We start from the raw sequence: 56,039 nt of genomic DNA, 5'->3' as shown, positions 1-56,039 counted from the left end.
CTGACCGATCTCGGCATTGAGGAGAGCGAGCAGGACAAGCGCATCATCGAAGTCTGGAACAAGATCGACCGGCTCGATCCGGAAACCCATGACGCGATGAAGGCCAAGTCGAACGCGACGGAAAATGTTCACGCCGTATCCGCCATCACGGGCGAGGGCGTCGACGCCCTGCTCGCAACCATCTCGCAGCGCCTCTCGGGCGTTCTGACCGAGGCCACGGTGGTTTTGCCGATCGACAAGCTGTCGCTGTTGCCCTGGCTTTACCAGAACGCCATCGTCGATGGCCGTGAAGACAATGAGGACGGCACCGTCAGCCTCGACATCAGGCTGTCGGAAAGCCAAGCGGCGGAACTCGACCGTCATCTTGGGCTTTTCCAGCATCAGCCGGATGACGAATTCTGATTTTTTTGTTTTTATATTCAAATTATTATTCATCGCGTTGATACTACGGCCTATTGACTGATTCTTTTGGATCGCTGCGGCGAAACTTGTTCCAATTCGTTAGGCCATTTTCATGGACGTCCTGAATCTGCTCCTTCTGATCTTCGAAGCCTGTCTTTATTTCGGGCTTCTCGTTTGCCTTCTTCACTGGCGGGCGCGATTGGGCATCGGGGTCATGATGACGGTGCTCGGGGTCATGCATTTTCTCGAGACCTATCTGGCGGCGCGGTATTACGTGATGACGCCGTTCGGAATGGCGTCGCCCGGCTCGATCGTGTTCTACAGCGGCAAGCTGGTGATGATCCTGATGATCTATATCCGCGAGGACGCTGCGACCGTTCGCCAGCTGATTTACGGTTTGCTCGGCGGCAATGCGATCTGCCTGATGTTCGCTTTCCTGCTGAGGCTGCATCCTGCGCTGGGGCTGACGCCGGGCGAGATGCCGGACAACGATTTTCTCGACCAGATGGGCGTGTTGATGGTGTGGGGCACGGCGCTGCTCTATGTCGAGGCGGTCGGCGTCATTCTGCTCTATGAATCGCTCGGCCGCTGGATGGGGCGTTCGCCCGCCCCGCGGCTATGGGCCGCCAGCGTGCTCGCGCTCGCTTTCGATCAATGCGGATTTTATGCCGCGCTTAAATTTCTCTATGACGCGCCGCTCTCCGTCTTCTGGGCAAGCATGGGCGGAAAGGTGTTCTTCGCCTGCGTCTACGCGGTTCTGGCGGCGGTCTATTTTCGTTGGTTCGCAAGCGGCGCCGCCACCGCGCGACGGTTTCCCGCCGATGTCTTCGCAGATCTCACCTATCGCGAGCGCTATGACGCGCTGCTGGCGCGGAGCGGCGTGGATACGCTGACAGGCGTCAAGAATCGCGGGCGGCTGGAAGAAATCGGCCCCGGACTGATCCAGCGCCATCTGGACACGTCCTCGGCGCTGTCGCTGCTGATCGCCGATGTCGATCATTTCAAGCAGATCAACGACCGCTTCGGTCATCTTCAGGGCGATGCGGTGCTGAAGGCGATCGCCGACGCCCTGAAAACGGGGTTGAGAAACGACGTCGATCTGCTTTTCCGGTTCGGCGGGGAGGAATTCCTGATCCTGATGCCGGGGATCGGTCAAGACGCGGCATTGAAGGCGGCGGAGCGGCTGAGGCGGCGCGTGGAAGCGCATGTGTCAGCCGGCGGCGCGGCCGTATCCATCAGCATCGGCGTTGCATCGGCGCCCGAGGGCGGAGAAAGCTTGCGCGCGCTCATCGACACGGCTGACCAGGGCCTCTATCGCGCCAAGGCCAATGGCCGCAACCAGGTCGACGGCGTGCCGCGCACCGCCTGATCAGTCCCCGGCCTTTTCCTGGCGCTTGGCCTCGACCCAGAGGTCTTCCATCCGCTCGAGACTCGCCTCCGTCAGGCTTTCGCCGGCCTGCTCCAGACTGGTTTCGATATGCCGGAAGCGGCGACGGAATTTGGTGTTGGTGCCGCGCAAAGCCATCTCCGGATCGGCGTCGACATGGCGGCCGATATTGACGACGGCGAAGATCAGATCGCCGAGTTCATCGGCGATCTTGTTCTGTTGGCCCGCCTTGATCGCCTCGCGCAATTCGCCGATTTCCTCCTCGATCTTGTCGAGAATGGGCTCGGCGTCGGACCAGTCGAAGCCGACTTTGGCCGCCTGTTTCTGCAGCTTCACGGCTTCCGAAAGCGCCGGCTGGGCGCGGTCGACCTGGCCGAGCAGCCCGGCCTTGAAATCCTCGATGATGCCGCGGCGTTCGCGACGGGCGGCTTTTTCGCGCTTTTCCTCAGCCTTAATCTCATCCCACTGTTTCTTGACCTTGGCGGGATCGTCGGCGTCGGACACCGCGAAGACATGCGGGTGTCGGCGGATCATCTTGGAGGTGATCGCCTCCACCACGTCGCCAAAAGAGAATTCGCCGAGTTCTTCGGCCATACGGGCATGAAACACCACCTGCAACAGGAGGTCGCCCAATTCGTCGCGGAGATCGTCGAGATCCTTGCGCTCGATGGCGTCGGCGACTTCATAGGCCTCCTCAAGCGTGTAGGGCTTGATGCTGTCGAAATCCTGTTCGAGATCCCAGGGGCAGCCGGTGACCGGGGTGCGCAGCGCCGCCATGATTTCGAGAAGGCGGGCGATATCCTTGGACGGGGTCATGTCAGTTCAGCGGAATGTCGTTGCCGGCCTTGGAGGCCTGATAGATGTCGGAGAGTTCGGCGTAGCTGGCCTTGATCGCGTCGATCCGCGCATGGAAGCCGGCTTTTTCATCCGGATTTTCCTCGGCTGCGGCCATCTCAGGCAGAGAATAACAAGTCCAGAAAGCGTTGGACTTGCGATAGCCGCCGGGCTCCAGGCCGAAGACTTCCTTGAGGATCTTCAGGTCATGGGGGATGGCGAAGGCGTCGCGGCTGTCTTCATAGCTGAAGAAATAGGTGAAATTGTCGAAGCCCGCCCAGGTGATCGCCGACATGCACATGCTGCAGGGCTCATGGGTGGAGAGGAAGATCAGATCCTTGGTGTTCGGCCGCTCCGCCATTTCATAGAAGCGCTTCAGCGTATGCACCTCGCCATGCCAGAGCGGATTTTCCGTCTCGTTGTTGGTCTCGGCCAGCACCAGCGACAGATCCGACTTGCGCAACAGCGCCGCGCCGAACACCTTGTTGCCGGCTTCCACCCCGCGCCGCGTCAGGGGAATGATGTCGTTTTCCATCACGGACAACAGGCGAGAGGCGAGGGCGGTGGGATCGTGGCCGAACATGAAGCGCTCCAGAGGGTTTGTCAGGAACTTTAGCGGTTCGCAGATGCAAAAGGGAAGTTGCTCGAAGGCTTCACGAACAGATTATTCCGGCGGCCATTTCTGGGCTGCGTGGAGAAGGCGGAGGATGTGGATCTCGTCGCCGGACGGCGACAGCCGGTAGATGGCGATGAAGGGCGTCTGCGGCACGACGAGTTCGCGGGTGTGGCGCAGCCGCCCTGCGCGGCCCAGCATGGGAAAGGTTGAAAGCCGTTCTGTCGCCTGCTGGATCAGGATATCCTGCGTGACTGCCGCTTGGGGGTTGTGCTGGGCGATAAAATTAATTTGGGAATCAAGTTCGTATTCGGCCTGTTCAAGCCAAATGACGCGCATCAGCGGGAAGCGGATTTTTCGATCCGCGCCAGGATCTTTTCACGGCGGATCTCCCCGCGGCGCACCACCTCTTCATGCGGTATCCAAACCGCATCAGGGCTGTCGGCGATGTCGAGCGCCTCCTGCACCTTACGGCGGAACCAGGCGTCATAGGTTTCTTCCGCCTCGGCGGTCGGCTCTTTGTTCGGTGTGTCCATGGCCCAATCCTTTCCTCTTAGGATAGGCCTGATTTTCCGCTTTGCAACCGGCTCGGCTCGACCGCATGAACAGAAATGCTCAGTCCATTGGAATTGCGAGGAAAAGAATGTGGCTGATGGGTGTTTGCGGGATTCATCTTGCTTTTCTTTTGCCAGTTTCCCGACGATAGTGCAGGCTCTTGAGAAAGGCAGGCAGATGAAGGATCGCGACGATCAGCTCGGGGTGTTTCCGGCGTTCTTCCGCGTGGAAGATCGCGATGTGGCCGTTGTCGGCAATGGCGACGAGGCGCTGGCAAAAATGCGCCTGCTGCTGAATACGCGCGCGAAGATCACGTTGATTGCCGATGCGCCCGAGGCCGAACTCGTCGATCTCGTCCGCGCCAACGGCGTCCGTCATGTCGCCCAGGCTTTCGAGCCGTCGCTGATCGACGGCGCGACGCTGGTGTTCGGCGCGACCGGCGACGCCACCGAGGATCGCGCCATCGTGGCGGCGGCCCGGGCGCTAAAGATTCCGGCCAATGCGGTCGACCAGCCCGATCAATGCGATTTCTATACGCCGGCGCTCGTCAACCGGGCCCCTGTGGCCGTGGCGATCGGTACGGAAGGCGCGGGGCCGGTCCTCGGCCAGATGATCCGGGCGCAGGTCGACCAGATGCTGTCGCCGTCGCTCGGTCAGCTCGCGCGGCTGGCCATGGTCTATCGCGGCGTGGTCGAACATGTGCTGCCGAAGGGCTCGCCCCGGCGAATGTTCTGGAAACGTTTCTTCTCCGGCGATGTCGCCGACGCCATGCAGAATGGCGAAGTCGGCCAGGCCAAGCGCGAGGCCAAGCGCCTGCTCAAAAGCATCGACGGCATCGGCGGCCATGTTTGGCTGGTGGGCGCGGGCCCCGGCGCGGAAGACCTGCTGACGCTGCGGGCACAGCGGGTGATGATGGAAGCCGATGTTCTGGTCTATGACGCGCTGGTGCCGCAGGCCGTCGTCGATATGGGCCGGCGCGACGCCGAGCGCATTTCGGTGGGCAAGCGCAAGGGCTGTCATTCGAAATCCCAGAACGAGATCAACGATCTGCTGGTTGAGTTGGGGCGCGCGGGGAAACGCGTCGTCCGGCTGAAATCCGGCGATCCCCTGGTCTATGGCCGGGCGGGCGAGGAAATGGCGGCGCTGAGACAGGCGGGCGTCTCCTATGAGATCGTGCCCGGCATCACCTCGGCCTTCGCCGCCGCCGCCGATTTCGAACTGCCCTTGACGTTGCGCGGCGTCGCTTCGTCGCTGATCTTCACCACTGGCCATGATCTGGCCGGCGACGTGCTGCCCGATTGGGCGCGGCTTGCGGTGTCCGGCGCGACGATCGCCGTCTATATGGGACGCAGCGTGGCGGCCTCCGTGGCTGAGCGGCTGATGGTCGCCGGCATTCCGGCCGAGACGACGGTGGCGGTGATCGAAAACGCCAGCCGTCGCGACCGGCGCCTGATGCATGGCGTGCTCGCCGACCTGCCGTCGCTCGATAGCCGTGACGACCTGACGGGACCGGTGATGGTGATCATCGGCGAGGCGGTCGCCGGCGCCAATCTTGACAATTCGACGCCGCTCCTTTCCAGAGAGCGGCATCTGGCCGAACGTGTGGGAGCATGAGATGAGTTTGCAGATTTTGACCGCCAACCGCCTGACCGACGGCGTCGTCGTCTGGTATGATGTCGACGGTCAGTGGAGCCTGACCATAGAGCGCGCCGAGATCGCCCGCGACAAGGAGACCGCCGCCCGGCTCGAAGCCATCGGCAAGCAGGCTTTCGCGGCCAATCTCGTGGTCGACGTCAACCTGATCGACATCGAAGAAGTCGATGGGGCCATTCGTCCGCTTCGCCTGCGCGAACGCATCCGGGCCGAAGGTCCGACCATCGATTACGCCGCCTGATCGGCATTTCCGCATTTTTGAACCAGGGACACACGCATGTACCGTTACGATGAATTCGATCACGCCTTCGTGGCCGATCGCGTCGCGCAGTTCCGCGATCAGGTGGAGCGCCGCCTTTCCGGCCAGCTCGCCGAGGACGCGTTCAAGCCGCTGCGCCTGATGAACGGCGTCTATCTGCAGCTGCACGCCTATATGCTGCGGGTGGCCATTCCCTATGGGACGCTGAATTCCAAGCAGATGCGGATGCTCGCGCATATCGCCCGCAAATATGACCGCGGCTATGGCCATTTCACCACGCGGCAGAACATCCAGTATAACTGGCCGAAGCTTGAGGATTGTCCTGACATTCTCGCAGATCTCGCGAGCGTCGAAATGCACGCCATCCAGACCTCAGGCAACTGCATCCGCAATGTGACCGCCGACCATTTCGCCGGCGCCGCCGCCGACGAGGCCGTGGATCCGCGTCCTTATGCGGAAATCCTTCGCCAGTGGTCGTCGGTGCATCCGGAATTCTCGTTCCTGCCGCGCAAGTTCAAGATCGCCGTGACCGGCGCCGAGCGCGATCGCGCCGCGATCCAGGTGCACGACATCGGTCTGCATATGCGGAAGAACGACAAGGGCGAAATCGGCTTTGACGTCTATGTCGGCGGCGGCCAGGGGCGCACCCCGATGGTGGCCAAGAAGATCCGCGACTTCCTGCCGGAAGAGGATCTCTTGTCCTACACCACGGCCATTCTGCGCGTGTACAATCTCTATGGCCGCCGCGACAACAAGTACAAGGCGCGCATCAAGATCCTCGTGCATGAGACCGGCGTCGAAAAACTGTCGGCTGAGATCGAGGCGGAGTTCAATGAACTCAAGAATTCCGAGCTGAAGCTGCCGGAAGCCGATGTTCTCGCCATACAGAATTATTTCAAGCTGCCGGACCTGCCGGCGCGCGCCGAAGGCTGGGCCAATCTCGCCGCCTGGAAGAAGGCGGACGCCAATTTCGCCCGCTGGGTGGACCAGAACGTCCAGCCGCACAAGAACCCCGATTACGGCATGGTGACGATCTCGCTGAAGCCGATCGGCGGCATTCCGGGCGACGCCACCGATGCGCAGATGGATCTGGTCGCCGATCTCGCCGAAGAATACGCCTTCGACGAGATCCGCATCAGCCATGAGCAGAACATCATCTTCCCGCATGTGGCGCTCGCCGATCTCGAGCCGCTGTATCGCGCGCTTTCAGGCGCAGGTCTCGCCACCGCCAACAGCAATCTGATCACCGACATCATCGCCTGTCCGGGGCTGGATTATTGCGCGCTTGCCAATGCCCGCTCGATCCCCGTGGCGCAGGCGATTTCGTCGCGCTTCGGCTCGCCCGAACGCCAGGCAGAGATCGGCGAACTCAAGATCAAGATTTCCGGCTGCATCAATGCCTGCGGTCATCACCATGTCGGCCATATCGGTCTGCTGGGCGTCGAGAAGAAGGGCGCGGAACTCTACCAGATCACGCTGGGCGGCTCGGCTGACGAGAACACCTCGATCGGCGAAATCATCGGCCGCGGTTTTGAGCCTGAGAAGGTGACGGATGCGATCGAGGTGGTGGTCAACACCTATCTCGGCCTGCGCCTGTCCAAGGAAGAGACCTTCATCGACGCCTATCGCCGCGTCGGGCCGCAGCCCTTCAAGGCCGCGCTCTATGGCAACGCCGCCGAAGCCGCCTGAGGAGAGTTTTATGACCAAGATCTGGAACGAAAACGGCTTTGTCAGCGACGATCCCTGGGTGATCGAGACTGAGGAGACCAAGGCCGGCTCGAATGAAAAGCCGATCCTGCCGCTGGCGGACTTTCTGGAAAAAGCCGAATCCGGCGAGACCGGCCTCGGCGTGCTGGTCGCGCCGGCCGACAATGTGAAGGCGCTCGCCGACCACTTTGACAAAATCGCGCTGATCGCCGTGTCCTTCCCGGCCTATAGCGACGGTCGCGGCTTCAGCCATGCCTCGCTGTTGCGCCGGCTGGGCTATGAGGGCGAGATCCGGGCGGTGGGCGACGTGCTGATCGATCCCTTGCCGCTGATGCTGCGCTGTGGCGTCACGAGCTTTGCGGTGACCAATGCGACGGCGATCCAGCGGCTGTCGGAAGGGCGGTTGCCGGGCATCCGCAATCACTATCAGCCGACGGCAAGGCCGGCGGACAAAGAAGGCGGGTATAGCTGGCGTCGGGCGAACTGAGTTCGAACTGGGCGGAGGGTGTGGTTACCCCCCTCTGCCCTGCCGGGCATCTCCCCCTCAAGGGGGGAGATTGGCAGGAAGCGGGCTCTCCGCCCTGAGTAATTCTTGAGCCTGCCGCAAGCTCTACGTTTGATGTTCGCGGGACATCGCCGCGGATCAATCTCCCCCCTTGAGGGGGAGATGTCCGGCAGGACAGGGGGGGGTAACCCCGGGCTCAACGCCCAATCATATCCCCACATTCGGCCGATCGATAATCTCCCTGAGCGCAAAGCTCGAATTGATCTTCACCACATGCGGCAGCGCAGACAGCCAGTCGCGGTGGACGCGCTCGTAGTCTTCGAGATCCTTGCAGGCGACGCGCAGGATATAGTCGTACTCCCCCGACATCAGATAACAGACCAGCACATTCGGGCAGAGCTTCACCGCCGCCTCGAATTCGCTCAGCGTCTTGGCGAACTGGCCCGACAGCGAGATGTGGACGATCACCATCATCTTGTAGTCCAGCGCCTTGTGCGACACCTGGGCGTAATAGCCGCTGATCACGCCTGATTTTTCAAGGATGTCGAGACGCCGCGAGCAGGCCGACGGCGAGAGCCCCACGCGGTCGGCGAGTTCGGCGTTGGAGATTCGTCCATTGCGCTGCAATACCCGCAAAATCGAAAGATCGGTGCTGTCGAGTTTCTCCATCGGCGATTCCTTCGAATAGCGGTGTATTTCACGAAATGTTCTTCGACAGATTTGATTGCCGGCGGGCCAATTTGCAAGGACATTTCCGGCGTGATCCTGTCAAATATTGTGCATTCGACAACCGCTCCACGCTTCAAGCGACAATAAGGGAACTACACATGCGCGTCGGCTGCCCCAAGGAAATCAAGAATCACGAATATCGCGTCGGCCTCACGCCGGCTTCGGTCCGCGAATATGTCGCGCATGGCCATAGCGTGCTGGTGGAAACCAATGCCGGCGCCGGCATCGGCGCAAGCGATGCGGATTACGTCGCCGCCGGAGCCAAGATCGCCGCCACGGCCGCTGACGTCTTCGCCAATTCCGACATGATCGTGAAGGTGAAGGAGCCGCAGCCGTCGGAATGGGTGCAGCTGCGCGAAGGCCAGATCCTCTATACCTATCTGCACCTGGCTCCGGATCCGGAACAGACCAAGGGCCTGATCGCCTCCGGCGTCACCGCTGTGGCCTATGAAACCGTCACCGACGAGCGCGGCGGCCTGCCGTTGCTCGCGCCGATGTCGGAAGTGGCGGGTCGCCTGTCGATCCAGGCCGGCGCTTTCTCGCTGCAGAAGGCCAATGGCGGCCGCGGCGTGCTGCTCGGCGGCGTGCCGGGCGTGTTGCCGGGCAAGGTCGTGGTGATCGGCGGCGGCGTCGTCGGTCTGCATGCCGCCCGCATGGCGGTCGGCCTCGGCGCCGATGTGACCATTCTCGACCGCTCGCTGCCGCGCCTGCGCCAGCTCGACGATATCTTCAACGGCCATGTCCACACCCGCTTCTCCTCGATCGACGCGCTGGAAAGCGAAGTCTTCCAGGCCGATCTGGTGATCGGCGCGGTGCTGATCCCGGGCGCTGCGGCTCCGAAGCTCGTCACCCGCAAGATGCTCGGCGGCATGAAGAAGGGCGCCGTGATCGTCGACGTCGCCATCGACCAGGGCGGCTGCTTCGAGACCTCGCACGCCACCACCCATTCCGATCCGACCTATGAAGTCGACGGCATCATCCATTACTGCGTCGCCAACATGCCGGGCGCGGTGCCGGTGACGTCTGCGCATGCGCTGAACAACGCCACGATCGGCCATGGCCTGGCGCTCGCCGACAAGGGCGTCGCCGCCATTCTCGCCGACAAGCATCTGCGCAACGGCCTCAACGTTCACAAGGGCAAGATCACCAATGCCGCCGTCGCCGAAGCCCTCGGCTATGAGCTGCATGCTCCCGAATCCGCACTCGCGGCGTAAGCCGCATAGAAAAACGCGGGGAAACAGAACGCCGGCCCGAGATTTCGGGCCGGCGTTTTGCGTTTGGCGGCCTTACCAGTTTTGGTTGACCGCCAAATATTTCATTTACGATCGATGCGGCACTGGAAGCAATTGTTGCGCGCCGAGCGCACATGGACATAGGCAATATCCGGGCGCGCGAACAGGGATTCAGCGTAAGCGACGATGTCTTCCTTTAGCGTTACAGCGCCCGTGCCATAAACGATCCGTTCGTCGGCGCCGTAACCGCGCACAATGAAATCGCGGCTAGCCTCCAGCACAGGTGGCAGGATTTCCGTCGCCTGATAGCGGGCGCAAGGCTGTTTGTGCAGGAATATCGGGCCTGTTTCCGCATAGGGCTGCAACTCGCGAAACGGCCGATAGGCGAAAACCTGGAGAAGTTCGCCTTCGTCTATATTGTTGAGGCAATGGCGGCAGGGGTGACCGGCGCCAGTGGAGACTATGGTCTCAGGCGGCATTCCATAGCCGTCCAAACCACCCGCCCAAATGGCAGTAGCATCCTCGGTGGGCATAGCTGAGAAAAGAACAGGTGTATGCATGAAAGCGTCCTTGTTGGTGACGCGGCATATTTGTCGCCAGAACGGCGACAAGCCACCCGAAAACAAATGATAGGCAACGCTGCAGTTCGGCTGTCCTCAGGCAACCGAGCTTTTGGTTTGGTCACCGCTTGGCCAGCTCCGCCCATTCCTCGTCGCTCAGCGGACGCACCAGCGCATCGGCTGTCGAAACCGGGTTGAAGCCGAACATCTGGTAGAGCTGCAATGCGCGGGGATGATCGAGATTGTTGGTGGTGACGGTGAGCTTTTTCGGCTCCAGGCCCCAGGCGGCGTGGAGCGCCTGCAGCAGGAACCATTTACCCACGCCGAGGCCGAGCGCGTGTTCGATCAGGCCGAAATGACAGAGCTCGACCACATCTTCCGATTCGTGGAACAGTTCGTAGAAGCCGGCGGGCGCGCCGTTGGCATAGAGAACGGTGATGTGGGTGCGCTTGTCGTGAAGGATCTTGGCGAGCTTGTCGTCCGGCATCCGCAAGCGATCGACCCAGTTCCAGCGGCGGCCGACCTGGCTGTAGAGGAAGCGGTAGAAGGGCAGGGGAATGTTCGGCGTGCGCATCAGCGCCGTGTGCAGGTTGACCGGCAGCGGCAGGCTCTGGCGCGGCGGCGTTGTCATTTCGAGCCGGGTGATATGCGCCTTCAGAGCGCGGGGTTTTTTCGGGCCTGTCGCCATGTTTCAATCCTTGCCACTAACGACGGGCGTGTCGGACAGAGATCCCCATTCCGACCAGGAGCCGTCGTAAAGCGTGTGATCGGTATGCCCGACCGAGGCAAGCGCCAGCGAAATAACCGCCGCCGTCACGCCCGAGCCGCAGCTGGTGGTGACCGGGCGCGCAAGATCGATGCCGGCCTTGTCGAATTCGGCGCGCAGCGCAGCGAGGCTCTTGAAGCGTCCGCCTTCGGCGAAGACGCCGGCCGGCAGGTTCTTGGCGCCCGGCATATGGCCGCCGCGCAGGCCCGCCCGCGGTTCTGGATCAATCGCGGCGAATCGGCCCGGGCTGCGGGCGTCGGCGATCTGGCGATGGCCGACGTCGACGATGCCACGCATGGACTCGAGCGAGGTGATCATCCGGCCCTGATAATTGACGGTGAAGACGGCTGGCGCGGGTTCCGGCAGATCGGTTTCGAGCGGCCGCCCCTCGGCCTTCCAGCCATCCAGCCCGCCGTCGAGCACATAGACCTTGTCCGCGCCCATCAGCCGGAACAGCCACCAGACGCGTGGGGCGGAGAAAAAGCCGGGACCATCATAGACGACGATTTCGTCAGTCACCGATATGCCCATCTTGCCGACGGCGTCGGCGAACTGCGCAGGCGAGGGCACGGTGTGGGGCAGGCCTGTCGAATGATCGGCGATGGCGTCCTGATCGAAAAACACCGCGCCCGGAATGTGGCCCGCCGCATAGTCCTCGGCGCCGATGCGATTCTGCGCCGGCAGATACCAGGAGGCGTCGACGATGCGGAACGCGGGCGCGCCGAGATTCTTCTCGACCCAGTCGGATGTCACCACGAAGGGACTCTTGTCGGCGCTCATCTTCTTCCTCCCTTGGGAAATATTGGCTCAGGCCTCGGGCTTGCCGAATTTGATGCGGAAGCGCCGGTTTTCCTTGCCCTTTTTCTCGATCTTGGCGATGTGGATCTCACCGACTTCCTGGGTTTCCGACACATGCGTGCCGCCGCAGGGCTGGCTGTCGATCGCGGCGTTTTCGCCGATGCAGACCAGGCTGACGCGGCCGAGCCCGATGGGCGGCCGGACATTCTTGGATTTGACGATGCCGGGATTGGCCGCCAGCTCCTCATCCGTGATCCATTGCAGGTAGATGGGATGATTGGCGGCGACGATCTCCATCATCTTCGCCGTCACGTCGTCCTTGTCGATCGTCTCGCTCATGTCGAAATCGACGCGGCTCTCGTCTTCGCCGACGGCGGCGCCGGTGATGGGATATTGGCAGACGACAGAGAGGATGTGGCAGGCGGTGTGCATGCGCATCAGCTTGTAGCGGCGCGCCCAGTCGACATGGAGGACGAGCTTTTCGCCGATCTCCGGGCGTGGCTGGCCGTCGAGCGGCTTGTGCAGGATGATGCTCTTGTCGGCGCCGTTGACTGTGACGCCGAGTTCGATGCGGCTGCCGTCGGCGCGTTCGAGGAAGCCGGTGTCGCCGGGCTGGCCGCCCGACGTGGCGTAGAAACAGGTCTGGTCGAGTTCGATCGACCCGTCGTCATGCACTGCGGTGACCACTCCCTCCGCCGTCGAAAGATAGAAATCGTCGCGGAAGAGAGGGGTCACGGGCATGGTTCAGTCACTCTACAGGTTCGAAGGGCGGCCGGATGCCCGAAGTCTTCGTGAGCCAGGTCGGAAGGGGCAAGCCCTTTTCGGACAGGAAGGCGGGATTGAAGAGCTTGGACTGGTACCGGTTGCCGTAATCGCAAAGGATGGTCACGATTGTATGGCCCGGGCCTAAGTCTTTTGCAAGGCGGATGGCGCCGGCGATATTGATGCCCGAGGAGCCGCCGAGGCAAAGGCCTTCATTTTCCACCAGATCGAAGACGATCGGCAGGGCTTCCGCGTCGGGGATCTGATACTGGAAATCCGGCGTGAAGTCTTCGAGATTGGCGGTGATGCGGCCCTGGCCGATTCCCTCGGTGATCGAGCTGCCCTGCGACGCCAGCTGGCCATGGGCGTAGAAATTATAGAGCGCAGCGCCTTCGGGATCGGCGAGGCCGATCTTGATGTCCTTGTTGAAGCCCTTCAGGCCCGCCGCCACGCCTGCGAGCGTGCCGCCCGAACCAACCGCGCAGATAAAGCCGTCGACTTTGCCGTCGGTCTGCGTCCAGATTTCCGGCGCGGTGGTCTCGATATGCGCCTGGCGGTTGACGACATTGTCGAACTGGTTGGCCCAGATCGCGCCGTTCGGCTCGGTCTTGGCCAGATGCTCCGCCAGCCGGCCCGAGAGCCTCACGTAATTGTTGGCATTCTTGTAAGGGACGGCCGGCACTTCCACGAGTTCGGCGCCCAGCAGCCTCAGCGCATCCTTCTTTTCCTGGCTCTGCGTCTCGGGAATGACGATGACGGTGCGATAGCCGAGCGCCTTGGCGACCATGGTCAGGCCGATGCCCGTGTTGCCGGCGGTGCCTTCGACGATCACGCCGCCGGGCTGCAACAGGCCTTTGCGCTCGGCGTCGCGGATGATGTAGAGCGCGGCGCGATCCTTCACCGACTGGCCGGGATTGAGAAACTCGGCCTTGCCGAGAATGGTGCAGCCGGTTTCCTCGCTGGCGCGCTTGAGCTTGATGAGCGGCGTATTGCCGATGAGATCGAGAACGGTTTGCTGCGCAGCCATGATCCTGTCCGCCTGTTTTATTCTTGGTTACAAGACCCGGTGTTTTTCACGCCGGACCCGTGTTGCGCAAGGAATTTAGTTGCCTGGGACGGCCATGAGGGCGGAATAGGATTTCAACCTATCAGGCATAGACCACCTGGCGCACGTCGATATTGCGCGAGCGGAAGCCGGCTTCGCAATAGAAGAAATAGAACTCCCAAAGACGCTTGAAGCGCTGATCGAAGCCGAGCGGCTGCAACCGCTCCCAGGTCTCCCAGAATTTCACCCGCCATTCGGCCAGAGTGCGGGCGTAATCATGGCCGAAGCCGAAGCTGCTGACCAGCGACAGGCCGGCTTTCGCGCCATGTTCGGCGAGATGGCGAGGGGTCGGCAGCATGCCGCCCGGGAAAATGTATTTCTGGATGAAATCGGGATTGGCCTTGTAATCCGCATAGGCTTTTTCGTCGATGGTGATGACCTGCAGACCGGCGCGGCCGCCCGGCTTCAGACATTCGCGCAATTTGCCGAAATAGACGGGCCAGTAGCGCTCGCCGACCGCCTCGAACATTTCGATCGAGACGATCTTGTCGTAGATGCCGGTTTCGTCGCGGTAATCCTGGAATTTCAAATCGACCTTATCCGACAGTCCCTGACGCTGCATGCGCTCGGTGGCGAATTTCAGCTGCTCGCGGGAAATCGTCAGACCGGTGACCTTGCAGCCGATCTCGCTTGCGGCGAATTCCGCAAAGCCGCCCCAGCCGCAGCCGATCTCCAGCACGCGATCGCCGGGCTGAATGCCGGTGGCTTCGGCAAGCGCGCGATATTTGGCGCGTTGGGCGGAGGGCAGATCATTCGCGCCGGTGGAATAGAGCGCCGATGAATAGGTCATGGTCGGGTCGAGCCATGCCTTGTAGAACTCGTTGCCGAGATCGTAATGCGCCGAAATATTGCGCTTGGAGCCGGTCTTGGTGTTGGCGTTCATCCAGTGGCGGAAGCGCTCGATGATGCGCAGCAGGCCGCGCGCGCCGTTGGCGAAACGGCCGCCGACATGCTGGTTGACCAGGAACAGTTCGAGGAACTGGCCGATATCGTCGCTGTCCCAGTCGCCGTCGATATAGGATTCGGCGGCTGCTATGGCGCCGCCGGTGATGGAGCGGGTGAAGAGGTTCCAGTTCTGAAGCGCGATCACCGCGTTCGGCCCCGGTTTATGGCCCGCAATATGGACGAGCCGTCCTTCCGGCGTGCGAAGCGTGAGCGAGCCGACGTCGATATTGACGAGGCCCTTGAAAATCATTTGCACGGTCAGCGGCAGGCCCTTGTTGAATTGGGAGAGATTGGCGGATGTGAGCGGCTCGGCGGCCGCCGTCCCCTGGGTGATTTCGCTATGCTGCGCCATGTTCATCCTGTCCCCTTTTCATCCCTGTCCCGCATTTTCAGTTCCGCAAATATTTCGGCATTTGTCGAGCCTAAACATCCGCTTCTCAGGCTTCGTCCCCGGCGTTCGAGCCGGAGATCTCCCCATAGGCCGCCAGCGCCGCCTTGCGCGCCCGATCGTGATCCACGATCGGCTTCGGATAGGTTTCGCCGAGCCTGACGCCCGCCTGCGACAGTACCTCGCGCGGCGCTTCCCATGGCTTGTGGATGTAACGGTCGGGCAGGCGGGCCAGTTCCGGGCAATAACGGCGCACATACGCGCCGTCGGGGTCGAAAGTTTCGCCCTGCTTGACCGGATTGAAAATCCGGAAGTAAGGCGCAGCGTCCGCCCCGCAACCCGCCACCCATTGCCAGCTTGCGGCGTTGCTGGCGAGATCGACATCGACGAGCGTGTCGCGGAACCAGGCTTCGCCTTCGGTCCAGTGTATCAACAGGTCCTTGATGAGGAAGGAGGCGGTGACCATGCGGACGCGATTGTGCATCCAGCCGGTGCTCCAGAGTTCGCGCATGCCGGCGTCGACGATCGGATAGCCCGTCATGCCGCGCGTCCACGACTTTAGCCCCTCGGGATTTTCAGCCCAGGGAAAGGCGTCGAATTTTCGATTGAGATTCCGGCTCGGCAGGTCCGGAACGTGAAACAGGAGATGCCAGGAAAATTCCCGCCAGGCGAGCTCCTTGCGAAAGTGAATGACGTCCTCGGCCGGAATGGCGTCGGTCAGCGTCTCTGTGGCGCGCCAGACCCGGTGGGGAGAGATTTCGCCGAAGGCGAGATGGGGAGACAATCGCGAGGTGGTCCTTTGCCCCGGAATGTCGCGGTTCTTCTTGTAGCCTTTGATGGCCTGGTCGAGAAACGTCTCAAGCGCGGCCTCTGCCCCGGCCTCGCCCGGCGTCCAGGCGTCGCGGAAGCCGCCGGCCCAATCCGGTTTTGTGGGCAAAAGGCTCCAGGCCGAAAGATCTTCGCTTTCCGGCGCGCCGGCGCAAGCAGGAATGCGGTCGGATGCGGGAATGGCGTCCGGCGGCGCATAATGCGCGTCGAATGCCCGCCAGAACGGAGAATAGACGGAAAACCGCTTCCCCTGTCCGGTCATCACCGCCATCGGGTCATGCAGCAGGAACCCACCAAAGCTTCTGGCGTCGAGACCTCGGGCTTTCAGATGTTTCTTGATGGCTGCGTCGATGTCGCGCGATGCGTGATCATAACGACGGTTCCAGAACACGGCCCTGGCGCCGGTCTCGTCAATGAGTCTGTCCAGAACAGTTTGCGTGGGGCCCGTGAGGAGCAGAACGTTGTTTCCTCTGTCTTTCACGGCCGCGCGCAACTTTTCCAGGGAATGATGTAGCCACCAGGCTTGCGCCGCGCCATGCGCGCCGGCATGCGTGTCTTCTGGATTGCGGATATAGACGCAGACAACCGGTCCACCGGCTTCCAACGCAGCGTTCAGCGCCAGATTGTCGTTGAGCCGCAGATCGCGGCGAAACCAGACGATCGATGGGCGCTGGTCCGAATTCTTATCTGTCACGTCGTCGCATCCCTGTTGCCTCAGCGACAATCTACGCGTGGTTTTCGTTGGAGGATCAATGAGAAGGACGAACAGTGGAACGAAAAAGGGGCCGATCGTCTCGGCCCCTCGCAGGGTATGGATCAGCCGCCATAAGGCGAGATGCACTGACGACGCGGACCGCTATAGGGTTGGAACGTGTTATCGTAAGCGCGATAGGACTGGTAATGATTGCGGCACCAACGGCGATGGGGATTTCCCGTGCGCACGCGCACCGTCGGCCCGGCGATGGCTCCGCCGATGATCGCACCGGCCGAAAAAGCGGCGAGGGGATACCAGAACCCATCGGAATGACGGCGATAGCCGTGACGGTGATGGCGGTAGCCGCGATGGCCGCGCCAGCTGTTGTGACGCTGGCGGATGATGCGGCGTCCCTGTTCGCGAACCTGAACCACCTCCGCGCCCGCTTCCGCCTGCGGACGGGGAAGCGGCATGGGCTGTGCGCTGGCGGGCATAATGCTGGTTACGGTCATGATAGCGCCAATTCCGATAGCAGCGGCTGACATTGAGAAACGAGCCATGATGTGCACCTCTTCGAAGTTTATCTTTCGACATAAGGCTCGACCGCCGGTAATTGTTCCGTGGCGAAGACGATTCACCAATGGTCCTTCGCCAACCCCCATGATCGGCTGTTATGCCGCCGCAATTCCTGTCCAGATGAGAATCGTGGCGTAGAGAGCGAACATCATCGCCGCGAAGGCCAGGAAGATTACGAGGAGTCCCTTGCCGAGGGCCATTCGCTTCTTATTATGGTCGGGACTGTCGGCGCGCGGCGCAAGCCGCGGGTTCGTCATCGGTTCTCATGACTGGTCTCCTTCGCCGACCCGACGCCTCGGCGCGACGAGCGTTCCAAAATGTGCGTGAGGGAACTCAGGCCGCGGAAGCGATGAGCCGTTTGCGCAAATGCTCGAGATCTTCGAGCGCCTTGCGACGGGCTTGGGTGAGATAGCTCGGCTCTTTGGTCTCGGTCCGAAAGGCGGCGGCATATTCGGCGAGCATGCGCAGCGCCTGATCGACGGCTGCGATGTCATCGATCAATTCAGGCGTCTGTTCGCTCTGTTGACCCATTTCGCCGAGAAGCGCCTGCGTCGTGGCGAGAAATTTCGGCGCGGATGCGGAATTCACGCGACGAATTCCGAATTCGATCTGGCCCAGATGCAAAGTGAAGCGGCTTTTCAACGGAAACCTCCCGTCGGCCCGTGATTCCGACGACAAGATCACTTTCGCAAGTGAATGTTAATATAAGCAAAACGGTCGGCAAGATATCGCCTCGCAACAGGGCGTCTTTCCTTTTTTCCGTTGAAGCGCCATGTTTCGACAAGGAGGCGACATGCGCGAAAAACTGATCGCCGTCAGACACAGGACACTCGGCGCGCTGCGCGATGCGGGCCTGCATCTGCATGCCTATTGCAACAATGACGGATGTCATTGGAGCGCGCCTCTCGACCTTTCGGCCATGATCGAAAAACTTGGCGAAGCGCAAAGCGCGCTGCCGCCCGATCTTGCGCCGCGACTGGTATGCAGTCGTTGCGGCGGCAAGGACGTCGCGGTGGTGCTGTCGGCTGCGGAGGCGTTGCCTGACGATGCCGCTCGGTATTTGCGCAGCAAAAACAACGATCAAATCTAGAAGATTTTGGAGGCCTCGCCCGGAATTGAACCGGGGTACAAGGATTTGCAGTCCTCTGCGTCACCACTCCGCCACGAGGCCTCTCGTGATGCGACGACCGATTTTGAGGGCGGACGCGCATGTGTCAGGGACGTTTGTTTCACCATCCCGGCGGTTGGCGGGCTTCTAACAGGAAGGTCTGCGCTCTGCAAGACGGATTTGGAAAAAGATGGGGGAGATTTTGCCGCCGTCACAATGGCCGGGCGACGGCGTCGAGTTCCTCAGTGGTTTGATGACTTGTCCTTGCGAAAAATAGGGAAATTCGAAAAAATCGCTTGGCAAAACGGAAAAGCGTTTGTATTACGCCGCCCAACGACGCGGAACACGCAGTTATTCCCTGGTAGCTCAGCGGTAGAGCATTCGACTGTTAATCGACAGGTCGCCGGTTCGAATCCGGCCCGGGGAGCCAACTTTGCATCAGCAGAGTGGAAGCTGTATAAGATGATCGCGTTGATCCTTGGTAGCTCAGCGGTAGAGCATTCGACTGTTAATCGACAGGTCGCCGGTTCGAATCCGGCCCGAGGAGCCATATTGGCGGCATTGGCCGCGTGAGAGCCGATCGCCCAGCGCGATCGGCTTTTTCTTTTGTTCTTCCCGTTCTTTTTTGCGTTGCGGCGCGCGCCCGCTTGAAAGCGCGACGCAGGCGGACTAATACCGCTCGCAGGCAAGCGGTTCTTAAAGCTTTACGATGGGGCCTGAGACAATGGATTACGCAGCGCAGCGCGCCAAAATGGTCGACAATCAGATTCGCACGACGGACGTGACGTCCCGCTCGGTGCTCGCGGCGTTCCTTGCGGTTCCGCGCGAAAAATTCACACCGGAACATCTCAAGGCGCTCTCCTATATCGACACCGATCTCAATGTCGGCGATGGCCGCTATGTGATGGAACCGTCGCCGCTCGCCAAGATGCTGCAGCTTCTCGATCTGCGCGCCGGCGAACGCGTCCTCGAAATCGGCGGCGCGAGCGGCTATTCGGCGGCGTTGATGGCGCATATCGGCGCGATCGTGACGACGGTGGAAGAATCGGTCGTTGTGGCCGAGTTCGCCAAGAGCGCGCTCGACGGCGTCGAGAATGTCACGCTTGTCACCGGCAAGCTTTCCGCCGGCTGTCCCTCCAAGGGGCCGTATGACGCGATTTTCGTCAATGGCGCGGTCGAGGAATTGCCGCAGGCGTTGTTCGACCAGCTCAAGGAAGGCGGCCGTCTGGTGGCTGTGATCGGCGAGGGGCTTTCATCGAGCGCGCGCATCTTCGTGCGTGAAAGCGGCGCGGTGTCGGAGCGCTTCGGATTCAACACATCGGTCAGGACGCTCGCGGGCTTTGAGAAAGCGCCGGAATTCGTGTTCTGAGACTTTTGGGTTCCTAGATCGTTTTCTGGGCGGCTTCGGCCGCCCTTTCTATTTTCACGGAACACTGAATTGTTGCCGCCTCGCAACGTGTCCACAGATTGAAGGGCGTAAAACTCTGTTAACCGGTTGCCGCGGCCCGCTTCAATCCGCATAGTGCGGCTCGCGAAGCATGCTTCGCGCGACGCTCCGGCGGACGGCACATGACGTGTCGCGGAAGGCGTCGGCAAGAAGGCGTCATGCGCAGGGTGGGTAAAGTGTCGAAAGTTAAAACAGCCTTGCTGGCGGCCATCATGGCGCCGGCAATCGTCGCCTTGTCAAGCGCGGCATGGGCCGACAGCATTTTCGACGCGATGGCCAAGGCTTATGAGAACAATCCCGATCTCAACGCGGCCCGCGCCGGGCTTCGCGCGACGGATGAAGGCGTGACGATCGCCAAGGCCGGCTGGCGGCCGCAGGTCTCTGGATTCGGTCAAATGACCAAGACCCGCTATAGCGGCGCGGATTTGAAGGAATCGACAAATTCACCGGATGTCTTGAGCAAATCGGTTGGGTTGACCATAACGCAGCAAGTTTTTGATGGGTTCCAGACTTTGAACCGCGTCAGAGCGGCTGAGTCCAATGTCTACTCTGAGCGTGCAAATTTGAAGGCCACGGAGATCCAGACGCTGCTTTCCGCAGCGCAATCCTACGCCAACATTGCTCGCGACCAGGAAATCGTCTCTATCCGCAAGCAAAATCTGGCGTTTTTGCGCGAGCAGGTGAATGCCGCCAAGTCGCGGCTTGAAGTGGGTGAAGGCACCAAAACCGATGTGAGCCTCGCCGAAGCCGAACTTGCACAGGCTGAAGGTTCTCTCGCAAATGCGGATTTTCAGCTGAAACAGAGCCGCGCAGTTTATGTGCAGATCGTGGGGGACGCGCCCAAAAGCGTTCGCCAGGCCAAGCCCCTGAGCAAGACCCTGCCAGAATCGATCGATGATGCTGTGGCGACGGGGTGGCGAGAGCATCCTGCTGTTGTGGCCGCCATGTATGCGATTGATTCCGCTGGATTCCAGGTAAAGACGGCCGAAGGAGCGCTTCTTCCTGGTGTCGTCGTTCAGGGCCAAGTCTCTGCAAATGACGGCCATACAGACTGGTCATCGCTGAACAACTATAATTCGTCATCGGTGACCGCGCGCATCAATGTGCCGATCTATCAGGGCGGCGCGGAATATGGCGAGATCCGCCAGGCCAAGGAACGTCTGGGCCAGCAGCAGATCCAACTCGATTCGGTCCGCCTTGAGGTGCAGCGCACCATCGTCGCGTCCATCGCGCAGTTCGACGCCGCCAAGGCGATGATCGAGGCCGGCAATGTGCAGCTGCAGGCGGCCCAGCAGGCGCTGGACGGCGTGCTCGAAGAGCGCAAGGTCGGTCAGGCCACCACACTCGACGTGCTCGACTACCAGGCTCGTGTGCTCAATGCGAAGGAAAGCCTGGCCAGCGCCAATCGCGACGCCGTGGTGGCGAGCTTCGGCGCGGTCGCCGCCATGGGTCATCTGACGATCGAGACGGTCGGGCTGAAGGTGGCGCGTTACGAACCGGAAGAACATTACAACAAGGTCAAGGACAAGTGGTTCGGCCTGCGCACCGTCGACGGGCGCTGATGAGCCGGGTGCGCCGGAGTTGAACGATTTTACCTCCGCAACAAATCTGTGCATGATCATAGTTGTTTGATTCGCGGCGGTTTTTTCGATCGCCGCCATGCCCTAATCTGATCGTCGCCGCGTGAGAGCGCGGAAAACATGCGGAAAGACAATCGAGGATGACCATGGCTCAGCCGAATGCAGCGCGCGAACCGTCGATGGACGAAATTCTGGCTTCCATCCGCCGGATCATCGAAAGCAACGAGCCGGCCACCGAAGCGCGGCTTGCGGCGCTGGGCGACCTCGATGGCTTCCAGAGCGAGGCGGCCAATGACGATATCGAGGATGTGCCGCTGACGGTCGACGGGTCCTTCGACGTCTATGAAAATTCAGCTGTCGCCCATGATCCCGCGCCGCCGACGATCGCCGCGCCGAGCGATTATCGCGCGCCGCAACTGGTGGCCGCCAATGAAGCTGCGCCGGTGAGACCCCAGGCGCCCGAAGCCAAATCCCTTTCGCTCGCCGATGTCGCCGCCCGCGTGCGGGCCGCTGCCGAACGGGGAGCGCCGCTGCGCGAAGCGCCGGCTCCGGTTCAGCCGCAGCCGGCTCCGGTTGCGGAAGCGCCCGTTTATGCGAGCCCCATCGCCGTGACGGCGGCCGAACCTGAGGAAGCCGAAACGCCCGCCATGGCCGCCCCGGTGATGGAGGAGGTCAAGCAGAGCGAGGCGGAAGCCCCTGCCGCAGACGCTGTCGAGGTCGAAAAGCAGGATGCGCCGATGGCGGCCATCGCTTCGCTGGTCTCCACGGTGACCGTCGAGAAAGTGGCGCGGTCGTTCCAGGATCTTCAGTCGGCTCTGGTCGAGGCCGAGCGCCGCTCGCTCGACGAGATCGCCGAGGAAATGCTCAAGCCCATGCTGCAGGAATGGCTCGACGACAATCTCCCGACGCTCGTAGAGCGGCTGGTGCGCGAGGAGATCGAACGGGTCGTGCGCGGCCCGCGCCGCTGATCCTTCCTTCCGCACCGAGACAGGGCCGCTCCACCTGGGGCGGCTTTTTGCGTTGTCGCGATTGACTTGCACGCGGCCTTGCCTTTACGGAAAACCGACATTCAGACCAGAAACGGTATCATCATGCTCGAAAAGACCTATGATTCGGCGTCCATCGAACCGAGGATCGCCAAGAAGTGGGAAGAGGCCGACGCCTTCGCGGCCGGCGCCAACGCCAAGCCGGGCGAAGATTCCTTCTGCATCGTGATCCCGCCGCCGAACGTGACCGGCTCGCTGCATATGGGCCATGCGCTCAACAACACGCTGCAGGACATCATGATCCGCTTCGAGCGGATGCGCGGCAAGGACGTGCTCTGGCAGCCGGGCATGGACCATGCCGGCATCGCCACCCAGATGGTGGTCGAGCGCCAGCTCGCCGAACGCAAGGAGCCCTCGCGCCGGGAAATGGGCCGCGACGCCTTCATCGACCGCGTCTGGCAGTGGAAGGGCGAGTCGGGCGGCATGATCTTCAACCAGTTGAAGCGCCTCGGCGCCTCCTGCGACTGGTCGCGCGAGCGCTTCACCATGGACGAGGGCCTGTCCGAGGCCGTTCTCGAAGTCTTCGTTCGTCTCTACAAGGAAGGCCTGATCTACAAGGACAAGCGCCTGGTCAACTGGGATCCCAAGCTCCTGACCGCGATCTCGGATCTCGAAGTTGAGCAGGTCGAGATCAAGGGCAATCTCTGGCATCTGCGTTATCCGCTCGAAGACGGGCTGACCTATGATCATCCGGTCGCTTTCGATGAAGAGGGCAAGCCGACGGAATGGGAGACGCGCAACTACCTCGTCGTCGCCACGACCCGGCCGGAAACCTATCTCGGCGACACCGGCGTCGCCGTTCATCCCTCGGATGTCCGCTATGCCGGCCTGACCGGCAAGAATGTCGTGCTGCCGGGCGTCGGCCGCCGCATTCCGATCGTCGGCGACGAATATCCCGATCCGGAAGCCGGCACAGGCGCCGTGAAAATGACGCCGGCGCATGATTTCAACGACTTCGAGGTCGGAAAGCGCGCCGGCCTGCGCATGATCAACATCATGACAACAGACGGCAAGATCACGCTCGCCGACAATGACGACTTCCTCGAAGACCTCAACCGCACCGACGCGCTGGCGCAGTTGATCGCGGAACTCGACGGCGTCGAGCGTTTCGCCGCCCGCAAGAAGATCGTCGAGATGTTCGAGGGCTGGGAACTGCTCGAGAAGATCGAGCCGCACACGCATATGGTGCCGCATGGCGACCGCGGCGGCGTGCCGATCGAGCCGCGGCTCACCGAGCAATGGTATGTCGACGCCGCGACGCTCGCCAAGCCGGCGATCGCCTCGGTGCGCGAAGGCCGCACGAAGTTCGTGCCGAAGAACTGGGAAAAGACCTATTTCGAATGGATGGAGAACATCCAGCCCTGGTGCGTGTCGCGCCAGCTGTGGTGGGGTCACCAGATCCCGGCCTGGTATGGTCCCGATGGCACTGTTTTCGTCGAAAAGACCGAGGAAGAGGCGCTGCACGCCGCCATCCAGTATTACATCGCCCATGAGGGCCCCTGGAAGGCCTGGGTCGAGGAAAAGCTCGAAGAGATGAAGCCGGGCGAGATTCTCACCCGCGACGAGGATGTGCTCGACACCTGGTTCTCCTCGGCGCTCTGGCCGTTCTCGACGCTGGGCTGGCCGGACAAGACGCCGCAGCTCGACCGCTATTACCAGACCGACGTGCTGGTGACCGGTTTCGACATCATCTTCTTCTGGGTCGCCCGCATGATGATGATGGGCCTGCACTTCATGAAGGACGAGGACGGCGCGCCGATCGAGCCGTTCCATACCGTCTATGTGCATGCGCTGGTTCGCGACAAGAACGGCCAGAAGATGTCGAAGTCCAAGGGCAACGTCATCGATCCGCTCAGCCTGATCGACGAATATGGCGCGGACGCGCTGCGCTTCACGCTCGCCATCATGGCGGCGCAGGGCCGCGACGTGAAACTCGATCCGGCGCGCATCGCCGGCTACCGCAATTTCGGCACCAAGCTCTGGAACGCCACGCGCTTCGCCGAGATGAACGGCGTCAGCCGCGACCCGTCTTTTGAGCCCGAAAAGGCGACGCTCAGCATCAACCGCTGGATCCTGACCGAACTCGCCAAGACGGTCGCCGACGTGACCAGCGGCGTCGAGCAATTCAAGTTCAACGAGGCGGCGGGCTCGCTCTATCGCTTCGTGTGGAATCAGTTCTGCGACTGGTATCTTGAGCTGCTGAAGCCGGTGTTTTCGGGCGAGGACGAAGCGGCCAAGAAGGAAGCGCAGGCCTGCGCGGCCTATGTGCTGGAAGAGACATACAAGCTCCTGCATCCCTTCATGCCCTTCATGACCGAAGAGCTGTGGGAGCATACCGCGAGCCGCGACAGCCTGCTCTGCCACGCCGCCTGGCCGGCGCCGACCTTCCGGGACGACACGGCGGCGGAAGAGATCAACTGGCTGGTCGACCTCGTCAGCGGCATCCGGTCGGCGCGTTCGGAAATGAATGTGCCGCCGGGCGCGACCGCGCCGCTGGTGATCGTGGGCGCCAATGCGCTGACCCGCGAGCGAGTGGAGCGCAACGAAGCGGCGATCAAGCGGCTGGCCCGCGTCGAAACCGTGTCCTTCGCCGATGAAGCGCCGAAGGCCTCGGCGCAGGTGGTCAGCGGCGAGGCGATCGCCTGCCTGCCGCTCGGCAGCCTGATCGATCTCGGCGCCGAAAAGGCTCGTCTCGAAAAGGCGCTCGCCAAGACTCAAGGCGAAATCGATCGCATCGTCTCAAAGCTGTCGAACGAGAAATTCGTGGCCAACGCCAAGCCGGAACTGGTCGAGGCGGAACGCGAGAAACTGGCCGAACTCGAACAGCAGAAGGCGAGTCTGCTGGCGGCCCTGACGCGGATCTCCGACGCTTGAGGTTCTCAGCCAAAACCTGATGTAACGCGCCGCCCTCCGGAAGGTTCCTGAGGGCGGCGTTTCTTTTTCGGGGATCTCATTTTGTGACGATTTAGCAACACTTTTTTCGTTATTCTTGCCGTCGCCCGGGAGGTCTGGAAAGCTCGTCCATTTCCTGCCACAAAACGGGCGCTACGAATATCGCCAGTCAAGCGCGGGTGAAGATATTCGCGCAATAGGGTCGGAATGAACACGTACGCAGTCGATATCAACTCGGGATGGCTGAAGACGGTTGGCGGCAAGAGCCGGCAATGTCTGGGCCTGCGTCAGGCGTTCAACCTCCGGCGGGTAAACGCAGTCCTTTCAGGGACAACCGAGTAAGATATGCAGCGCTACGCATTTTCAGGCTTTAAGGGAATGATGCTCGGGACGGCGCTGGCGCTGTCTTCGGGAAGTTTCGCGTGGGCGCTCGACCCCAACGCCGCGGTGTCGCCCGAGTCGGGCCCGTTCGACCTGTTCAAATTCGGCTTCAAGTCCTATCAGCAGGGCAACAAGCAGGATGCGGTGGAAGCCTATCGCTACGCCGCCGAGAAGGGTCATACCGGTTCGCGCTGGGCGCTGGCGACGATGTATGCCGATGGCGACGGCGTCACTAAAAACGATTTCGAAGCCTTCAAGATGTATTCGGAAATCGCCTCGCAAGGCGTGGAGCCCGGGTCGAACGACACCGGCTTCTTCGTCAACGCGCTGATGGCGCTCGCCGAATATTACCAACGCGGCATTCCCAAGAGCCCGATCCGTCCGGATCTCAGCCAGGCGCGCCAGCTCTATTTCCAGGCGGCGTCCGCCTTCGGCGACACCGAAGCGCAGTTCCGTCTCGCCAAGATGCTGCTGACGGGCGAGGGCGGCGAGCCCAATATTCGCCAGGCCAAGAAGTGGCTCAACCGCGCCCGCAAGGAAGGCCATGTCGGCGCCATGGGCGTGTTCGGCAATGTGCTCTTCCAGGAAGGGCAGACCGTGCGCGGGCTCGCCTATATGACGGCGGCGCTCGACACCTGCAAGCCGAGCGATCGCGACTGGCTGCAGGCGATGCAGGAGCAGGCCTTCTCGCTGGTGAACGAGAAAGACCGCCGCAAGGCGATCGAACTCTCCGCCTCCATCGGCAGATCCACCGAGTAAGCGCAAGATTTCCGATCACGGCAATTTGCCCTGAAGGCGTACCGCTTCCGCTTGGATCGGTAGTGACTTGCATTTAGAATTGATCTACCAAACGGCCCAGACGACCGGATCGGCCCGCCTGTCAACGGCGCGCCGTCGCAATCGAGGATTTTTCCATGCCCGTTTATCGTTCGAGAACAACCACCCACGGCCGCAATATGGCGGGCGCGCGCGGCCTCTGGCGCGCCACCGGGATGAAGGACGGCGATTTCGGCAAGCCGATCATCGCCGTGGTGAATTCCTTCACCCAGTTCGTGCCCGGCCATGTGCATCTCAAGGATCTCGGCCAGCTCGTGGCTCGCGAGATCGAGGCCGCCGGCGGCGTCGCCAAGGAATTCAACACGATCGCCGTCGACGACGGCATCGCCATGGGCCATGACGGCATGCTTTATTCGCTGCCGTCGCGCGAACTGATCGCCGACAGCGTCGAATATATGGTTAACGCCCATTGCGCCGACGCCATGGTCTGCATCTCCAACTGCGACAAGATCACGCCCGGCATGCTGATGGCGGCGCTTCGGCTCAACATCCCGGCCGTCTTCGTGTCCGGCGGTCCGATGGAAGCCGGCAAGGTGGTGCTGCACGGCAAGAAGCATGCGCTCGACCTGGTCGACGCCATGGTGGCGGCGGCCGACGACAGCGTCTCGGACGAGGACGTCAAGGCGATCGAGCAGAACGCCTGCCCGACCTGCGGCTCCTGCTCGGGCATGTTCACCGCCAATTCGATGAACTGTCTGACGGAGGCGCTCGGCCTGTCGCTGCCCGGCAACGGCTCGACGCTCGCCACCCATTCCGACCGCAAGCGCCTGTTCGTCGAGGCCGGCCATCTGGTGGTCGACATCGCCCGCCGTTACTACGAACAGAATGACGAAAGCGTGCTGCCGCGCAACGTTGCCTCCAAGCAGGCCTTCGAGAACGCCATGGCGCTCGACATCGCCATGGGCGGTTCGACAAACACCGTGCTGCACATTCTCGCCGCCGCCCATGAAGGCAATGTCGACTTCACCATGGACGACATCGACCGTCTGTCGCGCAAGGTGCCGTGCCTGTCCAAGGTCGCGCCGGCCAAGAACGACGTGCATATGGAAGACGTCCACCGCGCCGGCGGCATCATGTCGATCCTCGGCGAACTCGACAAGGGCGGTCTGATCAACCGCGATTGCCCGACCGTGCATGCCGCCACGATCGGCGATGCGCTCGACCGTTGGGACATCACCCGCACCAACAGCGAAAGCGTGCGTGAATTCTTCCGCGCCGCCCCCGGCGGCGTGCCGACCCAGACCGCCTTCAGCCAGTCGGCCCGTTGGGAAGACCTGGACATGGACCGCGAAAATGGCGTCATCCGCTCGGTCGAACATCCATTCTCCAAGGATGGCGGTCTCGCCGTGCTCAAGGGCAATCTGGCGCTGGACGGCTGCATCGTGAAGACGGCGGGCGTCGACGAATCGATCCTGAAATTCTCCGGTCCGGCCAAGGTCTATGAAAGCCAGGATGCGGCGGTGAAGGCGATCCTCTCCAACGAGGTGAAGGCCGGCGACGTCGTGGTGATCCGCTATGAAGGCCCCAAGGGCGGTCCGGGCATGCAGGAAATGCTCTATCCGACCAGCTATCTGAAGTCGAAGGGGCTGGGCAAGGCCTGCGCGCTGATCACCGACGGCCGCTTCTCCGGCGGCACATCGGGCCTGTCGATCGGGCACGCGTCTCCGGAAGCGGCCAATGGCGGCACGATCGGTCTGGTGCGGGAAGGCGACATGATCGACATCGACATCCCCAACCGCACGATCGAACTGCGTGTTTCCGAAGACGTGCTGGCCACGCGCCGCGCGGAGCAGGACGCCAAGGGCTGGAAGCCGGAACATCCGCGCAAGCGCAATGTGACGACGGCGCTCAAGGCTTACGCGGCCTTCGCCACCAGCGCCGACAAGGGCGCCGTGCGCGATCTCGGCCAGTTCGGCTGATCGAGCCGGAATTCAGACAACAAAAGGCGCGCGATCCGCAAGGGTCGCGCGCCTTTCTCATTCGGGTCAGGCGACGAGCAGGAAGTCCGACGTATCGATGACGGCAAGCTTGATATTGGCAAGCGTGACGGTCTGATCGGTGTCGAAGGTCAGCACCACATTGGCCCCGACCTGCTTGGCGAGCGAAACGACCTGGGACGTCGAATTATAGGCGAAGCCATCGAGCTCCAGCTTGTCGAAGCCGTTCTGGAAATCGGTGATTCTGTCGAGGCCGTCATTGTCCTCGAAGACGAAAGTGTCGGCATCGGTTCCGCCCGTCAACGTGTCGGCGTCGGCGCCGCCGTCGATGCGGTCCGCACCCGTTCCGCCATTGATGACATCGATGCCGACGCCGGACGAGATCGTGTCATTGCCGGTTCCGCCGACGAGATTGTCCTTGCCGCCATCGGCAGAGATCGTGTCATTGCCTGCGCCGCCATCGGCGCGGTTGTTCCCGTCGCCAACATAAAGAATGTCGTCGCCATTGCCGCCGAGCAACTGGTCGTCGCCGGTCAGGCCATAGAGCGTATCGGCGCCGTCATTGCCGGTCAGGACGTTCTTGGCTTCGTTGCCATAAATCGTGTCCGCGCCGGAGCCGCCGATGGCGTTTTCGATGAGCGAGGCGGTATTGTTGTTATACATCAGCGCGTTGTAGATGTTGCCGCTGGCGTAGTGGCCACTGCCGAGATTGGCGAGCTGCGACGAATTGAAGGTCGAATGGCCGCCGGCGCGCAGATCGATCGACAGATTGGTCGTGAAGGCCTTGAGGTCATAGGTGTCCGTGCCGCCGCCGTCCCAGATGGTGGCGAAGATCACCGACCCTCCGGCATCGACGCCGACCTTGCCGTTGACATAGGTGTCGCCGTCGGCGGCGGACCATTTGTAGGTCGTGTTGGTCTTGTTGGTGGTGTAATCGGCGCCATACATTTTCTGCAGCGCGGCGATGTCGGCCATCATATAGGTCTGCGGCGCGGACCATTGCGAATAGGTGTAGCCGCTCGTATCGCCGCCCGTATAGGTGCGGTAGGTCATCACGCTGTATTCGAGCGAATCGTAGTCGGCGGGCAGGGCGGCGAAATTGCCTTCCGATTCATGGCCGTGTTTCAGGCCCAGCGCATGGCCGATTTCGTGCAGCACGGTGTGCCAGGCGTAGTTTCCGGCCTGGGCGTTTGTGTAGTCGTAATTGCGGCCGAACCACATGTCGCCGGCCTGGGCGTAATTGCCCGGCATATAGGCGTACGCGGTCGAGGGCGCATTGGATTGGGCGAAACGCAGTGTGGCGGATGAGGCTGCCCCTGCGGAGAAGGTCGCGTTGGTGAAGCCTTCGATCGAGAACCCGTCATTGGCTGCCGTCCCAAACGACAGTTCGACCGCGAACAGCGCAGCGTTCTTCTGTTGCGTCGTCGCCGCCGCGAAATTCTGACTGGACTCGCTGGTGTAGCTGTAGTCGGAGGCCAGGGTTGGGAAGGCGTAGGTGATGGTTCCGCTCCAAGCGTAACCATAGAGCACGCCGTCGATCATCGAATTGCCCGTGGCGGATACCGCCGAAATCGTCTTTGCTGTCCCTGTCATGTTTCTTATCCCCTATGACGACGCTGGTCCGCCGTGACGTTTTAGGAGAATGACAGAAGGTATTTTCGATGCGGCTAAGATATGCGGTTAAAAAAACGCCGCCATTCCGGCGAAAATTTTAGTTTTCCGTCCCGGAGACAGTTGAAAGCAAAAGAGCCGGCTGAACGCCGGCTCTCCGTGCTGATTGTCGGTGGTCTCAGTGCAGGATCTGGCTGAGGAACAGCTTGGTGCGCTCATGCTGGGGATTGTCGAAGAAGGCGCCAGGCTCGTTCTGTTCGACGATCTGGCCCTGGTCCATGAAGATCACCCGATTGGCGACCTGGCGGGCGAAGCCCATTTCATGGGTGACGCAGAGCATGGTCATCCCCTCTTCGGCGAGGCCGACCATGGTGTCGAGCACTTCCTTGACCATTTCCGGATCGAGCGCCGAGGTCGGCTCGTCGAACAGCATGATCTTGGGCTTCATGCACAGCGCCCGCGCAATGGCGACGCGCTGCTGCTGGCCGCCCGAAAGCTGGCCCGGATATTTATGGGCCTGATCGGGGATCTTGACGCGGGTGAGGAAATGCATGGCGATTTCCTCGGCCTGCTTCTTGGGCATTTTGCGAACCCAGATCGGCGCGAGCGTGCAATTTTCCAGGATCGTCAGATGCGGGAACAGGTTGAAGTGCTGGAACACCATGCCGACTTCGCGGCGCACTTCGTCGATGCGCTTGAGGTCGTTGGTCAGTTCGATGCCGTCGACGATGATCGAACCCTTCTGGTGTTCTTCCAGCCGGTTGATGCAGCGGATCATCGTGGATTTGCCGGAGCCGGAGGGGCCGGCGATGACGATGCGCTCGCCCTTCATGACCTTGAGATTGATGTCGCGGAGGACGTGGAATTCGCCATACCACTTGTTCATGCCGATCAGTTCGACGGCGACATCGGTCGAGGAGACATTCAGTTTCTGTGCGGCGTCAGTTGCCATGGTGTTTTCCCCTTTATCTCTTGTGCCCGGTGTCGAGACGACGCTCGATGAAGCCGGAATAGCGCGACATGCCGAAGCAGAACAGCCAGAACACGAAGCCCGCAAAAATCAGACCTGTGAGCGGTGTGACCGGCGTCAGCCAGGTCGTGTCGCCGAAGCTGTTCTTCACCACGCCGAGCAGATCGAACATGTTGATGATCGACACCAGCGACGTGTCCTTGAACATGCCGATGAAGGTGTTGACGATGCCGGGAATGACCAGCTTGATCGCCTGCGGCATGATGATGAAGGTAATCTTCTGGAAGTAATTGAGCCCCAGAGAATCCGCGCCTTCGTACTGGCCCTTCGGAATGGCCTGCAGACCGCCGCGGATGACTTCGGCCATATAGGCCGAGGCGAAGATCGACACGCCGATCAGGGCGCGCATGAACTTGTCCATCGGCGTATCGCCCGGCTCGAGGAACAGCGGCAGAAGAACGCTGGCCATGAACAGAACAGTGATCAGCGGCACGCCACGGATCAGTTCGATGAAGGCGATGCAGAAGCCCTTGACGATGGGCATGGTCGACCGACGGCCAAGCGCCAGGAGAATGCCCACCGGCAGCGAAACGACGATGCCGACGAAGGACAGGATCAGCGTGACCATCAAGCCGCCCCAGCGGGCCGTTTCGACGTGGGTCAGACTGAATGAGAATATCGGCAGATCCACATAAACCGGGATGCTGAAGAAGTAGAGTGGGATCTCGAAGTCGATGTAGATGAACCGATAAAGCCCACCCAGCAACAACACATAAGCGACGATCGGCAGCACCACCAGGAGAGCGATGGCGTTCCACCCCTTGAACGGCGCCTTGGGGATCAGGAACGGAACCAGCAGGCCCACAAACAGGATCGCCACAAGGATCGGCCGCCACAAAAGGTCGCGCGGATAGGATCCGACCATGAACTGCGTGAAGTAATTGCCGACATAGGCCCAGCAGGCGCCGGACCAGCCTTCGGGCTGAATGCCGCCCTGGGCGGGCGTGGCGCAGACGGTGCGGTCCGAACCGGTCCACACCGCCTTGATCACCAGCCAGTCGACCGCATGATAGAGAAACCAGACGATGAGCGCGGTGAAGGCCACGGTCAGAATGGAATCCAGAGGCGTCGCAAACAGATTGCGGCGCACCCAGCTCGCCGACGTGGCGTCGCCCATCGGCGGCTTTTCCGGCGTCAAGAAATTGTCGCGGACGTAAGCGTAGTTGTTTGCCATGTCAGCGCTCCACCAATGCCATTTTCGCGTTGAACCAGTTCATGAACAACGAGGTGATCAGACTGATCGACACATACATCACCATCCAGATGGCGATAATTTCGATCGAACGGCCCGACTGGTTCAGGATTGTTCCGCCGACCGCCACGAGATCGGCGTAACCGACAGCGATGGCGAGCGAAGAGTTCTTGGTCAGGTTGAGATATTGCGAGGTGAGCGGCGGAATGATGATCCGGAGCGCCTGCGGCAGAACCACGAGTCTCGTCGTCAGGCCATGACGAATGCCGAGCGCATGGGCCGCCTCGCTTTGTCCCTTGGCCACGCCGCGAATGCCGGAGCGGACGATTTCGGCGATGAAGGAGGCCGTGTAGAAGGACAGCGCGAGATAGAGCGACAGGAATTCCGGTCCGACGACCATGCCGCCGTTCAGATTGAACTTGCCGAGCACGGGCGTGTCGAAGCTCAGGGGCGCACCAAGCGCCAGGAATGTGAGCAGGGGCAGGCCGATCACCAGGGCCAGACCGATGGTGATGGTGGGATATTGCTTGCCCGTGGCCATCTGCTTGCTTTTGGCCCAGCGGCTGAAGCCGATGGCCAGCGCAATGCCGATTACGAGCGCGATCACGATCAGGCTCGAACCATCCCCGAACATCGGCGCCGGCATGAAGACGCCGCGATTGTTCAGATAGACGGAGAACGGCAGTTCGAGCGACTCCTTCACGCCCGGCAGAATGTCGAGGACGAGCTTGTACCAGAAGAAGATGACCAGAAGCGGCGGAATATTGCGGAAAAACTCGACATAAACCGTGCAGAGACGAGCGATCAGCCAATTCTGCGACAGACGGCCAACGCCGACCAGAAGGCCGATGATCGTTGCCGTAATTATGCCGAAAAAGGCGATGACAAGCGTGTTCACCAGACCGACGACGAGTGCGCGGAAATAGGTCGAGTCGCTCGAATAGGCGATCAGGCTCTGGCCGATATCGAAGCCGGCGCGGTTGCCGAGGAAGTCGAAGCCCGCCGTCATATTGGCGCGAGCGAGGTTTTCAGCCGCATTGGTTACGGCGGTGTAGATGAAGGCGACGACGACAATGATCGTTACGGCCTGGTAGAAATAACCGCGGATTTCCGGGTTGTAGAGAAGCGATTGCGACGGACTATCGTCCCCGACGCGCTTTGCGGCGTCTGCTGCCATGCATTTTCCCCGTTTTTCGCCGCTCTCTTAGGAGAGCTTATTCAAATATGTTCTAGGCGAAATCGGGAGGCGGTTTTGCCGCCTCCCGGAATAGAATTAGCGGATCGGCGGTGCGTATTGCAGGCCGCCCTTCGACCACAGGGCGTTCAGGCCGCGGGCGATCTTCAGGTTGGAGCCCTGACCGACATTGCGCTCAAAGGATTCGCCGTAATTGCCGACGGCCTTGATCACGTTGTAGGCCCACTTTTCGTCGAGACCGAGATCCTTGCCGATCGTCTGGTCCTTCTCTTCGCCGAGGAAGCGCTTGATGTCCGGATTGGTGGACTTGGTCATCTCGTCGAGATTGGCCTGGGTGATGCCGAATTCTTCGGCGGTGACCATGGCGTAGTGAACGTAGGAGACGACGTCGAACCACTTGGAGTCGTTCTGGCGAACGGCCGGGCCGAGCGGCTCCTTGGAGATGATTTCCGGAAGGATCACGTGGTCAGCCGGGTTGGCGAGCGACAGGCGGATCGAATAGAGGCCCGACTGGTCGGTGGTGTAGACGTCGCAACGACCGGCATTGTAGGCGGCGTCGACTTCTTCCTGCTTTTCAAACACGACCGGCTTGTATTCCAGCTTGTTGGCGCGGAAATAGTCGGCGAGGTTGAGTTCGGTGGTGGTGCCGGACTGCACGCAGACGGCCGCGCCGGAGAGTTCGAGGGCGCTCTTCACGCCGATATCCTTGCGGACCATGAAGCCCTGGCCGTCATAGTAGTTCACGGCGCGGAAATCGAAGCCCAACTGCGAATCGCGGCTGGCGGTCCAGGTGGTGTTGCGAGCCAGAATGTCGATTTCGCCGGACTGCAGTGCCGGGAAGCGATCCTTGGCGGACAGTGCGGTGAACTTCACCTTGGTGGCGTCGCCGAACACGGCGGCGGCGATGCCGCGGCAATAATCAATGTCGAAGCCGGTGAAATTGCCGTTCGCATCCTGAGAGCCGAAGCCGGCCAAGTTGGCGTTGACGCCGCACTGGACGAAGCCCTTGGCTTTGACGTCATCGAGCGTGCCGGCCTGAGAGGCGGCTGCGCCGAGCGCCACGATCGCTGCTCCAAGCACGCCGGTCAAAAGCTGTTTCGTCATGTTTTAGTACCTTCTTGTTTGTTGTTTCCCCGCCGTTTCTCGCCAATGCGAAAACGGTCGTCCAGCCGTTTCCCTTTCCGGTGGACGTCGCTCTAAGACAATCGCAAACGCTGCGTTAGTCAAGTGTTGCCGAGGTTTTTGCGTATATTTGTGCCAGAACTTCGATGTTTCCGGAAAAATGTGCAGTTCTGCACCTAAAAAAGAGGCCGAAAGGCGAATTTTTTTGCGTTTTCGATGCCGGAAGAGATTAAGCCGCGAAAAGACGAGGCGTCGCGCTTGACCAAAAAGCCCGGCCTGTGGAAATCCAGCCTCGACAGTGATGGAGAAAGAGCATGGTCAAGGACGTCGCCGGGGGTGAAATGGGCATCAATACGCGGCTTGCGCATCAGGGTTACAGCCCGCGCGACTATCACGGTTTCGTGAACCCGCCTGTCGTGCATGCATCGACCGTACTGTTTCCCGATGCCCGCACGCTGGAGACAAGCGGTCAGCCCTACACCTACGGAACACATGGCACGCCGACAACCGACGCGCTCTGTGCTGCGATCAACGAACTCGAGGGATCGGCGGGCACGATCCTTCTGTCATCGGGGCTCGCTTCCATCACCGTGCCGTTTCTCGCCGTGCTGCGGCCGGGCGATCATATCCTGGTGGTGGATTCCGTCTATTTTCCGACCCGGCGCTTCTGCGGAACCGTGCTCGCGCGCATGGGAGTCGAGACGGAATATTACGATCCCGAGATCGGCGCCGGGATCTCCAGCCTGATCCGACCCAATACGCGGCTCGTGCATCTCGAAGCGCCGGGCTCCAACACATTCGAAATGCAGGATGTACGCGTGATTGCAGACGCTGCGCATGCGGCTGGCGCGATCGTGTCGATGGACAACACCTGGGCGACGCCGCTTTATTTCAAGCCGCTCGATTTCGGCGTCGACATTTCCATTCACGCCGCCACCAAATACCCTTCGGGACATTCCGACGTGCTGATGGGCACTGTGTCCGCCAATGAGAAACTGTGGCCGGCGATCGACGAGATGAACCTGGTGATGGGCCTCTGCGTCAGCGGTGACGACGCCTATCAGATTCTGCGTGGCCTGAGAACGATGGGGGTGCGGCTGGAGCGTCATCAGGAGAGCGCTCTGAACGTCGCGCAATGGCTGGAAGGCCGCGACGACGTCGCCTCCGTGCTGCATCCGGCTCTGCCGAGTTTTCCGGGGCATGACGTCTGGAAGCGAGACTTCAAGGGGGCGTCCGGCGTCTTCTCCTTCGTGTTGAAGTCCGAGCCGGAAAAGGCCAAGGCCCGCGCGCATGCCTTTCTCGATCGCCTGAAACTGTTCGGCCTCGGTTATTCCTGGGGCGGCTACGAAAGCCTTGCCGTGCCGGTCAATCTCGGCGACCGCAAAATCCGCAAGGCGCCGGAGGGCGGCGCGCTCATTCGGTTGCAGATCGGCCTCGAAGATGTCGCCGATCTCCAGCGCGACCTGGAAACAGGCTTCCGCGCCGCGGCGGAACTCTGAAGGAAAGGAGCCGGGCGTTCAGCCCGGCGCCCTGTAGCCATAGAGCCAATCGAGATCGGCGGCCACGCTGTCCGGCTTGCGCAGTCTCAGCACCACGTCGCGGGCGACGCGGACGGGGCCGCGGGCGTGATAGGCGAATTTGTTGAAGGCTCCGCGCGAACGGACGCGGGCGATGCGCGCCCGGCGGCTGCGTTCGAAAAAGGCCAGAGCGTCGGCGAGATCGACATTCGCTGAGGCGACGCCCGCCAGCTCAAAAGCGTCTTCGATCGCCATGGCCGCGCCTTGGGCCGCAAACGGCGTCATGGCGTGAGCGGCGTCGCCGATCAGCACCTTGTCGCGGCCATCGGTCCAGCGACCTTCCGAGACGCCGAACAGCGGCCACCAGGTCGGCTTCGGCGCATAGGAGAGCAGCGTTCTGATGTCGCGGTGCCAGCCCGCGAATTGCGTGGTCATCTCGTTGCGATGGGTGGGATTGCAATCGGCCGCCCAGGTCTCGCCGGGATTGGCGCCGCTCGACAGCGCCACGACGTTGAATGCGCCGGCATCGCGCAAGGGATAGGCGACGATATGGGCGCGCGGGCCGACGAATGCGGTCACATTGCGCGGGTTGAGGAAGGAGGGCGCGTCCTTCTCCGGAATGATGAAGCGCCAGGCGACCATGCCCGAAAATTCCGGCTTCCCCGCCGAGGGGATTGACGCGCGGAACCGCGACCAGACGCCGTCGGCGCCGATGGTGAGATCGGGCGCGCCGCCCAGCGCGGACGCCAAAGCATCGGGCGTGTCGTAGCCGGCGGACAATCTGAGATCCACGAGCGGCTCGTTGCCGACCGCTTCGAGCAGCGTCTTCTGCAATGTGGCGCGGTGAATCGCGGCATAGGGCGAACCCCAGCGGCTGGCCGCCAATTGCTTGGCCGAAATCGAGGTGAGCGGCGCAAGCGTCGAGCCGGACACCAGACAGATATTGTCGGGCTCGCGCCAGACGGGGCGCAGTTTCTCTTCGAGGCCGAGTTGTCCGAGAATATAGGTGGCGTTGGGAGAAAGCTGGAGCCCGGCCCCGACTTCCTGCAACCGGGAAGCCTTTTCGACGACAACGCAAGACACGCCCTTGCGCGCGAAGGCGAGGGCGCTCACGAGTCCAGCTATGCCGGCGCCAACGATAGCGACGGTTTTCATGGTCTTTGATGATCCTGTCTTCGCGCCGTAAACCGGGCGCGACAAAGCGTTACGCAGCGCGCTCGATATAGACGCAACCGGCCGGATTGGACTGGTTGGCCTTGAGCGAGGGGTCGTAGCGATACAGCGTCGAGCAATAAGAACAGATCTTCTCGTTCTCGTCGCCCATGTCGATGAAGATATGCGGGTGGTCGTACGGCGCCGACGCGCCGGTGCACATGAATTCCTTGACCCCGATATTGATCGTCTTGTATCCGCCGTCATTCTGGAAGTGCGGAATGCTGTGCCCAGCCATGCATGTCTCCGAAGGCAATTTATTTCGTGCCGCAACATAATCTCTCGGACGGCAAATGTGTAGGGTGAAAACGTCGCAACCCGCCTCCATGGGCATAAAATTCGAGCCGAGACCGATCCCGCCATGCATCAGACCATTCCCGAGTTTTCCCGTTTTCGTCATTCCGATCTGGACTTCGCCTATTTCGACGTCGGGCCGCGCGACGCCGCCCCGGTGCTGCTGATCCACGGCTTCGCGTCGTCGGCTCTGGTCAACTGGGTGCATCCCGGCTGGGTGCAGACGCTGCTGAAAGCGGGCCGGCGGGTGATCGCGATCGACAATCGCGGCCATGGCGAAAGCGGCAAGCCGCATGATCCCGCCGCCTATCATCCGGCGCTGATGGCGGACGATTCGGCGGCTCTGCTCGATCATCTCGGCATTCGGACAGCCGATGTGATGGGCTATTCGATGGGCGCGAGGATTTCGAGCTTTCTGGCGCTGCATCATCCCGAACGGGTGCGTTCGCTGGTCTGGGGAGGCCTCGGCTATGGTCTCGTTCAAGGCGTCGGCGACTGGGACCCGATCGCGGACGCTCTGCTCGCGCCGTCGCTGGATGACGTCACCCATGAACGCGGACGGATGTTCCGCGCCTTCGCCGACAAGACCGGCAGCGACCGCGTGGCGCTCGCCGCCTGCATTTCCTCGAATCGCGTTCTGGTGACGGAAGCCGAAGTGGCCCGTATTCTCCAGCCGGTGCTGATCGCGGTGGGCACAAAGGACGACATCGCCGGCGATCCGCACAAGCTCGCTTCGCTGCTATCGGACGGACGGGCGATCGACATTCCCGGACGCGATCACATGTTGGCGGTCGGCGACCGGGTGTTCAAGCAGGCGGCGCTCGACTTTTACCAAGATCTCGACCGCTGACGCGCCGCGTCACCGACCGGTGAAAACGGGCCGACGCTTCTCGGTGAAGGCGCGCCGACCTTCGGCGTAATCCTCGCTTTCGAATGTCGCGGCGCCCAAGGCGTCCGCGTCCCGCTCGAGATCCGCATCGTCTTCCGCCGCCGCCCGCAGCGCTAGCTTGGCGGCGCGGATCGACAGCGGCGCATTGCCCGCAATCCGGCGGGCGAGCGCGGCTCCGGCGTGATCCAGAGCCTTCAGGTCCGGGTGCACGGCAGATATGAAGCCCGCGGCCAGCATGTCGGGCGCTGTCCGGGTTTCGCCGGTGAACAGCATCTGCCGCGCCTGCTGCTGGCCGAGCGCCAGGGCGATGTCCCGCATGGCCGAGGCGGGATAAGCGAGACCGAGCCGGGCAGGCGGCACCGAGAAGCGCGCGTCCTCCGTTGCGAGGCGGAGATCGCAGGCGGCCGCCAGGCCAAATCCACCGCCGTGACAGGCGCCCGCAATCAAGGCAATGACGGGAACGGCCGACTGCCGGATCGCCGCGAAGGCTGAGACATTGACGGCTTCGTAGCGGCGCGCGCTTTCGGCGTCCTTTCTGACGTCGGCGAATTCCGAGATATCCGCGCCGGCGGAGAAGTGCGCGCCGTCTCCGGCCAGCAGAATGACGCGCGCGCCATTATCGACCGCGGCCGCGACGGCGTCCGGCAGAGACGCCCACATAGCGAGGTTGAGCGCATTGAGTCGCGCCGGCTGGGAGATGCTCAGACGCGCGATCTCCGCGTCGATAAACAGGCGAATTTTACCCTCTGCAAACTCCAATTTCATTCCCACCGCCACCCCATTTAAATAGATCGCGACATGACCTATATTGCCGGTCCCGAGGAAGCTCAAGGAGAGCCGTAAATGGCCGCCACATCCGAAATCCGCGTCAATGAATCGGTCAAGAGCATGGACCCGATTTGGGACGAACTTCGCCAGGAAGCGCGGCAGGCGGCTGAGCGGGACCCGGTTCTCGGCACCTTCCTCTACTCGACAATCATCAATCACAAGACGCTCGAGGATTCCGTGATCTATCGCATCAGCGAGCGTTTGGATCACGCCGATATCCCCTCGGTTCTGCTGCGGGCGGCCTTCGAGGAAATGCTCACGGACTGGCCGGAATGGTCGGCAATCATCCGCGTCGACATCCAGGCCTATTACGACCGCGATCCCGTCTGCACGCGGTTTCTCGAGCCGGTGCTCTACTTCAAGGGCTTCCACGCCATCCAGACGCATCGGCTGGCGCATTGGCTGTTGAAGAACGGCCGCAAGGATTTCGCGCTTTATCTGCAGAGCCGGTCGTCCAGCGTGTTCCAGACGGACATCAACCCCGCTGCCCGCATCGGCAAGGGCTTCTTCCTCGATCACGCAACCGGGCTCGTTGTCGGCGAGACCGCCGTGATCGGCGACAATGTCTCCATCCTGCAGGGCGTCACGCTCGGGGGCACCGGCAAGGAAAGCGGCGACCGTCATCCGAAAGTGTCGGACGGCGTGCTGATCGGCGCGGGCGCGAAAGTGCTCGGCAACATCCAGATCGGCAAATGCTCGCGCATCGCCGCCGGCTCTGTGGTTCTGAAGCCTGTTCCGCCGAAGACAACGGTCGCCGGGGTTCCGGCGCGCGTGATCGGCGAGGCTGGATGTTCGGAACCTTCGCGCTCGATGGACCATTTGCTGACGAGCTTCGAATAAACAGGTGAACTAGGTCGCGCTCTCGCTTGCGGCGCACGCCATGGCGTGGCACAAGCGCCGCAACCCGATCGCGAATATGGAGTAAGAGCTTTGAAAGCCGAAGAACTCAAGAAACTCGACGCCTATCTCAAGAAGACGCTGAACCCGGCGATCACGGTCAAGGCGCGTCCGCGCAAGGACGATTCGGCCGAAGTCTATATTGGCGACGAATTCCTGGGCGTCATCTACAAGGACGATGAGGACGGCGACCTGTCCTATAACTTCTCCATGGCGATCCTCGACGTCGATCTCTGATCGCCGCCAACCGCATTTGAATTACAAAGCCCGCGCCGCCGATCTGGCTGGCGCGGGCTTTTTGTTTGTCCGTTCCCAACGCCACGACATGAAAAAGCCGGGCCCCGAAGGACCCGGCTCGATGCATTTGCGATCGCTGCGGCTCAGCGCTTGGAGAGCGGCACGTAGTCGCGCAGCGGAGCGCCGACATAGAGCTGGCGCGGACGACCGATGCGCTGCTGCGGATCCTCGATCATTTCGTTCCACTGGGCGACCCAGCCGACGGTGCGGGCGAGCGCGAACAGCACGGTGAACATTTCGGTGGGGAAGCCCATCGCCTTCAGCGTGATGCCCGAATAGAAGTCGATGTTCGGGTAGAGCTTCTTTTCGATGAAATATTCATCCGACAGCGCGATGCGCTCGAGCTCCATCGCCACTTCGAGCAGCGGATCATCCTTTACGCCGAGTTCGCCGAGCACTTCATGGCAGGTCTTCTGCATGATCTTGGCGCGCGGGTCGTAGTTCTTGTAGACGCGGTGACCGAAGCCCATCAGGCGGAACGGATCGTTCTTGTCCTTGGCCTTGGCGACATATTGCGGAATGCGCTCGACCGAGCCGATTTCGGCCAGCATGTTGAGGGCCGCTTCGTTGGCGCCGCCATGAGCGGGGCCCCAGAGGCAGGCGATGCCGGCGGCGATGCAGGCGAAGGGGTTGGCGCCCGACGAACCGGCGAGGCGCACGGTCGAGGTCGAGGCGTTCTGCTCATGGTCGGCGTGCAGGATGAAGATGCGATCCATGGCGCGGGCCAGAACCGGGTTCACCTTGTACTCTTCGCAGGGGACCGCGAAGCACATGTGCAGGAAGTTGGCGGCGTAATCGAGATCGTTCTTCGGATACACGAAGGGCTGGCCGATATGATACTTATAGGCCATGGCGGCGATCGTCGGCATCTTGGCGATCATACGCAGCGAAGCGACCATGCGCTGATGCGGATCGGTGATGTCGGTCGAGTCGTGATAGAAGGCCGAGAGCGCGCCGACCGTGCCGCACATCACCGCCATCGGGTGCGCGTCGCGACGGTAGCCGGTGAAGAAGCGGCTCATCTGCTCATGCACCATGGTGTGGCGCGTGACGCGGTTGTCGAAATCCTTCTTCTGGGCCGCCGTCGGCAGGTCGCCGTACAGCAGGAGGTAGCAGACTTCGAGGAAGTCGCCCTGTTCGGCCAGCTGATCGATCGGGTAGCCGCGATGCAGCAGAACGCCTTCGTCGCCGTCGATATAGGTGATCTTGGATTCGCAGGACGCCGTCGAAGTGAAGCCCGGGTCATAGGTGAAGGCGTTGGCAGCTTTGTAGAGCGGCGCGATGTCGACGACGTCAGGCCCGATCGATCCCGATCGGACGTTGAGCTCAACCTGTTTGCCGTCGAGCGAAATAACCGCTTTCTTATCAGCCATAATATCCTCCGTTCAGGATAGGGATGCAGCCACAAAGCCGCCACAATTTCAGTGCGCGCTTTTGCTATCTGATTTCTTGAACAAAGCCAACCATACCAAAGAGGTATTGCTGCGATGCAGTTGAGGTTTTGGCACTGCAAAACCCGGAAATCAAAGAAAATTTTTATGAGAATGGATTAAATCGGTTTGCACTTCGTTCAACTCTGATCAAATCGGGGCCGCGACGTTTTAACGTTGAATTTTGCAAACATCAGTTGCAATCTTCGCCGGGGGCCGGCGAAATGGCGGAAGCAGGCGAGGCGGAAAGACAGGCGGCGCGACGGATCGTCTTCGACGACGCCGATCTCGACTCGCAACTCTTGCCGCGCGCGCTGTCGCAGCAGGGAGAATTGGCGCCGGAAAGGCCTGCGCCGCCGCCCGGTCTCAGCCTTCCGATCGGCAGGATCGGCGCAGAATTCCGCGCCGGCTTACGCGTCGAGGCGGAATTCGGCCATGTGTTCCTCTGGGCGCCGGTCATGTTTGGCGCGGGCGCTGCGCTGTGGTTCGCCGCCGATGCGACGCCATCGCTCACCGCGCTGCTGATCCTGCTTTTCCTCTCCGGAGTGCCGGCGTTTCTGCTGAGCCGGGAGAGGCCCGGGGAACGTGCGCTTGCGGCGGCGGCCTTTCTTGCCACCGCCGGCGCCATGGCCGCCGACTGGGAAAGCCGGCGGGCCGGAACGCTGCTTCTCGATGGTCCGGTCACCACGACGATCCGCGGACGGGTGGAAACGCGCGAAACGGATGGACGCGGCCGTTGGCGCTACAGGATCCGGGTGGAGGAAACCGAGCGTCCCCGGCTGAAGCGGCCGCCCGATATCGTGACGGTGACGGGAGGGAGCGGCGAGGCGATCGATCTGGGCGAGGGAATCGAGGGCAGGGCGCGCCTGACGCCGCCCTCGGGGCCGGCGCTGCGCGGCCTCAACGACTTCGCCTTCGACGCCTATTTTTCCGACCTCGGCGCGCAGGGCTATTTCTATGGCGCGCCCGAACCGTGGGACGCGCCGTCGTCCGCTGACGAAGCGAACCTTTTGCGTCGCGCGGTCGGCTGGATCGAACCGCTGCGGCTGGCGATCAGCGCGAGAATCCGCTCCATATTGCCGGGCGATGTCGGCGCCTTCGCCGCATCGATGGTGACCGACGACCGGCGGGCGATCTCCAAGGAAACGACCGAGGCGCTGCGACTGTCCGGGCTCGCCCATATCGTGGCGATTTCGGGTCTCAATATGGCGCTCGCCGCCGGCCTGTTCTTCGTCGGCTTGCGGATGGCGCTCAGCCTGTCGCAGCGGATTGCGCATAGCTGGCCGGTCAAGCGCATCGCAGCCGTGGGCGCGCTCGTCACCGTGACCGGCTACTACCTGATCTCCGGTTTTGCTGTCTCTGCAGAGCGCGCCTATGTGATGATGGCGATCATGCTGATCGCCGCCATCTCGGGACGGCGCGCCATCAGCCTGCGCAATGTGGCGCTGTCGGCGATGATCATCCTGGCTGCAACGCCATCCGCCGTGCTGGGGCCGGGCTTTCAGATGTCCTATGCGGCGACCATTGCGCTGGTCGCCGGCTATTCGGCCTGGCTGCGGCGCGACAGCGGTCCGTCGCTGGTCGAGGTCATGCCGCTGCTGCGACCGATGGCGCCGATATGGCGCTTCTTCATGGCCGTCTTCGTCACATCGCTGATCGGCGGGTTTTCGACGGCGTTATTCTCCGCCGAACATTTTCACCGGCTGGCCGCCTGGGGGCTGCTCGCCAATCTCCTGGCCATGCCGATCATCTCCTTCATCGTCATGCCCTGCGGATTGATCGCGCTGCTGCTGATGCCGTTCGGTCTCGACTGGCTGCCGCTCGAAATCATGGGCTGGGGGCTCGGCTGGGTGATCGGAGTGGCGCATTGGACGGCCTCGCTCGGCGGAGATTGGGTGACCGGACGGCTGCCGGGCTGGTTCTTCGTGAGCGTCGCCACGGGCCTGCTGATTCTGGCGCTGTGCCGCAGCCGGCTGCGGCTCGCCGGCCTCGGTCTTTGTCTGATGGCGGCAGCGGCTCTCGCCGTTACGCCGGGACCATCACCGCCGCGCCTGATCATTCACGAAAGCGGTCGACTGCTCGGGCTGACGACCGGGGAGGGAATCGCGGTCAATGAGCAAAAGCCGGAGGCCTTTATCGTCGATCAATGGCGGCGGGCTCTCCGGCGCGACAGGATCGACAAGCCTGATATGTCCGCCTCCCTCGATCTGCCGCGTCCGGGCAGGGATGCGCCGCCCGCCGATCTCGACGCGGTGAGGGAACGAATGCGCATAATGAAGGCGTCGCTGCCGTCGAGCCGGTTCCTGTGTGAAAAGAACGGTTTCTGCGCCGGTCGCGTAACGGACGCCATCAGGGTGGTGGTCATCGCGAGGGCGGCATTCGCCGGGCCGGCCTGTGATGAGTTCGAGATCGTCGTGGCGCCGGTGAGGCTGGGTTTCGACGAATGCCGCTCCGGGGCGCGACTGGTGACGCTGGCGAGCCTGCGCCGAACGGGAACGCTGGAGATTTCCGTGAAGGGGGCGACGTTCGAGGAAACGTCGTCCTTCACCTCGATCAGCCGCCCGTGGCAGCGGCACCGCGCCTATGACTGGCGGCAGGACAAGTTCGTGGAATAGAGCTTAATCGCCGGCCCGCAGGACGAGAATCTCGCAGGTCTCGCCGGCCTTGACCGCCGGAGCGTTCGGCGGACGGATGATCAGCGCCTCGGAATTGGCGAAGATCTTCATCTGCGACGAATCCTGCTTGCCGTAGGAGCGAACGACCAGCCGGCCGTCGTCATTATGATGCAGCCTTGCGCGCAAATAATCCTGCCGGTGGTCGTTGGCTGCGAGATCGGTTTCGGTGATCGCGGCGGTCCGTCGGTCGGGCGGGGCGCGCCGCGCCAGCGTTGCAACAAGCGGCTCCAGGAACAATAGGCCGCAAACCATGCTGGACACCGGATTGCCCGGCAAGCCGAGCACCTGGATGTCGCCGAGCGCGCCGACCATCAGCGGCTTGCCCGGCCGCATGGCGATGCGCCAGAAATCGAGCCGCATGCCGAGACCGATCAGCGTCGACTGGACGAGATCATGATCGCCGACCGAGGCGCCGCCCAGGGTGACGATGACGTCCACGCCCCTGGCCTTGGCGCGGTCGACCGCGTCGGCGATCGCCTTGGGATCGTCGGCGACGATGCCGAAATTTTCGACATCCGCGCCGGCCCGGCGCGCCAGCGCCGCGATGGCGAAAACGCTCGACGCAACGATCTGGTCCGGGCCGAGTTCGCTGCCGGGCTCGCGCAATTCGTCGCCGGTGGCGATGAGGCCGACAAGCGGACGCTTGTAGACTGTGATTGCGGCGTGGTTCGAGGCCGCGGCCAGCATCAGCCGGCCCGGGTCGAGCAACAGACCCTCCGCAAGCACGACTTCGCCTTCGACGAAATCCTGCCCGCGCGGGCGGATATGACGGCCGAGATCCGGCAGGAAGGCGAGTTCGATCCTGTCGCCTTCCCGGCGCACCGCGTCTTCCTGCAACAGCACGGTGTCGGCGCCTTTCGGCACGGGCGCGCCGGTGAAGATGCGCACCGCCTGTCCGGCCCCGACCTCGCCTGCAAAGGAGCGGCCTGCCGCCGATTCGCCTGTGACGGAGAGGGCGTCGCCGATTTGCGTGACGTCGCCGCGCCTGAAGGCGTAGCCATCCATGGCGGAGGCGTCGAAGGGGGGCTGGGTGATGCGCGAAACCACGGGGTCGGCCAGCACGCGCTGATCGGCGTCCCAGATCGGCAGCGTCTCACGCGTCTCGATCGGGCGGGCTGCGGCCAGTAGGCGGGCTTGCGCCTCTTCGACCGGGATCAGCGGCCCGGCCATCTCAACCCGCGTCCCTGACGAAATCGCCGGATTTGCCGCCGGACTTGCTCTTCAGCCTGATGTCGATGATCTCCATCGCTTTGTCGGCGGCTTTGGCCATGTCGTAGATGGTGAGGCAGGCGACCGAAACGGCGGTCAACGCTTCCATCTCCACGCCTGTCTTGCCGGTCAGCTTGACCATGGCTTCGACGCGAAGGCCGGGCAGGTCGGCGTCCGGCGTGATGTCGACCGTCACCTTGCTGATCATCAGCGGATGGCAGAGCGGAATGAGGTCCGAGGTCTTCTTTGCCGCCATGATGCCAGCGAGCCGGGCCGTGCCCAGCACGTCGCCTTTCTTGGCGTCGCCGGAGAGAATGAGTGTGAGCGTGTCGGCGCGCATGCGCACCGCTCCTTCGGCCACCGCAATACGGACCGTCTCGGTCTTGTCGCCGACATCGACCATGTGAGCCTCGCCGGACGCGCCGATATGAGTGAGGCTCTCGCTCATCTCAGGCGGCTTCCGAAGGCGAGGCGAGGCCGAGGAGTTCGCGGGTGGCGGCGGTCACATCGGCCTTTCGCATCAGGCTTTCGCCGACCAGGAAGGTCGAGATGCCCGAGGCCTTGAGCCGGTCGCAATCCGCCAGCGTGAAGATGCCGCTTTCGCCGACCAGCAGACGATCGCTCGGAACCATGCCTGCAAGCCGCTCGGAGGTGGCGAGGTCGACCTCGAAACTACGGAGATTGCGGTTGTTGACGCCGATCATCCGCGACTTCAGGCGCAGAGCCCGCTCTGTCTCGGCTTCGTCATGCACTTCGATCAGCACGTCCATGCCGAGTTCAAAAGCAGTGTCTTCGAGCGCTTCGGCTTCGTCGTCGGTCAGCGAGGCCATGATGATCAGGATGCAATCGGCGCCCCAGGCGCGCGCTTCATAGACCTGATAGGGAACGAAGAGAAAATCCTTGCGCAAAGCGGGCAGGGCGCAGGCCGCGCGGGCGGCGGTCAAAAATTCCGGCGCGCCCTGAAAGCTTGGCCCGTCGGTCAGCACCGACAGGCAGGCGGCGCCGCCCTGCTCATAGGCCTTGGCCAGCGCCGGCGGATCGAAATCGGCGCGGATCAGGCCCTTGGACGGGCTGGCCTTCTTGATTTCGGCGATCAGACCGAAAAGGCCGGCGTCGCGCTTCTTCTCAAGCGCGGCGAGAAAGCCGCGAGGGGCGTCGACACCGGCAATCTTCGCCTTGAGATCGGCGAGCGACACCGAGGCCATGGCGGCTTTGATTTCCTGGCGCTTGTAGAGTTCGATCTTTTTCAGGATATCGGCCATGTCAGCCTCACGAATTGGAAACGGCGATCAGCCGGTCAAGCGCGGCCCGGGCGGAGCCCGAGGACAACGAATGTTCGGCAACGGTCACGCCCTCGGCAATATCCTTCGCCTTGCCGGCGACCACGAGCGCGGCGGCGGCGTTGGCGACGGAAATATTGCGATAGGCATTGGTCGCGCCATCGAGAATCGCCCTGAGCGCGCCGGCGTTATGTTCGCCGTCGCCGCCGCGGATCTCGTCGAGCGTGATCGGCTGCATGCCGAAATCGGAAGGCGTCAGCGTGAATTCACGGATCTCGCCATTCTGCAGCGCCACGACCTGGGTTTCACCGGTCAGCGTGATCTCGTCGAGGCCGTCGCCATGCACCACCCAGACATCGGTCGAGCCGAGGCCCCTGAGGGCTTCGGCGACCGGGCGCAGCCATTGCGGCGCATAGACGCCGAGCAGCTGACGCTTGACGCCGGCGGGATTGGAGAGCGGTCCGAGCAGGTTGAAGATGGTGCGCGTGCCGAGCTCCACGCGGGTGGGCCCCACGAAGCGCATGGCCGAATGATGCTGCTGGGCGAACATGAAGCCGATGCCGGCTTCGGCGATGCAGCGCGCCGTCACGTCGGGCGTGATGTCGAGCTTGACGCCGAGCGCCGACAACGCATCCGCCGTGCCGGATTTCGAGCTCTGGGCGCGATTGCCGTGCTTGGCCACAGGCACGCCTGCGCCTGCGGTGATGATCGAGGCCAGCGTCGAGATGTTGTAGGTATGCGCGCCGTCGCCGCCGGTGCCGACGATGTCGATGGCGTTGTCGGGCGCTTCCACCGTCAGCATCTTGTCGCGCATGGTGCTGACGGCGCCCTGGATTTCCTCCACGGTTTCGCCGCGCACCCGCAGGCCCATCAGAAAGGCGCCGATCTGGCTGGGCGTCGCGCCGCCCGACATGATGATGTCGAAGGCGGCCCGGGCGTCGTCCGCGGCAAGCGGCTGACCGGCCGCCACCTTGGCGAGATAGGGCTTCAGGTCGGCCATGGCTGTTCCCCCCGGAGTTAGCGGACCATCAACTGGTTTGCGAGCGTGCGGTTGACCGAAACGCCATATTCCGCCTGCAATTCGCTGACCAGCTGGTCGAGGAAATCGTCGCCGGCGCGCGCTGCGGCCTGCTTGATCTGCTCGGAATTGTTTTCGAGCGCGTCGGTCGGCGGGGTGTTCTGCACGTCGGTGACCTTGAGCACGATCTGGCTCTGGCCATCCGCGCCGGCCGCCGCCGTCACAAAGCCTTCGGGACCTCCGAAGGCGGCATTGATCGCGGCGGCGCCGAGCACGGCGTCATCCATGCCGCGCTTGATGTCCGCCTTCGATTCGACGGCGATCTTCAGCGTCGCGGCGACATCGGCGATCTTGGCGCCGTCGCGCACCTGCTTGGAAATTTCTTCGGCCTTCTTGGCGAGCGCGAGCTGCTGCTGTTCGCGGGTCCAGTCGGCCACCACCTTGGCGCGGACTTCCTCCAGCTTGCGGTCGCGGTCCGGCGTGACGCCGTTGACCTCGAACCAGACATAGCCGCCATTGGCGAGATCGAGCGGCAGGGGTTCGACGCCTTCGTCGGTCTTGAAGGCCTCGGTCAGCAGCCTGGCCTGTTCCGGCAGGTTGGCGACTTCCTTTTCGGAAGGATCGCGGCCGGTGGCGTCGACGGCGTCGATCGTCACAGACTTCAGCTGCAACTGGCTGGCGGATTCGGCGAGGGACGCGCCGGAAGCGCGGGTGTCCTCGAAGCGGTCGTGCACGCCCTGGATCTCGTCATTGGCGCGCACCAGAGCGAGCTGCTTGCGGATGTCGTCCTTCACCGCGTCGAGCGGCTTGACGACTTCGGGCTTGATATTGGTGACGCGCAGGATGACGGGGCCCAGAAGGCCGTCGGTGACCGGCGTCACGCCGCCTTCGGTCTTCACGGCGAACGCCGCATCGGCCATTGCGGGGGTCGGAAGCTTGTCTTTGGTGAAGTCGCCGAGCAGCACGTCGGTCGCGGTCTTGCCCTGTTCGGCGACCAGCTGGTCGAAGGTGGTCCCGGCGGCCAGCTTGGCGGCGGCGGCGTCAGCCTCGGCCTTGCTGGCGAAGGTCAGCTGTTCGACGGTGCGCGTCTCAGCCGTGCGATAGGCGTCGATATGCTTGTCGTAATCGGCTTTCACGTCTTCGTCGGTGACGGCGGTCGCGTCGGCGATGTCGGACGGCTCGAGCTTCACATAGGTGATCTTGCGGTATTCAGGCGCGCGATACTTGCCCTTGTTGTCTTCGAACCACTTGGCCAGCGCCGCATCCGTCGGCGCGCCGATGGGATCGATATTGGCGTTGGTGAGGATCAGGTAATCGATCGTGCGGCGTTCGTTGCTGAAATCCTCGAGCGCCTTGGTCAGCGTCGCCGGAGGGGTGAAGCCGTTGGAGACCGCGTCGGCGATCTGCACGCGCACGGCCTCGCGCTCCTTGTTCTTGATGTAATCCTCGGTGCGGATGCGGGCGTCGTACAGGCGACGCTCCATCAGCTGCCGGCTGAAGGCGCCGGAAGGATCCTTGAAGGCGGGCTCTTCCTGAATGAGCTGCAGCAGCCGCGTTTCGGACATTCCGAGCTTCATGTCGGAGGCGAGCTGGTCGAGCGCCGCAGCCGAAGCGAGCTGGCCGAACACCGTGCTTTCGAGACCGAACAGCTTCGCCTGTTCCAGCGTCAGGCCGGGAATGCTCCGCTGCATCTGGCTATAGACGCCGTTGAAGACGAACTGGAACTCCGAATTGGACACCTTTTGGTCGCCGACGGTCACGACGGCGTCATTGGCGCCTGAGAACATCGAGCTGTGGACGCCCCAGATGCCGAACGAGGCGACGAGAAGGATAAGCAGGGCCTTTGCGACCCAGGTTTTCGCGGCTTTACGCAGAAGTTCGAGCATCGGGCGTCCCAAATTGTTATTCTTGTCGCCTCATAGAAGGCGCGTCCGTACTATGGCCGGACGAAGGTCTAGGCTTTTACTCATGCGTCGGGCGGCGTGGCAAGCGTTAAAATGGCGGCGACAGGCGGAGCGGCGCGGTCGCGAAAGCAAAAAAAGCTGAGCGTTTTTATACATCTGTGACTTGCAGCGTGAATTAGGGATAACTGCTGCTTTACAAAAATATTATTGTATGATTTTTTGATCGCGGCTGGTGGAGCAGCCATCATTTGGGAGGAAATCATGAATAAGTTCAAAGCGCTTGCGAGCGCCACGGCTCTTGCTGTCTCGTTTTTCGCCGCAGGTCAGGCTATGGCCCTGACGGTGGGGTTCTCGCAGATCGGGTCTGAATCCGGTTGGCGCGCCGCCGAAACCACGGTGACCAAGCAGGAAGCCGAGAAGCGCGGCGTCGATCTGAAATTCGCCGATGCGCAGCAGAAGCAGGAAAACCAGATCAAGGCGATCCGCTCCTTCATCGCCCAGGGCGTCGATGCGATCTTCGTGGCTCCGGTGGTCGCAACGGGCTGGGACGACGTGCTGTCGGAAGCCAAGGACGCCAATATTCCGGTGATCCTGCTCGACCGCACCGTCGACAGCGACAAGAGCCTTTACCTGACCGCCGTCACCTCGGACCTCGTCCATGAAGGCTCGGTCGCCGGCAAGTGGCTGGCCGACACCGCCAAGGACAAGCCCTGCAACATCGTCGAACTGCAGGGCACGACCGGTTCGTCGCCCGCCATCGACCGCAAGAAGGGCTTCGAGCAGGCGATCGCCGGCCATGACAACCTGAAGATCATCCGCAGCCAGACCGGCGACTTCACCCGCACCAAGGGCAAGGAAGTCATGGAAAGCTTCCTGAAGGCTGAAAACGGCGGCAAGAACATCTGCGCGCTCTACGCCCACAATGACGACATGGCCGTCGGCGCCATCGAAGCGATCAAGGAAGCCGGCCTGAAGCCGGGCACAGACATCCTCGTGGTTTCGATCGATGCGGTTCCGGATATCTTCAAGGCCATGGCCGCCGGCGAAGCCAACGCCACGGTCGAACTGACCCCGAACATGGCCGGCCCCGCCTTCGACGCTCTCGACGCCTATCTCAAGGACAAGAAAGAGCCGCCGAAGTGGATCCAGACGGAATCCAAGCTCTACACCCAGGCCGACGATCCGCAGAAGGTCTACGAATCCAAGAAAGACCTCGGCTATTGATCTGCCGCCGCGCCGCCGGGTTCCCTTCCGGCGGCGCGGTCTCAATCGAGCACGCCCGCCATTCGTCTTCTCTTGACGGATGGCGTCGCCGGCCGGAGCATATCGCATGACTGCAGAGATGAAGCCGCTGCTTTCGGCGCGCGGCGTGACCAAGACATTCCTCGGCGCCAAGGCGCTGGACGCCGTTGATTTCTCCCTGATGGGAGGCGAAGTCATGGCGCTGCTCGGCGAAAACGGCGCCGGAAAATCCACCCTCGTGAAATGCCTGACCGGCGCCTATCGACGCGACGCGGGCGACATCCTTCTCGACGGCGCGCCCATCGATCCCCGCGACACATTCGAGGCCCAGACGCTTGGCATCGGCACGGTCTATCAGGAGGTCAATCTCCTGCCGAACCTGACGGTGGCCGAGAATATGTTTCTCAACCGGCAGCCGCGCCGTTTCGGTCTGGTCGACAGCCGCGCGATGAACGAGCGCTCCCGCGCGCTGCTTGCCGATTACGGTCTGGATATCGACGTGCGCCAGCCGCTGTCGAGCTTTTCTGTCGCTGTGCAGCAGATCGTCGCCATCGCCCGCGCCGTCGATCTTTCCGGCAAGGTGCTGATCCTCGATGAGCCGACCGCCAGTCTTGACGCGCAGGAGGTCGAGGTGCTGTTCCGCATTGTCGACGGTCTCCGCCGCAAGGGTTTGGGCATCGTCTTCATCACCCATTTCCTCGAACAGGTCTATGCGCTGAGCGACCGGGTGACGGTGCTGCGCAACGGCAGGCTTGTCGGCGCGCGACGCCTGGCGGACTTGCCGCGCAAGGATCTCGTGTCGATGATGCTCGGCCGCGAACTGACCGAAGAGACCAGCCATCATGCGCCGGAGCGCAAACCGGACGCGGAAGCGCGGTTCCGCTTCAAGGGGCTCGGACGCCGCGGCGACATCAAGCCCTTCGATCTCGATATCGGCCGCGGAGAAGTGGTCGGGCTCGCGGGCCTGCTGGGCTCGGGTCGCACGGAAACCGCCGAGGTGATGTTCGGCGTGCGCCGCGCCGACCAGGGTGAGGTGGACATCGACGGCAAGACCGCCGCGATCGCATCGCCCGAAGACGCGATCGCCCATGGTTTCGGCTTCTGCCCGGAGGACCGCAAGACCGACGGCATCATCGGCGATCTCTCGGTGCGCGAAAACATTGTGCTGGCGCTGCAGGCGCGGCGCGGCTGGGCCAAGCCCCTGTCACGCTCCGAGCAGAACGCGCTCGCCGATCACTACATTCAGGCGCTCGACATCCGCACCGACGGCCGCGAAAAGCCGATCAAGCTGTTGTCGGGCGGCAATCAGCAGAAGGCAATCCTCGCCCGCTGGCTGGCGACCAATCCGCAACTGCTGATCCTCGACGAGCCGACACGCGGCATCGATGTCGGCGCGCATGCCGAAATCATCAAGCTGATCCGCGATCTCTGCGAGAAGGGCATGGCGCTCGCCGTCATTTCCTCCGAGATCGACGAACTCATCGCCTATAGCCAGCGCATCCGCGTGCTGCGCGATCACGAACATGTCGCCGAACTGACCGGCGATCAGATGACCGCAAGCGGCATTGTCGACGCCATCGCCGGCGCGCATAACGAGAAGGGTCTTGCGTCATGATCCGCCGCATTCTTCCCCAGATCATCACGCTCGGCATCGTGCTCCTGCTCAACGTGATCCTGTTTCCCGACTTCTTCAACGTGACGTTCCAGAACGGCCGCCTCTATGGCAGCATCATCGACGTGCTCAATCGCGGCGCGCCGGTGGCGCTGGTCGCGGTCGGGATGACTCTCGTGATCGCCACCAAGGGCATCGATCTCTCGGTCGGCGCGGTGGTGGCCATCTGCGGCGCTGTCGCGGCCGCCGCGGTCACCAGCGGTTATCCGCTCGTCGTCACGCTTGCTCTGGCGCTCAGCGTCGGACTGGTGTGTGGCGTGTGGAACGGCGTTCTCGTGTCGGTGCTGAACATCCAGCCGATCATCGCCACACTGGTGCTGATGGTCGCCGGACGCGGCGTGGCGCAGCTGATCACCGAGGGCGCGATCCTGACCTTCAACGAACCCGGCCTGATCTTCATCGGCAGCGGCTCCGCCTTCGGCCTGCCGATGCCGGTGGTGATCTGGGTCCTGTTCGGCGCGGCGGTGGCGCTGCTGGCCCGGCGCACGGCGCTCGGCCTGCTGATCGAGGCGATCGGCGTCAATCTGCGCGCCAGCCGGCTTTCCGGCGTCAAGACGACGGCGCTGATCGTGCTCGTCTATACGCTGTCCGGTCTCTGCGCTGCGATCGCCGGCCTCATCGTCGCCGCCGACATCAAGGGCGCCGACGCCAACAATGCCGGTCTGTGGCTGGAGCTAGACGCCATCCTTGCGGTGGTGGTGGGCGGCAATTCGCTGCTCGGCGGCCGCTTCTCCATCCTGGGGTCGCTGCTGGGCGCCATGATCATCCAGGCGATCAACACCGGCATTCTCACCTCGGGCTTTCCCCCGGAATACAATCTCATCATCAAGGCTGGCCTGATCGTGATCATCCTGATCGTTCAATCGCCGCGGCTGTCCGACGTCGTCGCGCTCTTCAATGCTCGCAAATCCGGGAGCGGGCGATGAGAGCGAAATATCTGCCGCTGGCCGCGACAACGCTGATTTTCCTGGCCGCCTATGCGATCTGCGCGCTGCAATTCCCGAACATCCTGTCGACGCGGGTGATCGGCAACCTGTTCACCGACAACGCCTTTCTCGGCATCGCCGCCGTGGGCATGACCTTCGTAATCCTGTCGGGCGGCATAGACCTGTCGATCGGCTCGGTCATCGCTTTCACAGGGGTGTTGATCGCCGTTCTGCTCAAGAACACCAGCTTGCATCCACTCCTGGTGTTCGCCATTGCGCTCGGTGTCAGCACCGCCTTCGGCGCGGCGATGGGGTCGATCATTCATTATCTGGAGATGCCGCCCTTCATCGTCACGCTGGCGGGCATGTTTCTCGCGCGCGGCATGTCCTTCGTGCTCACCATCGATTCCATTCCGATCGAGCATCCGTTCTACAAGGCGCTGAAGAGCTTCTACTGGAAAATGCCCGGCGGCGGCCGCTTCACGGTGATCGGCGGGCTGATGCTGCTGGTGTTCATCGCCGGCATTGTGATCGCCCACAAGACCCGCTTCGGCGCCAATGTCTATGCGCTCGGCGGCGGCGTGAACACCGCGCGGCTGATGGGCGCGCCGGTGGCGCAGACCACGATCGGCATCTATGCGCTGTCCGGCTTCCTCGCCGGGCTCTCGGGCGTGGTCTACTCACTCTATACATCGGCCGGCTATTCGCTCGCCACCGTGGGCGTCGAACTCGACGCCATTGCGGCGGTGGTGATCGGCGGCACGCTGTTGACCGGCGGAGCCGGCTTCGTCGCCGGCACGCTGATCGGCGTGTTGATCCAGGGTTTGATCCAGACTTACATCACTTTCGATGGGACTCTGTCGAGCTGGTGGACGAAAATCGTGATCGGGCTCTTGCTATTCGGCTTCATACTTATGCAAAAAGGCATATTGCTGGTCTCGAAGGTCGACAACAAAGGGTGAGGAGTTCGTCGTGCGAAGGGGAGTGCTGGAGGCCGTCTTGAGCGGCAAGAAAACGAGAACCAGCCATGCCCAGGTCGTGGATGAACTCGGCCGGTCCATCATCGCCGGAGATTATCCGGTCGGCGCCACGCTGCCGGGAGACCCGGAACTGGCGCAGCGCTTCAAGGTGTCGCGCACGGTTCTGCGTGAAGCCATGAAGACGCTGGCCGCGAAAGGGCTGATCGTGCCGCGGGCGCGGATCGGCACCAAGGTGACGCCGCGCAACCAGTGGAACCTGTTCGATTCCGACGTCCTGACCTGGCATTTCCAGATGGGCGTCGATGGCGACTTCCTCACGCATCTCAGCGAGATCCGCATGGCCTTCGAGCCGCATGGCGCGGCGCTCGCAGCCGAAAACGCCACTGAAGCCGACATCAAGGCGCTCTACCAACTCGCGCGCGACATGGGCGCTGAGGGGCTGACTCCCGAAACGCTGGCGCTTGCCGACCTGCGCTTCCATCTCGCCGTGTCGGAAGCCTCGAAAAATCCCTTCATGCGCACCGTCGGCAGCCTGATCGAGGCGGCGCTGGTGGGCATCTTCAAATTGTCGTCGCCTGCGCCGGGCGACGAACGCGGCGCGGAAGTGTCGGCCTCGCACAAGCTCATCGTCGACGCGATCGCCGCACGCGATCCCGCCAGCGCCGCCGAAGCGATGCGCCGGGTGATCATCACCGGTCGCGACCGGATCAGCCACAAGGTCACCAGCGGCAAGCCTTTGGCAGAATTTGCCCCCGCATCTTGAAGATGACAGGGGGAACCTTTAGGTTGGGTCGCAATTGAAATTGCCCTGGCGCCCCTTGTGACTGAAATTCTCATCATTCTTCTCCTTCTCGTGATCAACGCGTTTTTCGCCATGTCCGAGATGGCGATCGTGTCCGCCAGCAAGCCTTTGCTCCGTCAAAAAGCCAAACAGGGCCATCCCGGGGCGGCGCGCGCTCTCGGTCTCGCAGAGAATTCCGGAACATTCCTGTCCACGGTTCAGGTCGGCATCACGCTTGTCGGCATCCTTGCCGGCACCTATGGCGGCGCGTCGATCACGGAAAAGCTCGGGCCCGAACTCGATGTCATTCCG

54 protein-coding genes and 3 tRNA genes (2 of these 57 only partly in view) are annotated in these 56,039 nt (G+C 62.3%); 27 read left to right on the top strand and 30 right to left on the bottom strand.

From position 1 onward, the window contains the following. Both hflX and E8Q41_RS13975 read left to right on the top strand, forming a co-directional pair. Window positions 1-402, top strand: the final stretch of a protein-coding gene (gene hflX, locus E8Q41_RS13980) for a GTPase HflX (RefSeq protein ID WP_137156178.1). The gene continues 906 nt to the left of window position 1, outside the view; 402 of the gene's 1,308 nt are visible here — the last part of the coding sequence; the start codon falls outside the window, past its left edge; its stop codon occupies window positions 400-402. Between the two features lie 112 nt (window positions 403-514). After that, window positions 515-1,771, top strand: coding sequence for a GGDEF domain-containing protein (locus tag E8Q41_RS13975; RefSeq protein ID WP_137156160.1), 1,257 nt, complete (start codon window positions 515-517; stop codon window positions 1,769-1,771). Here E8Q41_RS13975 and mazG read toward each other — a convergent pair whose 3' ends face one another. The 4 genes from mazG to E8Q41_RS13955 form a co-directional block, all read right to left on the bottom strand. After that, window positions 1,772-2,605 carry a nucleoside triphosphate pyrophosphohydrolase gene (gene mazG / locus E8Q41_RS13970; RefSeq protein ID WP_137156159.1) on the bottom strand — a complete coding sequence of 278 codons (834 nt, stop codon included), beginning with the start codon at window positions 2,603-2,605 and terminating at the stop codon, window positions 1,772-1,774. Window position 2,606: 1 nt separating this feature from the next. After that, complete coding sequence (locus E8Q41_RS13965) at window positions 2,607-3,206, bottom strand: nucleoside deaminase (protein WP_137156158.1); 600 nt, start codon at window positions 3,204-3,206, stop codon at window positions 2,607-2,609. An 81-nt stretch (window positions 3,207-3,287) separates the two neighbouring features. Beyond that, window positions 3,288-3,575, bottom strand: a complete 288-nt coding sequence (locus E8Q41_RS13960; RefSeq protein WP_137156157.1) for a type II toxin-antitoxin system RelE/ParE family toxin — start codon at window positions 3,573-3,575, stop codon at window positions 3,288-3,290. After that, a complete protein-coding gene (locus E8Q41_RS13955) occupies window positions 3,575-3,772 on the bottom strand; it encodes a hypothetical protein (protein WP_137156156.1) in 198 nt (65 codons plus the stop codon). The genes E8Q41_RS13960 and E8Q41_RS13955 overlap by 1 nt, the downstream gene beginning before the upstream one ends. Window positions 3,773-3,968: 196 nt before the next feature. Between E8Q41_RS13955 and cysG the strand changes: the two genes are divergently transcribed. From cysG to E8Q41_RS13935, 4 genes are read left to right on the top strand one after another with little or no spacing between them, the layout of a single operon-like run. Further along, complete coding sequence (cysG, locus tag E8Q41_RS13950) at window positions 3,969-5,405, top strand: siroheme synthase CysG (protein ID WP_137156155.1); 1,437 nt, start codon at window positions 3,969-3,971, stop codon at window positions 5,403-5,405. 1 nt (window position 5,406) lies between these two features. Continuing rightward, entirely contained in the window at window positions 5,407-5,685 is a 279-nt protein-coding gene (locus E8Q41_RS13945; RefSeq protein WP_137156154.1) for a DUF2849 domain-containing protein, read from the top strand. A gap of 36 nt (window positions 5,686-5,721) precedes the next feature. Next, the gene (locus tag E8Q41_RS13940) at window positions 5,722-7,392 is read left to right on the top strand and encodes a nitrite/sulfite reductase (RefSeq protein ID WP_137156153.1); all 1,671 of its coding nucleotides are present in this window, start codon (window positions 5,722-5,724) and stop codon (window positions 7,390-7,392) included. A 10-nt stretch (window positions 7,393-7,402) separates the two neighbouring features. Further along, window positions 7,403-7,897, top strand: a complete 495-nt coding sequence (locus E8Q41_RS13935) for a DUF934 domain-containing protein (protein WP_137156152.1) — start codon at window positions 7,403-7,405, stop codon at window positions 7,895-7,897. Between the two features lie 225 nt (window positions 7,898-8,122). On the opposite strand, the gene E8Q41_RS13930 is transcribed toward E8Q41_RS13935, so the two are convergent. After that, window positions 8,123-8,584, bottom strand: a complete 462-nt coding sequence (locus tag E8Q41_RS13930) for an Lrp/AsnC family transcriptional regulator (protein ID WP_137156151.1) — start codon at window positions 8,582-8,584, stop codon at window positions 8,123-8,125. A gap of 158 nt (window positions 8,585-8,742) precedes the next feature. On the opposite strand from E8Q41_RS13930, the gene ald reads away from it, so the two are divergent. After that, complete coding sequence (gene ald / locus E8Q41_RS13925) at window positions 8,743-9,858, top strand: alanine dehydrogenase (RefSeq protein WP_137156150.1); 1,116 nt, start codon at window positions 8,743-8,745, stop codon at window positions 9,856-9,858. Between the two features lie 101 nt (window positions 9,859-9,959). Here the strand turns inward: ald and E8Q41_RS13920 are convergent, their stop codons facing one another. From E8Q41_RS13920 to E8Q41_RS13880, 10 genes are all read right to left on the bottom strand, one after another. Next, window positions 9,960-10,436, bottom strand: coding sequence for a DUF1203 domain-containing protein (locus tag E8Q41_RS13920; protein ID WP_137156149.1), 477 nt, complete (start codon window positions 10,434-10,436; stop codon window positions 9,960-9,962). A gap of 121 nt (window positions 10,437-10,557) precedes the next feature. Next, the gene (locus tag E8Q41_RS13915) at window positions 10,558-11,124 is read right to left on the bottom strand and encodes a GNAT family N-acetyltransferase (RefSeq protein ID WP_137156148.1); all 567 of its coding nucleotides are present in this window, start codon (window positions 11,122-11,124) and stop codon (window positions 10,558-10,560) included. A gap of 3 nt (window positions 11,125-11,127) precedes the next feature. Continuing rightward, window positions 11,128-11,982, bottom strand: coding sequence for a 3-mercaptopyruvate sulfurtransferase (gene sseA / locus E8Q41_RS13910; protein WP_137156147.1), 855 nt, complete (start codon window positions 11,980-11,982; stop codon window positions 11,128-11,130). A 27-nt stretch (window positions 11,983-12,009) separates the two neighbouring features. Next, entirely contained in the window at window positions 12,010-12,741 is a 732-nt protein-coding gene (locus E8Q41_RS13905) for an alanyl-tRNA editing protein (protein WP_137156146.1), read from the bottom strand. 7 nt (window positions 12,742-12,748) lie between these two features. Continuing rightward, window positions 12,749-13,789, bottom strand: coding sequence for a cysteine synthase A (locus E8Q41_RS13900; protein WP_137156145.1), 1,041 nt, complete (start codon window positions 13,787-13,789; stop codon window positions 12,749-12,751). A 121-nt stretch (window positions 13,790-13,910) separates the two neighbouring features. Then, the gene (locus tag E8Q41_RS13895; protein ID WP_137156144.1) at window positions 13,911-15,164 is read right to left on the bottom strand and encodes a cyclopropane-fatty-acyl-phospholipid synthase family protein; all 1,254 of its coding nucleotides are present in this window, start codon (window positions 15,162-15,164) and stop codon (window positions 13,911-13,913) included. Window positions 15,165-15,249: 85 nt separating this feature from the next. Further along, on the bottom strand, window positions 15,250-16,722 hold the full coding sequence (locus E8Q41_RS13890) for a deoxyribodipyrimidine photo-lyase (RefSeq protein WP_137156143.1): 1,473 nt from the start codon (window positions 16,720-16,722) through the stop codon (window positions 15,250-15,252). A 122-nt stretch (window positions 16,723-16,844) separates the two neighbouring features. Beyond that, on the bottom strand, window positions 16,845-17,234 hold the full coding sequence (locus E8Q41_RS13885; protein WP_246660184.1) for a BA14K family protein: 390 nt from the start codon (window positions 17,232-17,234) through the stop codon (window positions 16,845-16,847). A gap of 159 nt (window positions 17,235-17,393) precedes the next feature. Then, window positions 17,394-17,555 (bottom strand): hypothetical protein, encoded by a 162-nt coding sequence (locus tag E8Q41_RS25580; protein ID WP_170976480.1) that lies wholly within the window; start codon window positions 17,553-17,555, stop codon window positions 17,394-17,396. A gap of 76 nt (window positions 17,556-17,631) precedes the next feature. After that, window positions 17,632-17,940 carry a hypothetical protein gene (locus tag E8Q41_RS13880; protein WP_137156141.1) on the bottom strand — a complete coding sequence of 103 codons (309 nt, stop codon included), beginning with the start codon at window positions 17,938-17,940 and terminating at the stop codon, window positions 17,632-17,634. Between the two features lie 151 nt (window positions 17,941-18,091). Between E8Q41_RS13880 and E8Q41_RS13875 the strand changes: the two genes are divergently transcribed. Beyond that, window positions 18,092-18,388 carry a hypothetical protein gene (locus E8Q41_RS13875; RefSeq protein ID WP_137156140.1) on the top strand — a complete coding sequence of 99 codons (297 nt, stop codon included), beginning with the start codon at window positions 18,092-18,094 and terminating at the stop codon, window positions 18,386-18,388. Between the two features lie 7 nt (window positions 18,389-18,395). Here the strand turns inward: E8Q41_RS13875 and E8Q41_RS13870 are convergent. Beyond that, window positions 18,396-18,469 (bottom strand) — tRNA-Cys (locus E8Q41_RS13870). A gap of 292 nt (window positions 18,470-18,761) precedes the next feature. Between E8Q41_RS13870 and E8Q41_RS13865 the strand changes: the two genes are divergently transcribed. From E8Q41_RS13865 to ilvD, 8 genes are all read left to right on the top strand, one after another. Then, window positions 18,762-18,836: transfer RNA gene (locus E8Q41_RS13865), tRNA-Asn, on the top strand. Between the two features lie 45 nt (window positions 18,837-18,881). Further along, a tRNA-Asn gene (locus E8Q41_RS13860) sits at window positions 18,882-18,956 on the top strand. A 174-nt stretch (window positions 18,957-19,130) separates the two neighbouring features. After that, window positions 19,131-19,775, top strand: coding sequence for a protein-L-isoaspartate O-methyltransferase (locus tag E8Q41_RS13855; RefSeq protein WP_137156139.1), 645 nt, complete (start codon window positions 19,131-19,133; stop codon window positions 19,773-19,775). A 236-nt stretch (window positions 19,776-20,011) separates the two neighbouring features. Next, window positions 20,012-21,415 carry a TolC family outer membrane protein gene (locus E8Q41_RS13850; protein WP_137156138.1) on the top strand — a complete coding sequence of 468 codons (1,404 nt, stop codon included), beginning with the start codon at window positions 20,012-20,014 and terminating at the stop codon, window positions 21,413-21,415. A 164-nt stretch (window positions 21,416-21,579) separates the two neighbouring features. Next, the gene (locus tag E8Q41_RS13845; RefSeq protein ID WP_137156137.1) at window positions 21,580-22,401 is read left to right on the top strand and encodes a DUF2497 domain-containing protein; all 822 of its coding nucleotides are present in this window, start codon (window positions 21,580-21,582) and stop codon (window positions 22,399-22,401) included. Window positions 22,402-22,524: 123 nt separating this feature from the next. Beyond that, complete coding sequence (locus E8Q41_RS13840; RefSeq protein ID WP_137156136.1) at window positions 22,525-25,353, top strand: valine--tRNA ligase; 2,829 nt, start codon at window positions 22,525-22,527, stop codon at window positions 25,351-25,353. A gap of 363 nt (window positions 25,354-25,716) precedes the next feature. Beyond that, window positions 25,717-26,511 carry an exopolysaccharide production regulator ExoR gene (gene exoR / locus E8Q41_RS13835; RefSeq protein WP_137156135.1) on the top strand — a complete coding sequence of 265 codons (795 nt, stop codon included), beginning with the start codon at window positions 25,717-25,719 and terminating at the stop codon, window positions 26,509-26,511. A 155-nt stretch (window positions 26,512-26,666) separates the two neighbouring features. Then, on the top strand, window positions 26,667-28,508 hold the full coding sequence (gene ilvD / locus E8Q41_RS13830; protein WP_137156134.1) for a dihydroxy-acid dehydratase: 1,842 nt from the start codon (window positions 26,667-26,669) through the stop codon (window positions 28,506-28,508). Between the two features lie 66 nt (window positions 28,509-28,574). On the opposite strand, the gene E8Q41_RS13825 is transcribed toward ilvD, so the two are convergent. The 5 genes from E8Q41_RS13825 to E8Q41_RS13805 all read right to left on the bottom strand — a co-directional run bounded on the left by E8Q41_RS13825 (window position 28,575) and on the right by E8Q41_RS13805 (window position 34,658). Then, window positions 28,575-30,119 (bottom strand): M10 family metallopeptidase, encoded by a 1,545-nt coding sequence (locus tag E8Q41_RS13825; protein ID WP_137156133.1) that lies wholly within the window; start codon window positions 30,117-30,119, stop codon window positions 28,575-28,577. A gap of 196 nt (window positions 30,120-30,315) precedes the next feature. After that, entirely contained in the window at window positions 30,316-31,089 is a 774-nt protein-coding gene (locus E8Q41_RS13820; protein WP_137156132.1) for an amino acid ABC transporter ATP-binding protein, read from the bottom strand. A 13-nt stretch (window positions 31,090-31,102) separates the two neighbouring features. Next, window positions 31,103-32,341: an amino acid ABC transporter permease gene (locus E8Q41_RS13815; RefSeq protein WP_137156131.1), complete on the bottom strand. Its 1,239-nt coding sequence runs from the start codon at window positions 32,339-32,341 to the stop codon at window positions 31,103-31,105. A 1-nt stretch (window position 32,342) separates the two neighbouring features. Continuing rightward, window positions 32,343-33,536 (bottom strand): amino acid ABC transporter permease, encoded by a 1,194-nt coding sequence (locus E8Q41_RS13810; protein ID WP_137156130.1) that lies wholly within the window; start codon window positions 33,534-33,536, stop codon window positions 32,343-32,345. Between the two features lie 96 nt (window positions 33,537-33,632). Beyond that, a complete protein-coding gene (locus tag E8Q41_RS13805) occupies window positions 33,633-34,658 on the bottom strand; it encodes an amino acid ABC transporter substrate-binding protein (RefSeq protein ID WP_137156129.1) in 1,026 nt (341 codons plus the stop codon). A 332-nt stretch (window positions 34,659-34,990) separates the two neighbouring features. Here E8Q41_RS13805 and E8Q41_RS13800 point away from each other — a divergent pair, with 332 nt between their 5' ends. After that, window positions 34,991-36,175: a cystathionine beta-lyase gene (locus E8Q41_RS13800; protein WP_137156128.1), complete on the top strand. Its 1,185-nt coding sequence runs from the start codon at window positions 34,991-34,993 to the stop codon at window positions 36,173-36,175. A gap of 18 nt (window positions 36,176-36,193) precedes the next feature. Here the strand turns inward: E8Q41_RS13800 and E8Q41_RS13795 are convergent, their stop codons facing one another. Both E8Q41_RS13795 and E8Q41_RS13790 read right to left on the bottom strand, forming a co-directional pair. After that, a complete protein-coding gene (locus E8Q41_RS13795; RefSeq protein ID WP_137156127.1) occupies window positions 36,194-37,348 on the bottom strand; it encodes an FAD-dependent monooxygenase in 1,155 nt (384 codons plus the stop codon). A gap of 49 nt (window positions 37,349-37,397) precedes the next feature. Next, window positions 37,398-37,643: a zinc-finger domain-containing protein gene (locus E8Q41_RS13790; protein WP_137156126.1), complete on the bottom strand. Its 246-nt coding sequence runs from the start codon at window positions 37,641-37,643 to the stop codon at window positions 37,398-37,400. Between the two features lie 123 nt (window positions 37,644-37,766). Here E8Q41_RS13790 and E8Q41_RS13785 point away from each other — a divergent pair, with 123 nt between their 5' ends. Beyond that, the gene (locus E8Q41_RS13785) at window positions 37,767-38,549 is read left to right on the top strand and encodes an alpha/beta hydrolase (RefSeq protein ID WP_137156125.1); all 783 of its coding nucleotides are present in this window, start codon (window positions 37,767-37,769) and stop codon (window positions 38,547-38,549) included. A 9-nt stretch (window positions 38,550-38,558) separates the two neighbouring features. Here the strand turns inward: E8Q41_RS13785 and E8Q41_RS13780 are convergent, their stop codons facing one another. Then, window positions 38,559-39,353 (bottom strand): enoyl-CoA hydratase-related protein, encoded by a 795-nt coding sequence (locus tag E8Q41_RS13780; RefSeq protein WP_137156124.1) that lies wholly within the window; start codon window positions 39,351-39,353, stop codon window positions 38,559-38,561. Between the two features lie 78 nt (window positions 39,354-39,431). Here E8Q41_RS13780 and cysE point away from each other — a divergent pair, with 78 nt between their 5' ends. Further along, window positions 39,432-40,256: a serine O-acetyltransferase gene (gene cysE, locus E8Q41_RS13775; protein ID WP_137156123.1), complete on the top strand. Its 825-nt coding sequence runs from the start codon at window positions 39,432-39,434 to the stop codon at window positions 40,254-40,256. A gap of 90 nt (window positions 40,257-40,346) precedes the next feature. Continuing rightward, on the top strand, window positions 40,347-40,550 hold the full coding sequence (locus E8Q41_RS13770; protein WP_137156122.1) for a DUF3126 family protein: 204 nt from the start codon (window positions 40,347-40,349) through the stop codon (window positions 40,548-40,550). Window positions 40,551-40,693: 143 nt separating this feature from the next. On the opposite strand, the gene gltA is transcribed toward E8Q41_RS13770, so the two are convergent. Then, complete coding sequence (gene gltA / locus E8Q41_RS13765; RefSeq protein WP_137156121.1) at window positions 40,694-41,983, bottom strand: citrate synthase; 1,290 nt, start codon at window positions 41,981-41,983, stop codon at window positions 40,694-40,696. A gap of 281 nt (window positions 41,984-42,264) precedes the next feature. On the opposite strand from gltA, the gene E8Q41_RS13760 reads away from it, so the two are divergent. Continuing rightward, the gene (locus E8Q41_RS13760; protein ID WP_246660183.1) at window positions 42,265-44,655 is read left to right on the top strand and encodes a ComEC/Rec2 family competence protein; all 2,391 of its coding nucleotides are present in this window, start codon (window positions 42,265-42,267) and stop codon (window positions 44,653-44,655) included. Window positions 44,656-44,658: 3 nt separating this feature from the next. Here E8Q41_RS13760 and glp read toward each other — a convergent pair whose 3' ends face one another. From glp to E8Q41_RS13735, 5 genes are read right to left on the bottom strand one after another with little or no spacing between them, the layout of a single operon-like run. Beyond that, window positions 44,659-45,885, bottom strand: a complete 1,227-nt coding sequence (gene glp, locus E8Q41_RS13755; RefSeq protein WP_137156120.1) for a gephyrin-like molybdotransferase Glp — start codon at window positions 45,883-45,885, stop codon at window positions 44,659-44,661. A 1-nt stretch (window position 45,886) separates the two neighbouring features. Continuing rightward, a complete protein-coding gene (moaC, locus tag E8Q41_RS13750; RefSeq protein WP_137156119.1) occupies window positions 45,887-46,372 on the bottom strand; it encodes a cyclic pyranopterin monophosphate synthase MoaC in 486 nt (161 codons plus the stop codon). Between the two features lies 1 nt (window position 46,373). Next, a complete protein-coding gene (trpC, locus tag E8Q41_RS13745; RefSeq protein WP_137156118.1) occupies window positions 46,374-47,186 on the bottom strand; it encodes an indole-3-glycerol phosphate synthase TrpC in 813 nt (270 codons plus the stop codon). A gap of 7 nt (window positions 47,187-47,193) precedes the next feature. Beyond that, window positions 47,194-48,204, bottom strand: coding sequence for an anthranilate phosphoribosyltransferase (gene trpD, locus E8Q41_RS13740; RefSeq protein WP_137156117.1), 1,011 nt, complete (start codon window positions 48,202-48,204; stop codon window positions 47,194-47,196). A gap of 17 nt (window positions 48,205-48,221) precedes the next feature. Continuing rightward, window positions 48,222-50,108, bottom strand: a complete 1,887-nt coding sequence (locus E8Q41_RS13735) for a peptidylprolyl isomerase (RefSeq protein WP_137156116.1) — start codon at window positions 50,106-50,108, stop codon at window positions 48,222-48,224. A gap of 279 nt (window positions 50,109-50,387) precedes the next feature. Between E8Q41_RS13735 and ytfQ the strand changes: the two genes are divergently transcribed. From ytfQ to E8Q41_RS13705, 6 genes are all read left to right on the top strand, one after another. Next, on the top strand, window positions 50,388-51,350 hold the full coding sequence (gene ytfQ, locus E8Q41_RS13730; RefSeq protein WP_137156115.1) for a galactofuranose ABC transporter, galactofuranose-binding protein YtfQ: 963 nt from the start codon (window positions 50,388-50,390) through the stop codon (window positions 51,348-51,350). Between the two features lie 106 nt (window positions 51,351-51,456). Next, window positions 51,457-52,983 carry a galactofuranose ABC transporter, ATP-binding protein YtfR gene (ytfR, locus tag E8Q41_RS13725; protein WP_137156114.1) on the top strand — a complete coding sequence of 509 codons (1,527 nt, stop codon included), beginning with the start codon at window positions 51,457-51,459 and terminating at the stop codon, window positions 52,981-52,983. Beyond that, on the top strand, window positions 52,980-53,966 hold the full coding sequence (locus E8Q41_RS13720) for an ABC transporter permease (protein ID WP_137156113.1): 987 nt from the start codon (window positions 52,980-52,982) through the stop codon (window positions 53,964-53,966). Before ytfR ends, E8Q41_RS13720 begins: the two co-directional genes overlap by 4 nt. Then, on the top strand, window positions 53,963-54,928 hold the full coding sequence (gene yjfF, locus E8Q41_RS13715; protein ID WP_137156112.1) for a galactofuranose ABC transporter, permease protein YjfF: 966 nt from the start codon (window positions 53,963-53,965) through the stop codon (window positions 54,926-54,928). The genes E8Q41_RS13720 and yjfF overlap by 4 nt, the downstream gene beginning before the upstream one ends. Before the next feature lie 10 nt (window positions 54,929-54,938). Continuing rightward, a complete protein-coding gene (locus tag E8Q41_RS13710) occupies window positions 54,939-55,709 on the top strand; it encodes a FadR/GntR family transcriptional regulator (protein WP_137156111.1) in 771 nt (256 codons plus the stop codon). Between the two features lie 57 nt (window positions 55,710-55,766). After that, window positions 55,767-56,039, top strand: partial view of a hemolysin family protein gene (locus E8Q41_RS13705; RefSeq protein ID WP_137156110.1) — the start only. The gene runs 1,029 nt beyond the window's last position; the window shows 273 of its 1,302 coding nt (coding positions 1-273); its start codon is at window positions 55,767-55,769; its stop codon lies off the right edge, out of view.

The organism is Rhizobium sp. FKL33, from assembly GCF_005222915.1.
Lineage (GTDB): Bacteria > Pseudomonadota > Alphaproteobacteria > Rhizobiales > Rhizobiaceae > Rhizobium_E.
This window is presented reverse-complemented; position numbering and strand designations above follow the sequence as displayed.

Coding starts and splice junctions, on each gene's coding strand:
- E8Q41_RS13975 (WP_137156160.1), top strand. CDS start 515: ATGGACGTCCTGAATCTGCTCCTTCTGATCTTCGAAGCCTGTCTTTAT.
- mazG (WP_137156159.1), bottom strand. CDS start 2,605: ATGACCCCGTCCAAGGATATCGCCCGCCTTCTCGAAATCATGGCGGCG.
- E8Q41_RS13965 (WP_137156158.1), bottom strand. CDS start 3,206: ATGTTCGGCCACGATCCCACCGCCCTCGCCTCTCGCCTGTTGTCCGTG.
- E8Q41_RS13960 (WP_137156157.1), bottom strand. CDS start 3,575: ATGCGCGTCATTTGGCTTGAACAGGCCGAATACGAACTTGATTCCCAA.
- E8Q41_RS13955 (WP_137156156.1), bottom strand. CDS start 3,772: ATGGACACACCGAACAAAGAGCCGACCGCCGAGGCGGAAGAAACCTAT.
- cysG (WP_137156155.1), top strand. CDS start 3,969: ATGAAGGATCGCGACGATCAGCTCGGGGTGTTTCCGGCGTTCTTCCGC.
- E8Q41_RS13945 (WP_137156154.1), top strand. CDS start 5,407: ATGAGTTTGCAGATTTTGACCGCCAACCGCCTGACCGACGGCGTCGTC.
- E8Q41_RS13940 (WP_137156153.1), top strand. CDS start 5,722: ATGTACCGTTACGATGAATTCGATCACGCCTTCGTGGCCGATCGCGTC.
- E8Q41_RS13935 (WP_137156152.1), top strand. CDS start 7,403: ATGACCAAGATCTGGAACGAAAACGGCTTTGTCAGCGACGATCCCTGG.
- E8Q41_RS13930 (WP_137156151.1), bottom strand. CDS start 8,584: ATGGAGAAACTCGACAGCACCGATCTTTCGATTTTGCGGGTATTGCAG.
- ald (WP_137156150.1), top strand. CDS start 8,743: ATGCGCGTCGGCTGCCCCAAGGAAATCAAGAATCACGAATATCGCGTC.
- E8Q41_RS13920 (WP_137156149.1), bottom strand. CDS start 10,436: ATGCATACACCTGTTCTTTTCTCAGCTATGCCCACCGAGGATGCTACT.
- E8Q41_RS13915 (WP_137156148.1), bottom strand. CDS start 11,124: ATGGCGACAGGCCCGAAAAAACCCCGCGCTCTGAAGGCGCATATCACC.
- sseA (WP_137156147.1), bottom strand. CDS start 11,982: ATGAGCGCCGACAAGAGTCCCTTCGTGGTGACATCCGACTGGGTCGAG.
- E8Q41_RS13905 (WP_137156146.1), bottom strand. CDS start 12,741: ATGCCCGTGACCCCTCTCTTCCGCGACGATTTCTATCTTTCGACGGCG.
- E8Q41_RS13900 (WP_137156145.1), bottom strand. CDS start 13,789: ATGGCTGCGCAGCAAACCGTTCTCGATCTCATCGGCAATACGCCGCTC.
- E8Q41_RS13895 (WP_137156144.1), bottom strand. CDS start 15,164: ATGGCGCAGCATAGCGAAATCACCCAGGGGACGGCGGCCGCCGAGCCG.
- E8Q41_RS13885 (WP_246660184.1), bottom strand. CDS start 17,234: ATGACCGTAACCAGCATTATGCCCGCCAGCGCACAGCCCATGCCGCTT.
- E8Q41_RS25580 (WP_170976480.1), bottom strand. CDS start 17,555: ATGACGAACCCGCGGCTTGCGCCGCGCGCCGACAGTCCCGACCATAAT.
- E8Q41_RS13875 (WP_137156140.1), top strand. CDS start 18,092: ATGCGCGAAAAACTGATCGCCGTCAGACACAGGACACTCGGCGCGCTG.
- E8Q41_RS13855 (WP_137156139.1), top strand. CDS start 19,131: ATGGATTACGCAGCGCAGCGCGCCAAAATGGTCGACAATCAGATTCGC.
- E8Q41_RS13850 (WP_137156138.1), top strand. CDS start 20,012: ATGCGCAGGGTGGGTAAAGTGTCGAAAGTTAAAACAGCCTTGCTGGCG.
- E8Q41_RS13845 (WP_137156137.1), top strand. CDS start 21,580: ATGGCTCAGCCGAATGCAGCGCGCGAACCGTCGATGGACGAAATTCTG.
- E8Q41_RS13840 (WP_137156136.1), top strand. CDS start 22,525: ATGCTCGAAAAGACCTATGATTCGGCGTCCATCGAACCGAGGATCGCC.
- exoR (WP_137156135.1), top strand. CDS start 25,717: ATGCAGCGCTACGCATTTTCAGGCTTTAAGGGAATGATGCTCGGGACG.
- ilvD (WP_137156134.1), top strand. CDS start 26,667: ATGCCCGTTTATCGTTCGAGAACAACCACCCACGGCCGCAATATGGCG.
- E8Q41_RS13825 (WP_137156133.1), bottom strand. CDS start 30,119: ATGACAGGGACAGCAAAGACGATTTCGGCGGTATCCGCCACGGGCAAT.
- E8Q41_RS13820 (WP_137156132.1), bottom strand. CDS start 31,089: ATGGCAACTGACGCCGCACAGAAACTGAATGTCTCCTCGACCGATGTC.
- E8Q41_RS13815 (WP_137156131.1), bottom strand. CDS start 32,341: ATGGCAAACAACTACGCTTACGTCCGCGACAATTTCTTGACGCCGGAA.
- E8Q41_RS13810 (WP_137156130.1), bottom strand. CDS start 33,536: ATGGCAGCAGACGCCGCAAAGCGCGTCGGGGACGATAGTCCGTCGCAA.
- E8Q41_RS13805 (WP_137156129.1), bottom strand. CDS start 34,658: ATGACGAAACAGCTTTTGACCGGCGTGCTTGGAGCAGCGATCGTGGCG.
- E8Q41_RS13800 (WP_137156128.1), top strand. CDS start 34,991: ATGGTCAAGGACGTCGCCGGGGGTGAAATGGGCATCAATACGCGGCTT.
- E8Q41_RS13795 (WP_137156127.1), bottom strand. CDS start 37,348: ATGAAAACCGTCGCTATCGTTGGCGCCGGCATAGCTGGACTCGTGAGC.
- E8Q41_RS13790 (WP_137156126.1), bottom strand. CDS start 37,643: ATGGCTGGGCACAGCATTCCGCACTTCCAGAATGACGGCGGATACAAG.
- E8Q41_RS13785 (WP_137156125.1), top strand. CDS start 37,767: ATGCATCAGACCATTCCCGAGTTTTCCCGTTTTCGTCATTCCGATCTG.
- E8Q41_RS13780 (WP_137156124.1), bottom strand. CDS start 39,353: ATGAAATTGGAGTTTGCAGAGGGTAAAATTCGCCTGTTTATCGACGCG.
- cysE (WP_137156123.1), top strand. CDS start 39,432: ATGGCCGCCACATCCGAAATCCGCGTCAATGAATCGGTCAAGAGCATG.
- gltA (WP_137156121.1), bottom strand. CDS start 41,983: ATGGCTGATAAGAAAGCGGTTATTTCGCTCGACGGCAAACAGGTTGAG.
- E8Q41_RS13760 (WP_246660183.1), top strand. CDS start 42,265: ATGGCGGAAGCAGGCGAGGCGGAAAGACAGGCGGCGCGACGGATCGTC.
- glp (WP_137156120.1), bottom strand. CDS start 45,885: ATGGCCGGGCCGCTGATCCCGGTCGAAGAGGCGCAAGCCCGCCTACTG.
- moaC (WP_137156119.1), bottom strand. CDS start 46,372: ATGAGCGAGAGCCTCACTCATATCGGCGCGTCCGGCGAGGCTCACATG.
- trpC (WP_137156118.1), bottom strand. CDS start 47,186: ATGGCCGATATCCTGAAAAAGATCGAACTCTACAAGCGCCAGGAAATC.
- trpD (WP_137156117.1), bottom strand. CDS start 48,204: ATGGCCGACCTGAAGCCCTATCTCGCCAAGGTGGCGGCCGGTCAGCCG.
- E8Q41_RS13735 (WP_137156116.1), bottom strand. CDS start 50,108: ATGCTCGAACTTCTGCGTAAAGCCGCGAAAACCTGGGTCGCAAAGGCC.
- ytfQ (WP_137156115.1), top strand. CDS start 50,388: ATGAATAAGTTCAAAGCGCTTGCGAGCGCCACGGCTCTTGCTGTCTCG.
- ytfR (WP_137156114.1), top strand. CDS start 51,457: ATGACTGCAGAGATGAAGCCGCTGCTTTCGGCGCGCGGCGTGACCAAG.
- E8Q41_RS13720 (WP_137156113.1), top strand. CDS start 52,980: ATGATCCGCCGCATTCTTCCCCAGATCATCACGCTCGGCATCGTGCTC.
- yjfF (WP_137156112.1), top strand. CDS start 53,963: ATGAGAGCGAAATATCTGCCGCTGGCCGCGACAACGCTGATTTTCCTG.